The sequence below is a fragment of the Streptomyces hoynatensis genome (assembly GCF_003626535.1).
GTDB classification, from domain to species: Bacteria; Actinomycetota; Actinomycetes; order Streptomycetales; family Streptomycetaceae; genus Streptomyces; species Streptomyces hoynatensis.
The window spans coordinates 57672-115342 of the sequence record NZ_RBAL01000013.1 but is presented as its reverse complement, the minus strand read 5'-3'; the positions used below and the strand labels follow the sequence as shown (position 1 = coordinate 115342).

The 57671-nt window shown below is 75.6% G+C and carries 44 protein-coding genes and 1 pseudogene (2 of these 45 cut by a window edge); 29 read left to right on the top strand and 16 right to left on the bottom strand.

Translation table 11 applies throughout. The annotated features are described in order from the left end of the window. The 5 genes from D7294_RS21225 to D7294_RS21205 all read left to right on the top strand — a co-directional run. Positions 1-1076: the 3' end of a type I polyketide synthase gene (locus D7294_RS21225; RefSeq protein WP_120682162.1), read on the top strand. The gene continues 4963 nt to the left of window position 1, outside the view; the window shows 1076 of its 6039 coding nt (coding positions 4964-6039); its start codon lies off the left edge, out of view; its stop codon occupies positions 1074-1076. Next, entirely contained in the window at positions 1073-4162 is a 3090-nt protein-coding gene (locus tag D7294_RS21220; protein WP_120682160.1) for a type I polyketide synthase, read from the top strand. The genes D7294_RS21225 and D7294_RS21220 overlap by 4 nt, the downstream gene beginning before the upstream one ends. A gap of 101 nt (positions 4163-4263) precedes the next feature. After that, on the top strand, positions 4264-5613 hold the full coding sequence (locus D7294_RS21215; RefSeq protein ID WP_120682158.1) for an NAD(P)/FAD-dependent oxidoreductase: 1350 nt from the start codon (positions 4264-4266) through the stop codon (positions 5611-5613). After that, entirely contained in the window at positions 5610-6584 is a 975-nt protein-coding gene (locus D7294_RS32050; RefSeq protein WP_158674671.1) for an AfsA-related hotdog domain-containing protein, read from the top strand. The genes D7294_RS21215 and D7294_RS32050 overlap by 4 nt, the downstream gene beginning before the upstream one ends. A 5-nt stretch (positions 6585-6589) precedes the next feature. Beyond that, positions 6590-7672 carry an XdhC family protein gene (locus tag D7294_RS21205; protein WP_120682156.1) on the top strand — a complete coding sequence of 361 codons (1083 nt, stop codon included), beginning with the start codon at positions 6590-6592 and terminating at the stop codon, positions 7670-7672. Between the two features lie 43 nt (positions 7673-7715). Here the strand turns inward: D7294_RS21205 and D7294_RS21200 are convergent, their stop codons facing one another. Together D7294_RS21200 and D7294_RS32045 are read right to left on the bottom strand one after the other, a co-directional pair. Next, the gene (locus D7294_RS21200) at positions 7716-8342 is read right to left on the bottom strand and encodes a response regulator (RefSeq protein WP_241562535.1); all 627 of its coding nucleotides are present in this window, start codon (positions 8340-8342) and stop codon (positions 7716-7718) included. 65 nt (positions 8343-8407) lie between these two features. Further along, positions 8408-9988: a histidine kinase gene (locus tag D7294_RS32045; protein WP_158674670.1), complete on the bottom strand. Its 1581-nt coding sequence runs from the start codon at positions 9986-9988 to the stop codon at positions 8408-8410. Between the two features lie 390 nt (positions 9989-10378). On the opposite strand from D7294_RS32045, the gene D7294_RS32040 reads away from it, so the two are divergent. Both D7294_RS32040 and D7294_RS21180 read left to right on the top strand, forming a co-directional pair. Continuing rightward, entirely contained in the window at positions 10379-10543 is a 165-nt protein-coding gene (locus D7294_RS32040) for a hypothetical protein (RefSeq protein WP_158674669.1), read from the top strand. Positions 10544-10605: 62 nt separating this feature from the next. Next, on the top strand, positions 10606-11439 hold the full coding sequence (locus D7294_RS21180; protein ID WP_147450883.1) for a VC0807 family protein: 834 nt from the start codon (positions 10606-10608) through the stop codon (positions 11437-11439). Positions 11440-11495: 56 nt separating this feature from the next. On the opposite strand, the gene D7294_RS21175 is transcribed toward D7294_RS21180, so the two are convergent. Further along, complete coding sequence (locus tag D7294_RS21175; RefSeq protein WP_120682150.1) at positions 11496-12143, bottom strand: hypothetical protein; 648 nt, start codon at positions 12141-12143, stop codon at positions 11496-11498. Positions 12144-12502: 359 nt separating this feature from the next. Here D7294_RS21175 and D7294_RS21170 point away from each other — a divergent pair, with 359 nt between their 5' ends. Both D7294_RS21170 and D7294_RS21165 read left to right on the top strand, forming a co-directional pair. Beyond that, entirely contained in the window at positions 12503-13339 is an 837-nt protein-coding gene (locus tag D7294_RS21170) for a helix-turn-helix domain-containing protein (protein ID WP_120682148.1), read from the top strand. Next, a complete protein-coding gene (locus tag D7294_RS21165) occupies positions 13323-13541 on the top strand; it encodes a DUF397 domain-containing protein (RefSeq protein ID WP_174248404.1) in 219 nt (72 codons plus the stop codon). Before D7294_RS21170 ends, D7294_RS21165 begins: the two co-directional genes overlap by 17 nt. Before the next feature lie 147 nt (positions 13542-13688). Here D7294_RS21165 and D7294_RS21160 read toward each other — a convergent pair whose 3' ends face one another. Then, positions 13689-14198, bottom strand: coding sequence for a DinB family protein (locus tag D7294_RS21160; RefSeq protein ID WP_174248403.1), 510 nt, complete (start codon positions 14196-14198; stop codon positions 13689-13691). A 351-nt stretch (positions 14199-14549) separates the two neighbouring features. Between D7294_RS21160 and D7294_RS21155 the strand changes: the two genes are divergently transcribed. The 4 genes from D7294_RS21155 (at position 14550) to D7294_RS21140 (ending at position 19066) form a co-directional block, all read left to right on the top strand. Next, positions 14550-15470, top strand: coding sequence for a phosphotransferase enzyme family protein (locus tag D7294_RS21155; protein ID WP_120682268.1), 921 nt, complete (start codon positions 14550-14552; stop codon positions 15468-15470). A 199-nt stretch (positions 15471-15669) separates the two neighbouring features. After that, complete coding sequence (locus D7294_RS21150; RefSeq protein ID WP_120682146.1) at positions 15670-15939, top strand: hypothetical protein; 270 nt, start codon at positions 15670-15672, stop codon at positions 15937-15939. Continuing rightward, complete coding sequence (locus D7294_RS21145) at positions 15932-16561, top strand: DUF6879 family protein (RefSeq protein WP_120682144.1); 630 nt, start codon at positions 15932-15934, stop codon at positions 16559-16561. The genes D7294_RS21150 and D7294_RS21145 overlap by 8 nt, the downstream gene beginning before the upstream one ends. A gap of 354 nt (positions 16562-16915) precedes the next feature. Continuing rightward, on the top strand, positions 16916-19066 hold the full coding sequence (locus D7294_RS21140) for an ATP-binding protein (protein WP_241562526.1): 2151 nt from the start codon (positions 16916-16918) through the stop codon (positions 19064-19066). 32 nt (positions 19067-19098) lie between these two features. Here the strand turns inward: D7294_RS21140 and D7294_RS21135 are convergent, their stop codons facing one another. Continuing rightward, positions 19099-19509 (bottom strand): DUF2267 domain-containing protein, encoded by a 411-nt coding sequence (locus tag D7294_RS21135; RefSeq protein WP_120682140.1) that lies wholly within the window; start codon positions 19507-19509, stop codon positions 19099-19101. 360 nt (positions 19510-19869) lie between these two features. On the opposite strand from D7294_RS21135, the gene D7294_RS21130 reads away from it, so the two are divergent. The 3 genes from D7294_RS21130 (at position 19870) to D7294_RS32520 (ending at position 24537) form a co-directional block, all read left to right on the top strand. Then, entirely contained in the window at positions 19870-20517 is a 648-nt protein-coding gene (locus tag D7294_RS21130) for a GNAT family N-acetyltransferase (RefSeq protein WP_120682138.1), read from the top strand. Between the two features lie 491 nt (positions 20518-21008). After that, positions 21009-21605: a bifunctional 4-hydroxy-2-oxoglutarate aldolase/2-dehydro-3-deoxy-phosphogluconate aldolase gene (locus D7294_RS21125; RefSeq protein ID WP_120682136.1), complete on the top strand. Its 597-nt coding sequence runs from the start codon at positions 21009-21011 to the stop codon at positions 21603-21605. Positions 21606-21927: 322 nt separating this feature from the next. After that, positions 21928-24537: a chitobiase/beta-hexosaminidase C-terminal domain-containing protein gene (locus tag D7294_RS32520; protein WP_120682134.1), complete on the top strand. Its 2610-nt coding sequence runs from the start codon at positions 21928-21930 to the stop codon at positions 24535-24537. 175 nt (positions 24538-24712) lie between these two features. On the opposite strand, the gene D7294_RS21115 is transcribed toward D7294_RS32520, so the two are convergent. From D7294_RS21115 to D7294_RS21100, 4 genes are read right to left on the bottom strand one after another with little or no spacing between them, the layout of a single operon-like run. Continuing rightward, complete coding sequence (locus D7294_RS21115; RefSeq protein ID WP_120682132.1) at positions 24713-27622, bottom strand: glycoside hydrolase family 2 protein; 2910 nt, start codon at positions 27620-27622, stop codon at positions 24713-24715. Positions 27623-27626: 4 nt separating this feature from the next. Then, positions 27627-28457, bottom strand: coding sequence for a carbohydrate ABC transporter permease (locus D7294_RS21110; protein WP_120682130.1), 831 nt, complete (start codon positions 28455-28457; stop codon positions 27627-27629). Then, positions 28457-29401 (bottom strand): carbohydrate ABC transporter permease, encoded by a 945-nt coding sequence (locus D7294_RS21105; protein ID WP_120682128.1) that lies wholly within the window; start codon positions 29399-29401, stop codon positions 28457-28459. Before D7294_RS21105 ends, D7294_RS21110 begins: the two co-directional genes overlap by 1 nt. A 37-nt stretch (positions 29402-29438) precedes the next feature. Continuing rightward, on the bottom strand, positions 29439-30698 hold the full coding sequence (locus tag D7294_RS21100) for an ABC transporter substrate-binding protein (protein ID WP_120682126.1): 1260 nt from the start codon (positions 30696-30698) through the stop codon (positions 29439-29441). Positions 30699-30890: 192 nt separating this feature from the next. Here D7294_RS21100 and D7294_RS21095 point away from each other — a divergent pair, with 192 nt between their 5' ends. Together D7294_RS21095 and D7294_RS21090 are read left to right on the top strand one after the other, a co-directional pair. Next, positions 30891-32288 (top strand): DUF3863 domain-containing protein, encoded by a 1398-nt coding sequence (locus D7294_RS21095; protein WP_120682124.1) that lies wholly within the window; start codon positions 30891-30893, stop codon positions 32286-32288. Then, positions 32285-35038, top strand: coding sequence for an alpha-L-rhamnosidase (locus tag D7294_RS21090; protein ID WP_120682122.1), 2754 nt, complete (start codon positions 32285-32287; stop codon positions 35036-35038). Before D7294_RS21095 ends, D7294_RS21090 begins: the two co-directional genes overlap by 4 nt. 39 nt (positions 35039-35077) lie before the next feature. On the opposite strand, the gene D7294_RS21085 is transcribed toward D7294_RS21090, so the two are convergent. Next, entirely contained in the window at positions 35078-35854 is a 777-nt protein-coding gene (locus D7294_RS21085; RefSeq protein ID WP_120682119.1) for an SDR family NAD(P)-dependent oxidoreductase, read from the bottom strand. A 267-nt stretch (positions 35855-36121) separates the two neighbouring features. On the opposite strand from D7294_RS21085, the gene D7294_RS21080 reads away from it, so the two are divergent. The 8 genes from D7294_RS21080 to D7294_RS21045 all read left to right on the top strand — a co-directional run bounded on the left by D7294_RS21080 (position 36122) and on the right by D7294_RS21045 (position 43852). After that, positions 36122-36697, top strand: a complete 576-nt coding sequence (locus D7294_RS21080; protein ID WP_158674668.1) for a glucose-6-phosphate isomerase family protein — start codon at positions 36122-36124, stop codon at positions 36695-36697. Further along, a complete protein-coding gene (gene deoC / locus D7294_RS21075) occupies positions 36690-37385 on the top strand; it encodes a deoxyribose-phosphate aldolase (protein WP_120682115.1) in 696 nt (231 codons plus the stop codon). Before D7294_RS21080 ends, deoC begins: the two co-directional genes overlap by 8 nt. After that, a complete protein-coding gene (locus D7294_RS21070; RefSeq protein ID WP_120682113.1) occupies positions 37382-38368 on the top strand; it encodes a shikimate dehydrogenase family protein in 987 nt (328 codons plus the stop codon). The genes deoC and D7294_RS21070 overlap by 4 nt, the downstream gene beginning before the upstream one ends. Continuing rightward, complete coding sequence (locus tag D7294_RS21065) at positions 38365-39273, top strand: SIS domain-containing protein (protein WP_120682111.1); 909 nt, start codon at positions 38365-38367, stop codon at positions 39271-39273. Before D7294_RS21070 ends, D7294_RS21065 begins: the two co-directional genes overlap by 4 nt. Continuing rightward, positions 39270-40841 (top strand): xylulokinase, encoded by a 1572-nt coding sequence (locus D7294_RS21060; RefSeq protein ID WP_120682109.1) that lies wholly within the window; start codon positions 39270-39272, stop codon positions 40839-40841. The genes D7294_RS21065 and D7294_RS21060 overlap by 4 nt, the downstream gene beginning before the upstream one ends. 154 nt (positions 40842-40995) lie before the next feature. After that, entirely contained in the window at positions 40996-41721 is a 726-nt protein-coding gene (locus D7294_RS21055) for an SDR family oxidoreductase (protein WP_120682107.1), read from the top strand. Between the two features lie 2 nt (positions 41722-41723). After that, entirely contained in the window at positions 41724-42866 is a 1143-nt protein-coding gene (locus D7294_RS21050; protein ID WP_120682105.1) for an NAD(P)-dependent oxidoreductase, read from the top strand. Next, entirely contained in the window at positions 42863-43852 is a 990-nt protein-coding gene (locus tag D7294_RS21045; protein WP_120682103.1) for a phosphotriesterase family protein, read from the top strand. Before D7294_RS21050 ends, D7294_RS21045 begins: the two co-directional genes overlap by 4 nt. Positions 43853-44027: 175 nt before the next feature. Here D7294_RS21045 and D7294_RS21040 read toward each other — a convergent pair whose 3' ends face one another. Both D7294_RS21040 and D7294_RS21035 read right to left on the bottom strand, forming a co-directional pair. Then, complete coding sequence (locus D7294_RS21040) at positions 44028-44774, bottom strand: calcium-binding protein (protein ID WP_120682101.1); 747 nt, start codon at positions 44772-44774, stop codon at positions 44028-44030. A gap of 147 nt (positions 44775-44921) precedes the next feature. After that, positions 44922-45524, bottom strand: coding sequence for a TetR/AcrR family transcriptional regulator (locus D7294_RS21035; protein WP_120682099.1), 603 nt, complete (start codon positions 45522-45524; stop codon positions 44922-44924). A 118-nt stretch (positions 45525-45642) separates the two neighbouring features. Here D7294_RS21035 and D7294_RS21030 point away from each other — a divergent pair, with 118 nt between their 5' ends. Then, positions 45643-47139, top strand: coding sequence for an MFS transporter (locus D7294_RS21030; protein WP_120682097.1), 1497 nt, complete (start codon positions 45643-45645; stop codon positions 47137-47139). Positions 47140-47335: 196 nt separating this feature from the next. On the opposite strand, the pseudogene D7294_RS21025 reads toward D7294_RS21030, so the two are convergent. Beyond that, positions 47336-48247, bottom strand: a pseudogene (locus tag D7294_RS21025) (LysR family transcriptional regulator); the annotation flags it as partial. 40 nt (positions 48248-48287) lie between these two features. Between D7294_RS21025 and D7294_RS21020 the strand changes: the two are divergent. After that, positions 48288-49259 carry an EamA family transporter gene (locus D7294_RS21020; RefSeq protein WP_174248402.1) on the top strand — a complete coding sequence of 324 codons (972 nt, stop codon included), beginning with the start codon at positions 48288-48290 and terminating at the stop codon, positions 49257-49259. A 58-nt stretch (positions 49260-49317) separates the two neighbouring features. Next, positions 49318-50271: an NmrA/HSCARG family protein gene (locus D7294_RS21015; RefSeq protein ID WP_120682093.1), complete on the top strand. Its 954-nt coding sequence runs from the start codon at positions 49318-49320 to the stop codon at positions 50269-50271. Here the strand turns inward: D7294_RS21015 and D7294_RS21010 are convergent. The 3 genes from D7294_RS21010 to D7294_RS20995 form a co-directional block, all read right to left on the bottom strand. Then, positions 50216-51985, bottom strand: a complete 1770-nt coding sequence (locus D7294_RS21010; protein WP_147450882.1) for an RNA polymerase sigma factor — start codon at positions 51983-51985, stop codon at positions 50216-50218. The genes D7294_RS21015 and D7294_RS21010 overlap by 56 nt on opposite strands. 77 nt (positions 51986-52062) lie before the next feature. Beyond that, entirely contained in the window at positions 52063-55149 is a 3087-nt protein-coding gene (locus D7294_RS21005) for an NHLP bacteriocin export ABC transporter permease/ATPase subunit (protein ID WP_241562534.1), read from the bottom strand. A gap of 250 nt (positions 55150-55399) precedes the next feature. Beyond that, positions 55400-57671 carry the 3' portion of an NHLP family bacteriocin export ABC transporter peptidase/permease/ATPase subunit gene (locus D7294_RS20995; RefSeq protein WP_120682089.1) on the bottom strand. It continues 80 nt past the right edge of the window, so 2272 of the gene's 2352 nt are visible here — the last part of the coding sequence; the start codon falls outside the window, past its right edge; the stop codon is at positions 55400-55402.

The following is a 57671-nucleotide window of genomic DNA, read 5'->3' as shown; positions in this document are numbered from 1 at the left end:
ACCCGGCGGCGCTGCGCGCCGCGCTGCGGGCCGAGGCGGGCGAGCCGCCGCTCGGCGGGGTGTTCCACCTCGCGGGCGTGCTGGAGGACGCCCTGTTCGCCGACCTCGACGAGGCCGCCCTGGGCCGCGCCCTGGACGGCAAGGCCGCCGGCGCCTGGAACCTGCACGAGCTGACCCGCGACCAGCCCGTCGAGGCGTTCGTGCTGTTCTCCTCGCTGGCCGGGCTGCTCGGCTCGCCAGGGCAGGGCGCGTACGCCGCGGCCAACTGCTTCCTCGACGCCCTCGCCCACCACCGCGCCGCCCTCGGCCTCCCGGCCCAGAGCATCGCGTGGGGCACCTGGGCGGGCACCGGCCTCGCCGTGGAGGTGGGCGCGGTGGAACGGCTCGCCGCCCGCGGCATGCCGGCCCTCGCCCCCGACACCGCGGTGGCGCTGCTCGACGAGGCCGTCCGCAGCGGCAGGCCGCACCTGGCGGCCGGCGCCTTCGACCCGGTGGAGCTGGGCCGCACCCTCGCCTGGCCCGCCGCCAGGGAATTGCTCGCCCGCGTCATCGGCTCCGCCGCCGCCGAGGGCGGCGCGGCGCGGCGCGGCGCCGTGCGCGAGGCGGTGCTGGCCGCCACGGGTCCCGAGCAGCGCCGCGACCTGCTGGGCCGCTACCTCGTGGAGCAGGTCGCGCAGGTCCTGGGCGCCGCGCCGGGCGGCGTGCCGGCCGACGTGCCGTTCCAGAGCCTCGGCTTCGACTCGCTGATGGCGATCGAGCTGCGCGGGCGCCTCGAAGTCGCCCTCGACACCAGGCTCTCGGCGACCCTCGTCTACGCCCACCCCACCGCCGACGCCCTCACCGACGCGCTGCTCGCCAGGATCGCCCCCCAGGCCGAGGGCCCCGCCCCGGCCGCTCAGCAGGCGGCGGCCCCGGCGGCCGAGGCGCCGGGGGAACTCCCCGACGACCTGTCCGACCTCGACGACGACGAGGTGGCGAGCCTGCTCGCCGCCGAACTCGACGCCCTCGGCGAGACCGGGGCGTTCGACCAGCCCGACCCATCCGGCCGGCCAGGCGAGATGGAGGACAAGCGATGACGCCACCCACCGCCACCAAGGATCAGCGGCAGCTCCTGGAGCAGGCACTGCGCCAACTGCGCGGCGTCCGGGCCCAGCTGGCCGCGAGCGAACGCGCCAAGCACGAGCCGATCGCCGTGATCGGCGCCGCCGTCCGGGCCCCGGGCGGCGTGAGCGACCCCGACTCGCTGTGGCAGCTGCTCGCCACGGGGACCGACGCCGTCGGCCCCGAGGCGGGCGGCCCCGAGGGACACCGCCCGGGCGAGCCGCGCCCGGGCCGCTACGCCGGCCTGCTGTCCGAGGTGGACGGCTTCGACGCGGGCTTCTTCGGCATCTCGGCCGACGAGGCCGACCACCTCGACCCCCAGCAGCGGCTCGTGCTCGAAGCCGCCTGGGAGGCCGCGGAGGACGCGGGCCTGCCCGTCGAGCGCCTCAGGGAGCGCGACACCGGCGTCTTCCTCGGTGTCTACAACCACGACTACCTCGGCCTGCAACTCTCGGGGCAGGCCGACATCACCACCTACACCGCGCCGGGCGGCGCCAACAGCATGGCCGCCAACCGGCTCTCCTACCTGCTCGACCTGCACGGCCCGAGCGTGGCCGTGGACACCGCCTGCTCCTCCTCCCTGGTGGCCCTGCACCTGGCCTGCCGCGCGCTGCGCCAGGGCGACTGCGACTACGCCCTGGTCGGCGGCGTCAACGTGATCCTCTCCGAGGCCACCACCCAGGCCACGGGCAAGGTGCTGCCGATCGCCCCGGGCGGCAGGTGCCGCACCTTCGACGCCGAGGCCGACGGCATCGTCCGCGCCGAGGGCTGCGGCGTGCTGCTGCTGGAGCGCGCCTCCGACGCGGACCGGCACGGCCGGCACGTCCGCGCCCTCATCCGCGGCACCGCCGTCAACCACAACGGCCGCACCAACGGCCTCACCGCGCCCAGCCCCCCGGCCCAGACCAGGCTGCTGCGCCGGGCCCTCGCCGACGCCGCCGCCGACCCGGCCGACGTGCTGTACGTGGAGGCGCACGGCACCGGCACCAGGCTCGGCGACCCGATCGAGGCCGAGGCGCTGCGCGAGGTCTACGGCGCGGGCGAGGAGCCCTGCGCCGTCGGCTCGGTGAAGACCAACTTCGGGCACCAGGAGGCGGCGGCCGGCATCATCGGCCTGCTCAAGGCGATGCTGGTGCTCCAGATGGGGCAGGTCCCGCCCAACGTCCACTTCACCAGGCTCAACCCGGAGATCGACCTCCAGGGCACCCGGCTGACCGTGCCCACCAAGCTGACCGACCTGCCCGCCGCGAGCCGGCGGCTGGCCGCGGTCAGCGCCATGGGCTTCGGCGGCGCCAACGCGCACGTCGTGCTGGAGGCCGCGCCCCCCACCCCCCGCGCCGAGGCCGGGCCGGGGCGGGCGGACGCGCGGGAGGGCGGCACGCCGCTGCTGCTGCCGCTGTCCGCCCGCTCCACCGGGGCGCTGGCCGCGCTCGCCGCCGGGTACGCGGACCGGCTCGCGCACCTGGGCCCCGCCGAGGCCGCCGAGTTCTGCGCCGCCGCCGCCAGGGGCCGTACCCACCACGCCTACCGGCTGTGCCCCGGCGCGGCGGACGCGGCCGGGCTCGTCGCCCAACTGCGCGCCGCCCGCACCGAGTTCACCCGCCCCAGCCCGGCCGCCCGGCGGGTCGCTTTCGTCTTCTCCGGCCAGGGCACCCAGTGGGAGGGCATGGGGCGCGAACTGCTCGCCACGCAACCCGTGGTGCGCGCCGAGGTCGAGAAGTGCGACGAGGTCATCCGCGAGCGCGTCGGCTGGTCGGTCCTGGACCAGCTCACCGCGCCGCCCGGGGAGAGCCGGCTGCACGAGACCGAGGTCGCCCAGCTGTCGATGGCCGCGCTCCAGTGGGGACTCGCCGAGCTGTGGCGCTCCTGGGGCGTGGAACCCTACGCGGTGGCCGGGCACAGCATGGGCGAGATCGTCGCCGCCCGCGCCGCCGGCATCCTCGGCCGCGAGGAGGCCGTCGACCTGCTGATCGCCCGCGCCCGCCTCACCGAGGAGGGCGCCCGCGGCGGCGCCATGGCCTCCCTCACCCTGCCCCTGGCCGAGGTGGAGCCGCTGCTCGCCGAGGCAGGCGGCCGCATCGGCATCGGCGCCGTCAACGGCCCACGCTCCACGGTGGTCTCCGGCGACCCCGAGGCCGTGGCCCGGGTGGAGGCCGCCGCAGCCGCGCTCGGCGCCAAGACCAAGCGGCTGTCCGTCGGCTACGCCTTCCACTCGCCGCTGCTCGACGGCGCCGACGCCGCGCTGGCCGCCGAGGTGGCCTCGCTGACGCCGCGGCGCGGCACCACCCAGCTGTACTCGACGGTCACCGGGGACCGGGTGGAACCCGCCGACCTGACCCCCGCCCACTGGGGCCGCAACCTGCGCGGCACCGTGCGGTTCCGCGACGCGGTGGCCGCGCTTGCCAGGGACGGGGTCGGCGTGTTCGTCGAGGTCGGGCCGCACCCGGCCCTGCTGCGCGACCTGGGCGCCACCCTGGAGGAGCGGGCCGAAGAGGGCGGCACGGCCGGCGCCGGCCACCTGGCGACCGGCAGCCTGCGCCGCGACCGGCCCGCCACCGAGGCCCTGCACGAGTCCCTCGCCGACCTGTACTGCGCCGGGCTCCGCCTGGACTGGGACGCGATCTGGCCGGCCCCGCGCCGCCAGGTCGCCCTGCCCACCTACCCCTGGCAGCGCCGCAGGCACTGGCTGCGGATGCGGCCCGCCGCCGAACTCGCCACCGCCCAGGGATCGTTCACCGCGGCGCCGGCGGAGAGCGGCACGGCAGCCGAGGCGGCGGGGGCCGCGCTCTCCGGCGCCGAGATCGAGGCGGCGGTCACCGACTTCATCCGCGATCAGCTCGCCGTGGCCCTGGAACGCGAGGAGCCCGTCCCGGTGGACGGCCGCCTCGACGCCCTCGGCCTCACCTCGCTGCTGATCGTCGAGCTCAAGAACCGGATCGAGCGGGAGTTCGGCACTCAGGTGCCGCTGCGGCCCTTCCTCGAAGGCGGCAGCCCGGCCAGCCTCGCCCGGCTCGTCGCCCAGGCGCTGCACGACGGCGCCCCCGCGGCGGGCGGACAGTGACGGGGAAACGACGAACAGTGACGCGCGGCGACGGGCAGCGACGGGCAGTGACGGCGGTCAGGGTCTCCTGACTCGCACGCAAGGAACCGAAGGGAGCAGTCGTGGGGGAGCAATTCGACGTGGTGGTGGTGGGCGCGCGGGTCGCGGGCTCGCCGCTCGCCGCCCTGCTGGCGCGCCGGGGGGTGAAGGTCGCCGTCCTCGAGCAGGCCACCCACCTGCGCCCGGTGCTGTCCTCGCACCTCATCCAGTCCGACGCCCTGGCCTTCCTCGACCGGCTCGGCGTCATCGACAAGGTGCGCGCCACGGGGGCGCCGTTCCTGACCCACACGGACAACACGCTGGAGGACCTCCGCTTCATCGAGGAGTTCCCCCTCACCCCGGGCTCGGTCGGCGGCGCGGCCAACATCCGCCGCCGCACCCTCGACCCGATCGTCATGTCGGCGGCCGTCGACGCCGGGGCCCAGGTGCGGCTCGGCACCAAGGTCACCGACCTGCTGTGGGACCACAAGGGCCGCGTCTCCGGGGTGCGGGCCACCCGCAACGGCATCACCTACGACATCTCCGCCCGCCTCGTGGTCGGCGCCGACGGCAGGGGCTCGACCGTCGCCAAGCGCGTCGGGTCCCGCAAGTACAACATCACCACCAACGAACGCGGCTACTACTGGACCTACTTCGAGGGCGCCGACCTCTCCGGCACCCCCACCTTCGTGCTGCACCGCGTCGGCGACCGGCACATCTTCGGCGCCCCCTCCGACAACGGCCTGTACATCGTGGGCGTCTCGCCCGAGGCCCACGAGAAGGAGGCGTTCCGGGCGGACACCGAGGGCATGCTGATGAAGCACGCCGAGAGCTGCGAGCCCATCGCCAAGCGCATCGCGGGCGCCAGGATCGCCACCAAGATCTACGGCATCATCCACTTCAACGGCTACTTCGCCGAGCCCGCGGGACCCGGCTGGGTGCTGGTCGGCGACGCCGGCCACTTCAAGGACCCCTCGGTCGGCCGCGGCATAGGCGACGCCTTCCACCAGGCCGACGAGCTCGCCCCGCGGCTGGTCAAGGCGCTGCGCGGCACGGACGCCGACGTGGACCGGGCCACCGCCAAGTTCGGCCGCTGGCGCGACCGCACCTTCGCCCAGTTCTACTGGCTGGCCGCCGACGTCGGCCGGGTCGGGCCGCTGCCCGGCGTCGTCGTCGACGTCGTCAAGCGGCTCCACGAGAAGGGCCGGATCGACACCTTCCTCAAGCTCTACAACCACGAGGCCGACCTCACCGACCTGGTCACCCCCGGCAATCTGCTGGGCGTGACGGGTCGCCACCTGCTGCCCCCCGCGAGGGGTCGGGGGGCCTTCTTCGCCGAGCTCGGATCGACGCTGCGCACCCAGGCCGTCCGCGTCTGGCGCAACCGCAGGCCGGTCTACGGCTCGCTGACCACGGAGGGCCGGCTGTCGTGAGTGCCGAGAACCGGGCGCCCGCGGGCGCCGCTCCCGAGCTGAGCTTCGAGCAGACCGTGCCGAAGTCCATCGCGCACCGCTGGGCGGTCAGCGAGGTCTTCGTCACCGACTCCGCCCAGGTCGCCGACAACGAATTCCTCCTCGCCTGGCAGCTGCCCCGCGCCCACCTGCTGTGGGCGGACCGCCGCACCCGCCACCACGACCCCTTCGCCAGCGCCGAGGCCGCCAGGCAGGGCACGTTCGTCGTGCTGCACCGGCACCTCGGCGTGCAGGTGGGGGTGCCGTTCAGCCTCCAGCGCTTCGAGTTCCAGGTCTCCGACATCGAGCCCTACCTCGACGACCGGCACCGCCCGCTCCAGGGCCTCCTGCGGTACCGCATCACCGAACGCGACGAGCGCGCCGGCCAGTTGAACAACATGACGCTGGCCGGCGAGCTGGAGATCGCCGGGCGCACCGTCATGAGCATCGGCGGCGACATCGTCTTCATGTCCCGCGACGACTACGAGGCGCTGCGCGCCTTCCAGCGCGCCAACAAGCCGATCACCCCCGGCGCGCCCCCGCCCCCGACGGCCGAGCCGATCGACCCGGAGCTGGTGGGCCGCTTCAACCCGCGCAACGTCGCCGTCGGCCGGCCCGCCGCCGGCGAGGAGGACTACCCGGTGGTCGTGGACCGCACCCACCCCTCCTTCTTCGACCACGACTACGACCACGTGCCGGGACCCTTCACCGTGGAGGGCTTCCGGCAGATGGCCATCATGACCGCGCACCGCTCCGGCGTGCTGAAGTCCTCCGACGCGGTGCTCACCGGGCTGCTGACCTCCTTCACGGACTTCGGCGAGTTCGAGGCGCCCCTCTTCTTCCGCGCCGACGAGCCGGAGCAGGCGCCGGGCGGCCGGGTCGCGGTGCGGGTGGGCCTGCACCAGTTCGGCAAGGAGATCGCGATGGGCCGGATCGAACTGGCCGGGAGCTGAGGCCCATGCTGGACATCGCCGCCGACCTGCGGCCCTGGCTCGCCGACGGCCGTGATTTCGCCGTGGCCACGGTCGTCGCGACGCACGGCTCGGCGCCCCGCCCCCCGGGCGCGGCGCTGGCCGTCGACGCGGGCGGCTCCGCCCTCGGCAGCATCTCGGGCGGGTGCGTCGAGGGCGCGGTCTACGACCTGTGCCTGGAGGCCATCGAGTCCGGCCGCAGCCTGCGGCACGGCTTCGGCTACAGCGACGCCGACGCCTTCGAGGTCGGCCTGACCTGCGGCGGCGTGATCGACGTCCTCATCACGCCGGTCACCGAGGACAACCGAGAGGTGCTCGCCGAGGCCCTGCACGCCGCGGGCGGGACCCGGCCGCTCGCCCTGGCCAGGGTGGCAGGCGGCCCACCGGAACTCCTCGGGCGGCCTCTGCTGGTGCGGGCCGACGGCACGACGGTCGGCCGCCTCGGCGGCCCGGCCCGGCTGGAACGCGAGGTGGCCGACTCGGCCGGGGCACTGCTCGCGGCCGGGCTCACCGGCACCGTGCAGACCGCGGGCGTCACCCTGTTCGTGGAGTCGAGCCTGCCCCCGCCGCGGATGATCGTCTTCGGCGCGGTGGACTTCGCGGCGGCCCTGGTGCGGGCCGGCAAGTTCCTCGGCTACCACGTGACGGTCTGCGACGCCCGGCCGGTGTTCGCCACCGCGGAACGCTTCCCCGAGGCGGACGAGGTGGTCGTGGACTGGCCGCACCGCTACCTGGAGAGCACCGAGACCGACGCCCGCACGGTGCTCGGAGTCCTCACCCACGACCCGAAGTTCGACGTGCCGCTCCTCGAACTCGCCCTGCGCCTGCCGGTCGCGTACGTCGGCGCCATGGGCTCGCGCCGCACCCACGAGGACCGCGTGGAGCGGCTGCGGGAGGCGGGCCTCACGGCGGAGGAACTCTCCCGGCTGCGCTCCCCGATCGGCCTGGACCTCGGGGCACGCTCCCCGGCCGAGACGGCGATCTCCATCGCGGCCGAGATCGTCGCCCTGCGCCGCGGCGGCACCGGCCTCCCCCTCAGCGAGGCCCCCGTCCCCATCCACCGCTCCTGAAACCCCCGGGCGCACGGCCCCTCGGCCCGCCCACGGCCCCGCCTCAGGCGCGTTCCCCGTCCTGGGCGGGGCCGAGGCCGTGCCGCCAGGCCCAGGCGACGGCCTGGGCGCGGTCCCGGACGCCGAGCTTGGCGAACAGGTGGTTGATGTGGCTCTTGACCGTGGCCTCGCTCACCACGAGGCGGCGGGCGATCTCCGCGTTCGACAGGCCCGCGCCGACCAGCCGCAGCACCTCGGTCTCCCGCGGCGTCAGCCCCTCCGGCCTGGGCGGCGCCCCCTCGGGCCCGGCCGGGGCGGCCGGTGGCCCGCCGGCGATCGCGTCCACCAGGTGGTGCTGCACCGCCGGGTCGATCACGGCCTGGCCGCCGGTCACCCGGCGCAGCGCCCGCTCGATCTCCTCGGCCCCCACGTCCTTCGTCAGGAAGCCCCTGGCGCCGGCGCGCAGCGCCTCCAGCACGGAACGGTCGTCGGCGTACGTGGTCAGCGCGATGACCCGCGTCGCGTCCCCGCGCTCCCGCATCCGCCGCGTCGCCTCCGTCCCGTCGCAGCGCGGCATCCGCAGGTCCATCAGCACCACGTCGGGCGCGAGCCGCGCCACCAGGTCGAGGGCCTCCTCGCCGTCCGCCGCCGCCCCCACCACCTCGACGCCGGGCAGCAGCCCGAGCAGCATGACCAGGCCCTCGCGCACCACCCGCTGGTCGTCGGCCACCAGCACCCGCACCGGCTCCCCGCCGCTCACGTCCCGCTCGCCCCCTCCGGAATCCACAGCCGCACCAGGAAACCCCGCGGCGTGGCCTGCGCGGTCAGCGTGCCGTCCAGCAGGGCGGCCCGCTCCCGCATGCCGGTGAGACCGTAGCCGTGGTCACCGGCCGACCCCGCCCGCGGCGTCGGCACCCCGCCGGGCCCCGGCCCGAACTCCCCGCCGCCCCCGGCCACTTCCGCCGCCCCGCGGCCCGCGCGTCTCTCGTCCGCCCCGGCCGCCTCCCGGCGGCGGGCCGCGCCCACATGCCCGGCGGCCGGCGTGGTGTCCCCGGCGGGCGGTGCGTCCGCGACGGGCGGCGCGGTGTCCTCGGCGGGCGGCGCCGCGTCCCCGACGGGCGGTGCCGTGTCCCCGGCGGCTCGGGCCAGGTACCCGGCGGTCCGGGGCGCGCCCTCGGTGGCCGCGTCCCCGGCGGTCAGTGCCGCGTCCCCGGCGGTCAGTGCCGTGTCCCCGGCGGTCCGGAGCGCGCCCTCGGTGGCCGCGTACCCGGCGGTCAGGGCCATGTCCTCCACGGTGAGCGTCACGCCGTCCGGCTCATACGCCAGGCGCAGTTCGACCCGGTCGGGCGCGGCGTGCGTGCGGACGTTGGTCAGCGCCTCCTGCGCCACCCGGTAGAGCGTCAGGCCGCTCTCCGGGCCGAGCGGCACCGGGCGGCCGGAGCGCGCCAGTTCGCAGGGCAGGCCGGTGTCGCGGGTGAACTCCTCCGCCAGCGCCTGAAGCCGCTCCGGCCCCGGCAGGTCGGCGTCGCGCAGCATGCCGATGGCCTGGCGCGCCTCGCCGAGCCCCGCCTCGGCGAGGTGGTGGGCGCGCCGGATGGCGTCCGTGAGCCGCGGGTCGGCGGACTCGCGCGCCGCGAGGAGCCGCGCCGCCTCCAGATGGATCAGCAGCCCGGAGAGCGAGTGCGCCAGCACGTCGTGCATCTCCCGCGCCAGCCGCTGCCGTTCGCCCAGGGTGGCCGCCCGCAGCTGCGCGGCCCTGGTCCTTTCCACCTCGGCCGTCAGCCGCTCCGCCTGCTCGGTGCGCTCCCGGAGCCACCGCCCGTACCTGCCCACCCGGTAGAACGCGACCATGCCCAGCTCGCTGACCACCACGGCAACCGCCGAGCGATCCGGCGCGGCGAGACCGGCGACGCCGAGGACCGCGAGCGTCGCCGCCGTCACCGCCGCGCCGAGCCGCGTCGACTCCCGGGAGGCGGCCACGCTGGTGAGGAGGTAGCCGCCGAGGAAGCCCCGGCCGTCGGGCTCCACCCACACCAGCGCCACCGAGGCCGCAAGCACCACCGCGAACAGCGCCACCTGCGCGGCCATCGGCTGCCGCCCCCGGCCCCGCAGCCAGACCAGGGCGGCGCCCCCGCCGAAGACGCCGGCCAGGCCGGCGAGGGCGACCAGGCTCGTGCCGTGGACGCCCGGCCGCGGCTGGGCCTGCACGGAGACGGCGAGCACCAGCAGCACCAGCCCGTACCGCACGGCGCGCCGCCCGCGCGGCGCCTCCCACCAAGGCGGCGCGAAGGGCGCGGTCCGCTCGGGGGCCGACTCGGCCTTCGACTGCGCGCGCATGGCCATGACCGTACCCCGGGCACCGGGGCCGCGGGAGGTGCCGGAGAACGACCTCGCAGGTCAGCGGCCCTCCACCCGTGGGTGGACGCCCCTGCACCCGTGGGTGGACGCGGCGGTGCCGACGCGATTCCATCCCGGCGCCGACGCGGTGGGCCCCGCCTCGGAAGCAGCATCGTGTCCGGCCCTCCTCGGGTACCGAGGCCGGACACCTGAGTGTCGTCGGACGTCCCCCACGTCCGAAGTGCCTCACGGGGAGGGGCCCCTTCCCAGACCTGAGGGGCCCCACCCACCGGGAGGTGCCGAGGGGCCCCTCAGGCCTGAGGGGTACCTGAGGGGCCCCTCACCCTTTGGGAGCCCCCACACCGAGAAGGAACGGAGTGAACGATGCGGATGAGCATAAGAATCGCCGTGGCGGGCGCCCTGCTGCTCGCCTCCGGCCTGCTGCACGTGCGGGGCAACGGGCCCTGGCTCTCCGTGCTCGGGGGCGTCCTGCTGGTCGCCGGCGTGCTCGGTGCCCTGCTGCTCCGGGGCCGTTCCGGCGAGGCGGCGCGATGAACGGCCGGGGCCCGCGAACGCCGCCCGTCCCCGACGCCCCGGGGCTCCCCGGCGCGCCCGCCATGTCCGAGACGCCGGGGCGTGCGGAGACGCCGGGGCTCGCCGAGGTGCCGGGGCGGGCCGATGCGCCGGGGCTCCCCGGCGCGCCCGCGGTACCCGGCGGCGGGCGCGGCCCACTCGCCGTGGCCCTGCGCGCAGCCGCGCCCGGCGTGCTCGTCGCCTGGGTCGCCCCGCTCCTCGCCTACGCCCTGCTGCGCCCGCACACCGGCTCCGAGGTCACGGCGCTCGCCCTGGGCGCGGCGATCCCGGTCGCGTTCACCCTCGGCGAGTTCCTGTGGCACCGGCGGGTGGACCCGGTGGGCGCGGTCGGCTGCGCGGGCTTCGTCCTCGCGCTGGCCGCCGCGGCGCTCTCCGGCGGCAACTCCTTCGTGCTGAAGCTCCACGACACCTGGCTGACCGGCCCCTTGGGCCTGGCCATGCTGATCTCGGCCGCGATGCGGAAACCGCTGCTCGCCGTGGTGCTCAGGTTCGCCATGGCGCGGCGCGGCCCCGCCCCCGGCCTGGCCGCCCCGGGCCTGGCCGCCCCGGGCCTGGCCGCCCCGGGCCTGGCCGCCCCCGGCCTGGCCGGCCGTGCCGGGCGCGGCCCCCTGATGGTGCTCACCGCGCTGATCGGGGCCCTGCTGCTGGTGCACGCGTTGGTCATCGTGGCCCTCGCCCTCGCCCTGCCGACCGGCACCTTCCTCTCGGTCTCCCGCCCGGTCGGCCTCGCCGTCCTCGGCGTCGGCTCCCTCCCGCTGCTGTGGTACCGCGCCCGCCTGCGCCGCAGCCTCGCCGCCCTCCGGCAGACGCCGCAGCCGGCTCCGCCCCCGCCCACCCCCGAAACGAACGGCCACTGAGACACGGCCCCTCCCGAGACACGGCCCCTTACGCGGGCTACGGCCCCTAACGCCCGCTACGGCCCCGATACGCGGACGACGCGGGTGAGTTCGGCGACCAGCTGATTGGCCAGAAACAGGGGTGCCTGCCGATGGCCATAGGGCAGGTAGTCGTCCTCGCCCGCGGCCAGGCCGCCGCCGGACCTGGGCAGGAAGAATCCACCGAACACCCCCCACACGCGCGGCTTGCGCACGCGGACGAACACCGGCTCGTCCAGGTGCGGGCACAGCCGGGCGGCCGTGTCGGCACAGGGCACGCACACCGGCGGCTTCGTGCACAACAGCCCCTCGGGCCAGCCGGACACCGCCTCCGCCGCCGTTGGCCGCCGCAGCACGAACAGCCGGCCCTTGGCGTCGCGGTCGGCGGGCCCGCCGCACACCTGGCAGAGCCGTTCGAGGAACGCCCGCCGCTGCCGCACCGGGTGCATCACCCGGAAGTCCGGCCGTCCGTCCCCGGGCGCCTCGGTCACCCGCGCCCACAGCACCCCGTGCCGGTCCCGATCGCCCCGCGCCTCGTCCCGGTAGGCCAGCCCCCCACCGTCCGGCCGCGCCCGCAACGCCCCACCCACGACGACCTCCTCACCGCTCCACTTCGCCACGAACGGCACCGGCAGCCGCCTCGGCCCCCAGGTCAACGGCCGGGCGGGAGCGGTCTGCTGGGACATCGGCGGGGTCCTTCCTGGTGGAGTCGTCGGAAACCATGAGGCTCTTGGCCGCACCGCACGTCCATGCGGACCCTGGGCCGCCGAGATGCCTGCGGATCTCCTCGCTCAACTTGGCCACCTTCTCGCGTAGTTGAGCGAGCTCCTGCGCGGTGGGGTGTGTGCCATTGCCTGGCGCGGGGTGCTTCGGTGCGTTCACGGGCGTCACCTGCTGCTTTCGTCCTGACAGGCAGACGCGTAACGTAATCGGCGAGTGCCTGTACGTGTTCGGTGACAAGCATGGCGCCGTGGTGAGGCGAGACGCACGCCGTCACTGTCACCAAACCAACGTGCTTCACAACGAGTTGACAGGGGGCGGAGACGTGGAACTGGCCAACGAGAGCCACACCACGCCAGAAGTGCGGCTGGGGCGCCACATCCGCGCCTTGCGGACTCAACGCGGGCTGTCTCTCAGAGGGCTGTCCGAGAAGGTCACCGGCTATTCCTACAGCTACCTCGGGAGGGTGGAACTCGGAAAGCAGCGGGCTTCCGACGCGCTCGTGGAGGCGCTTGACGACTATTTCGGCACCGGGGGCGTGCTGGCCGACATTCACGGTCTGTCGCACGATTTTCACGTCGCCACGTACAGTCGAGACTTCATCAGGCGAGAGAAGGACGCCATCCGGATTCAGGTGTTCACGAGCAGCCTGATCCCGGGCCTCCTGCAGACATCGGGGTATGCGCACGCGGCTTTTCTGGCCGGCATGCCGCGAATTCCCGCGCAGGGGGTGGGTGCCCTCGTCGCGACCAGGATCGATCGGCAAGGCATCTTCGAGCGCGAAGACCCGCCATATTACTGGGCAATCATGGATGAAGCGGCTCTCAGGCGTCCCACCACTGACAAACAAGTCATGAGTGACCAGTTGGCTCACACGTTGCGGATTGCCGAGCGGCCGTACGTGACCGTGCAGGTTGTGCCCTTCGCGGCGGGATTGCACACGATGCTGGGGGGAAGTCTCACGCTGCTTACGATGAAAGACGGTGGCACGGTCGGGCTGGTGGAGAGTTTCGATGGAGCGGATACCGTCGAGGAGCCTCGTCGTCTCGCGGACCTCGCTCAGCGTTTCGACCTTGTGCAGTCGCATGCCCTGTCCGAAAAGGAATCTCTCGGCTTGATTCGGGAGTGTCTGAAGGAGTACGGAAGTGACATCGATTTCTGACGCCTCGGCCCTGACTGATGCCTGGCGCAAGTCCAGTTACAGCGAGAACGCGTCCGGGGGCTGCGTGGAGGTGGCGGACGGGTTCGGGAGCGTGATGCCCGTGCGTGACTCCAAGGTGCCGGAGGGTCCCGCGGTCGTTTTCCCGGCGGATTCATGGAAGCGGTTCGTCGCCGCCGTGGTTGACGGCGAAACATTGCCCTGAGCTTCACCGCGAGCGGGCCCCACGCCATCCCCAAGGCCGCCCGCCCGTGGGCGCCGGCTGATCCCCGATCCGGCAGGGCGGGGGCGGGGCGCCGACGGTGGTCGCCCGCCTCGGGCCCGCAGCGCGGCTATCTCCGGCCCGCAGGGGCTATCCGGCGTAGGGGCTGCCGCCGAGCCAGGTTTTGCCGTCGATCAGTTCGCGCGCCGCGTCCAGGTGGCCGCTGTGGCAGGAGATCTCGATGAGCACGTGCAGCAGGATGTGCCGCACGTCCGGCAACCGCCAGTCCGGCCATATCTCCACCGGCCAGGCGGCGGGCTCCTGTTCCGGCGTGGCGGTGGCCAGCACCGCGTCCGCACGCGCGATGGCCGCCCGGTAGTCGGCGAAGACTTCTGCCGCGGTCATCCCCTCGGGCACGGACCAGTGCGTCTCGGCCCCCGCCCTGAGCCGTTCGGCCACATCCGGCTCGCCCGCGATCACCCCGGCGAACCAGAACAGCTCGTCGTCCAGGGTGAGGTGGCGCAGCAGCCCCAGGCAGCTCCAGCCGCTGGGCAGCACCGGCCGCCGCAGCTCCTCCTCCGAGAGCCCGTCGAGGATGCCGAGGACGTGCGCCCGCTGCTGGTCCAAGGCGCCCTTGAGGGCGGCGAGTTCGGCCTTCACCGGGCGGCGCACCGTTCGCCGCGGCACCGGGACGCGTGGGTGGGGCGCCCCCGGGACGCCTCCTCCGTGGGCCGGGACCTCGCCGCGGGCTCGCCTGCCGTACTCGCCATGTGGGTACCTCCTGACAACCGCGGTGCCTGCGTGAGCACTCCTTCCGCACGGTACACAGGGGGACCGACAGTGCCGCCGAGCCGGCCCGTCCGGGCCCCCGCCCCGTGCCCGCGGTCCCCGCCCCGTGCCCGCGGTCCCCGCCCCGGGCCCCCGCCCGGACCGGCTTCGTCCTGCCCGGGAGGGAACGTCGGCGCGTCCGGGGCGCCCGTTGTGTCGGTGGTGCGTGGCATAGTGCCGGTCGTGTGGCGGGAGGAGGTGCCGGGCTGGCTGCCCGGCTGGTGTGTGCGGCACCTGGGGCACGCGCCGGTGGGCGTGCTGTTCGGGGCGCGGTCGATGTCGGCGGTGTTCGGGCTGCGGCTGGCCGACGGGCGCGAGGTCGTGGTGAAGGCGCGGGAGGACGACGGCCGGGCCGCGTCCTGCGTTGCCGCCCAACTGCGGCTCGCCGAGCGGGGTTTCCCGTGTGCCCGGCCGCTCACGCCCGCGGTGGGCGCCGGGGGGCTGGCCGTGCACGCCGAGGAGTTCCGGCCCGGCGGCGAGCCGCTGCCGGGGGACTCGCCCGACGTCGCGGAGCGGTACGCGGCGGTGTTCGCCCGGCTGATGGCGGAACTCGCCGGGGTGACCGTGCCGCCGCCGCTGCCGAACCCGCGCTGGTCCCGCTGGGACCACGCCGGCCCCGGGCCGTGGCCGGCGCTCGCCTTCCTCGACGAGCGGGACCAGAGCGCCGTGCCCGCGTACGTCGTCGACACCGCGCGCCGGGCCCGCGGGCGGCTGTGGTCCGCCGACCTGCCGCCCGTGCTGGGCCACGCCGACTTCGAGGCGCAGAACCTCCGTTGGCGCGGCGGGGAGGTGTGGACGGTGCACGACTGGGACAGCCTGGCCTGGCAGCCCGAGGCCGCACTTGCGGGGGCGGCGTCCGGAACCTTCGCCAGCGCCACCCCGCCCACCCTCGCCCCCGTCGAGAGCTCCGCCGCGTTCCTGGAGGCGTACCAGGAGCTGCGGGGACGCCGGTTCACGCCGGAGGAACGGGAGATCGCGTGGGCGGCCAGCCTGTGGCCCGCGGCGCACAACGCGCGCTGGGAGGCGCTGCACGGCACGCCCCCGGTGTGCGGTGAGGCCCTGCGCGCCCAGGCTGCGGAACGCCTCCGCCGCGCCGGCGCCTGAGCCGCGCCGGCCCCGGACCCGGCGGCCCCGCGGCCGGACGTGCCACGTCCGGGGCCGGGGCCGGGGCGACGCAGCCGGGTCGACGGGACCGGGGCGACGGGGCCCGGAGGCCGGGGGACTGACCGAATCGCTCCTGTGCGGTCCGTGACCTCGGTGGATACGATGCGTGAGGTCTGCCTCGCCGTCGTCTGGAGGAACCATGCCCCGCCCCTGGGAGGCCGATCCCTCCGTACCCTTCGTCCGGCGCCTGGGGAAGTCCGCCAGGGAACTGGGCACCACCGCGGACGAGGACGGCTGCCCCGACATCTGGGAGCTCGGCAACGGTGACATCGCCGTCGTCGGCCGGGACCTCACCGACGCCTACGCCGCGCGGCTGCCCGCCGATGTCACCCTCGCACCCGACGAACGCCTGGTCGTCATCCCGGGGGCCATGCTCCGCTCGGCGAAGCCGGACATCGCCGATGCGTGAGGTCACCCCGCCGTCTCTCGCCGCCGCGCGGGGGGAGCGGCTCGAACTGGCGGAGTACCGCGCCGACTTCCGGCGGCACCGGGGGGAGCTGCGGGGCCAGGACTCCTGGAAGCTCGAACGGAGGCAGCACTTCGTCGAGCAGAGCGACAGCTGGCGCGCGTTCCGCCGCGGGCACTGGCAGGAGGCGCTGGCCCGGCTCGACGAGGACCGCCCGGCCCTGCTCGCCGCCACCCGCCGCGATCGCGAACGGAACACCGCCTTCCACCGCGTCCGCGTGGTCGAGCAGCCGCTCACGCCGTACCTCCAGTGGGAGTTGCACGCGCTTCGGGTGCAGGCGGAGTGCGGCAAGCCGATCCGGGTCGTCGGCCCCGCCGAGGCGGCCCCGCTGGAGGCCGCGCGTCCGCTGCCGGAACTGGCCGTCCTCGGCGACCGCGTGCTGTACGAGATCGTCTACACCCCCGAAGGAGCGCTCGACGGCGGCGTGCGCTTCACCGACCCGGAGCTCATCGAGGACTGGCGCGCCCTCATCCAGCGCCTCTACGCGGCAGGCGAGGACCTGCTCCCCTTCTTCGCCCGCGACGTGGCCCACCTGCCCCCACCGCACACGGAGACGGGGGACTAGACGATCGACGGCAAGCAGGCGCCCGACGGCGGTGACCAAGGGGAAGAGCGGCCGCACGTACGTCCGCCGCACGGGCACAACGAGGCGTCAGGCACCTCGCGCGACGTCGTCCAGGCGGGCTCCGTCCGTGGCGGCATCCACTTCCACGGCCCGTCGGCCCCGGGCGAGACCCCGCGGCCCACACCACGGCAACTCCCCCGAGACATCCGCGGGTTCGTCAACCGTCGCGCCGAACTCTCCCGCCTCAACGCCATCCTGACCGCCGGTGCCGGAGCCGATGCCCGCGGCAACGGCGGCGCCGGGGGCTCAGGCGAGGACGAGTGCCGCCCCGCCGACGGCGTCATGGTCGTGGACGTGTGCGTCATTTCGGGAACCGCGGGAGCGGGAAAGACCTCGCTTGCGCTGCACTGGGCCCACCAGGTCGAGGCGAACTTCCCCGGCGGCCAGCTGTACGTCAATCTGCGCGGCTACGACCCCGGCGAGCCCGTCAGGGCGCAGGAGGCTCTGCACCATTTCCTCACGGCACTCGGCGTCCCGGCGAACGCGGTGCCGCAGGACACCGAGTCGGCCGCCGCCCTGTTCCGCTCCCTGGTGGCCGGCCGCAAGATGCTCGTCGTGCTCGACAACGCCGCCTCAGCCGGGCAGGTGCGGCCCCTGTTGCCGGGCCATCCAGGCTGCCTGGTGATCGTCACCAGCCGCGGCCGGCTCTCCGGCCTCGCCATCCGCGACGGGGCCCACCACCTCACGCTGGGGACCCTGCCCGAGGCGGAGGCCGTCGCCCTGCTGCGCGCCGTGACCGCGGGCTTCAGACCCGAGGACGACGGCGGGAAGCTGGCCGAGCTGGCGCGGCTGTGCGCGCACCTGCCGCTGGCGCTGCGCATCGCCGCGGAACGCGCCGCCGCCCGGCCTCACCTGCGCCTGGACACGCTCATCGCCGACCTGCGGGACGAGTCCGCGCTGTGGGAGGCCCTGAGCACGGGGGACGAGCAGGATGCCGAGGCGGTGCGGACCGTGTTCGCCTGGTCCTACCGTGCGCTGTCTCCTGACACGGCGCGGCTGTTCCGCCTGCTGGGACTGCACCCCGGACCCGGCTTCGGCATCGCCGCCGCAGCCGCTCTGGCCGCGCTGAGTCCCCGCCGCGCGCGGCAGTTGCTCGACTCGCTGGTGAGCGCGCACCTGCTGGAACAGACCGCCCCCGACCGCTTCGAGTTTCACGATCTGCTGCGCGCGTACGCGACGGACCAGGCGCGGCTTGAGGAGAGCGTCGGGGAACGCGAGGCCGCGCTGCGTCGCCTGTGCGACTGGTACGCCCGCACCGCAGACGCCGCCCAGAGGTGGATCACTCCGGCTCGGGCGCGCGTGCCGCTTGACCCGCCGCCGGAGGGTGCCGTAGCCGGTGACTTCGCCGACTACGACCAGGCGGTCGACTGGTCCGAGCGGGAACACGGCAACGTGCTGGCCGCCGTCCGGGCCGCGGAGAAGGCCGGGCTCGACGGGTACGCCTGGCGGCTCGCCGCGATCTTCTTCAACGCCCAGGCGCCCTCCGCCCCGGTCGCGGAGTGGCTGGCGGCGGGGGAGGCGGGCCTGCGGGCGGCGCGGCGCGTCGGCGACCCGGCGGCCCAGGCGGGCCTCCTGGACAACCTCGGATTCGCCCGCCGCCGGCTCAACGACCTGACGGGAGCGCTGCGTTCACACGAGGAGGCGCTGCACATCCGGCGGCGCCTCGGGGACCGCAGGGGCGAGGCGGCCGCGCGCAACGCGCTGGGCCTGGTGCTCCTCCGGCTGCGGCGATTCGACGAAGCGGAGGAGGACTTCGTGAGTGCCGCCTCCACCTTCCGCGAGATCGGTGCCGAGCACTGGGAGGCCGTCAGCCACGTCAACCTCGCGGAGGCACGCTTGGAGGCGGGCCGTCTCGACGGCGTCGCGGAGCACCTCGATCGGGCCGGGCGACTCCACCGACGGATGAGGAACCCCCGGAGCCTGGGGAACGTCCTGCGGGTCCGCAGCGCCCTTCACCTGCGACGCGGAGAGTTGCCCCAGGCGCTGCGGGCCGCGGAGGAGGCGGTGGAACTGGCCCTCGATCTGCGCAACCGGGTGCTCGAAGGACACGTGCTTCTCTCGCTCGGCCATGCCCTGGCGGCTTCGGGGCGGTACGCGGATGCCCTCGCTTCCTACCGCAGGGCGGGCGTGATCCACCGGGCCCTGGGCGATCGCAGTCGCGAGGCGCTGGCCTGGCGCGGCACCGGCGAGACCTGCCGCGCGCTCGGCCGGGAGGAGGAAGCCGCGGACTTCTGCCGGATGGCGGCCACCGTGCACGGCCAACTCGGCGAGCCCTGGAACCAGGCACTCGCCCTGGCCGCCCTGGCAGCGATCCTGCGCGAGCGGGACCCCGCCGCGGCAGCCCGGTTCCGTGCCGAGGGGCTGCGGCTCGTGGCCCGGTTCGGTGACGCCGCGGCGAGGGCGATGCGTGAACGGCTCGCGGCCGAGGGGGAGCGGGAGCGCTGAACCCGCGCACGGCCCGGGGGTGGGGGACGGGGTCAGGCGGAGCCGGTGCTGCCGGCGAAGAGGGTGTCGGCGAGTTCCTCGTCGAGGGACTGGCGCACCTTGCCGGTGAGGCTGCCCTGGGTGGCCTCGCCGACGACCTCCATGACGCAGCGTGCCTCGAAGGTGGCCTTCGGCAGGTCCGCGCCGGCCCGCTGGGCGACCCGGTCGAAGAACTCGTCCGGCTGCATCCTGGTTCCGGTGGCCAGCTGGTCGGGGGCCGAGGCGACCCGGCGCAGGTGCTCGCCGATCTCGGTGGGCAGCTGGGCCGCGAGGTTGTCCGCCAGGGCGGCGGGGATGCGCTCGGCCAGGGTCTCCAGGGTCGCCCGCGAGGCGGCCTCGGCCGAGCCCCTGCTGTCCAGCCTGGCCCGGGACTGGACCTGGCCGATGAAGGTGTCGTGGTTCATGGCGTGCCTCCGTTTCCTTGCGGCCCGACGGCTCGGGGGCTCCCGGACCGCGCCCGGCGCGGCCGGAGGCGGCCGGGGCGCGCCCGGCCGTGGGCAGGGCCGCGAGTACCCGGAGGCGGCCGGGCGTAACGGTGGGGGCGGGGCGTGGCGGCGCGGGCCGGGGGTGGGCGCGGGCGCGCGGGGTGGGCGCGGCGGCGTGGAGCGGGCATGGGCGCGCGGGGCGGGCATGGGGTGTGGGGTGGTAATTGCGGCGACAGGGCGGGGCGGGTCTGTCACGATGCCCGCGCGCCGGTGGGCGGCGCGCGGGCATCGTGTGCGCGAGAGCACGCGGGGTGACAGCAGGAGAGGGCGGGCAGGGACATGGCGTTCAGGCTTGAGGGACCGGTGCTTGAGGGCAGCCGCGTGCGTCTGGAGCCGCTCGGTCACGCTCACGTGGCCGACCTCGCGGAGGCCGCGGAGGAGAACCGGGACCGTTACGGCCTCACCTGGGTGCCGAGGGCGGCGGAGATGACGGAATATGTCGACATCCAGCTCGCCCGCGTCGCGGAGGGGCGGCTGGCCCCCTACGCGCAGGTCGAGGTCGCAACGGGGCGGGCGGTCGGGGTCACGGCCTACTGGGAGCCGCGGTACTGGATCAGCGAGGACCAACTCTCCGCCATCGAGGTCGGGTACACCTGGCTGGCGAGGTCGGCGCAGGGTACCGGGCTGAACGCGGAGGCGAAGTACCTCTTGTTCCGGCACGCCTTCGAGACCTGGGAGGTGTCCCGCGTCGACCTCAAGACCGATGCGCGCAACGCCCGTTCCCGGGCCGCGATCGAGGGCGTCGGCGCCCGCTTCGAGGGGGTGCTGCGCAACTGGACGCGTTCCTGGGTCCCCGGCGAGGAGGGCAGGCTGCGCGACTCGGCGATGTTCTCCCTCACGGCCGAGGAGTGGCCCGCCTGCCGGGCGCGTCTCGAACGGCGCCTGGCGGACCTCGGCCCGGTGCCGGCCCCGCGCGCGGCCGGCTGAGGCGGCGCCCCCCCCGGCCCGGCACGCGCCCCGCGGCACGCCCCCGCGGCTCGGCACGCCCCCGGCGCACCTCCCGCCGCCCGGCGAGGACCACCCCCCACCCGCGGAGGGCCACTCCCCACCCGCGGAGGGGCACCCCTCGCCTGCCCCGGGGCGGTCCGCCGCACCTGCGGTCTGCCATCCGCCGCAACCGCGGGCCGCGGGCCGTCTGCTGCCTGCGGTGCGCCGCGGGGCGAGTGACGGGGGCGAGTGACGGGCGCGGACGGCGAGGGCGGAGGCGGCGAGGGCGGAGGCGGCGAGGGGGCGGCCGGCCCTTCCGTGGAGTCGGCCCCTCCCGCGTGGTCAACGCTCCCCGCCCGGTGGGCCGTTCGGGGGCGGTGGCCGGAGCGGGCGGGCCGCCGGGGGCCGCCGGGCGGCGTTGACAGGGCCGCACGGCCGCTCTACGGTGACCCGCGTTCCCTCGTGCCGGAAATTTCATCAGATAGGTAGACATGGAGCTCACGCATCCCCTCCTCGCCGCCCTGGCCGCGCAGCGCCTGCTTCCGGTTCTGCGGTCGCCCGAGGCCGGTGCCGCCCTCGCCAGGACGCGCCAACTGCTCGGCGCGGGCTGCCGCGTCGTCGAACTCACCACCTCCACCCCCGGCTGGCGGGACGCCCTCGCCGGGGCCCGCGCCGAACTCGGCGCCGAAGCGGGGGCGTTCCTCGGCCTCGGGACGGTCACCACGGCCGGGCAGGCCAGGGACGCGGTCGCCGCGGGGGCCGCCTTCCTCGTCTCGCCCTTCCCGGCGCCCGAGGTGCGCGAGGTCGCGCGCGGGGCCGGAGTCCTGTTCGTCGAGGGCGGGTTCACCCCCGCGGAGGTCGCCGACGCCGCCTCGCGCGGGCCGGCCAAGGTCTTTCCCGCGCACGTCGGCGGGCCGCAGTACCTCAGGTCGCTGCGGGCGGTCCTGCCCTCCGCCGTGCTGATCCCGACCGGCGGCATTCCCGTGGAAGGGGCCGACGCCTACCTGGCCGCCGGGGCGCTCGCCGTCGGCGTCGGCTCCGGGCTGCCCGCGGACCCGGAGGCGCTGGCCGCGGTGTTCGCCGCCTGAGGCGCCGGGCCCGCCTGAGGCGCCGGGCCCGCCCGGGACGCCCGGCCCGCCGGGGCGCGGCCGGGTGGGCGGGGCGGGCGAGTGCATGCGCGAGGTCCCTCCGGTCGGTAATTTCACTACCTTCATGTAGCGCTCGACGGTCTCTTGTGCCCGTGAAACCGGCAACTCTAGGGTCGTGCGCAGGCTGTTTCGGTAGTGATACTACGAAAATCGCGGGGCGTGCGACACCCCCGCGGTGAGGGGAGCCGCGCGTATGCACGGGAGAACGGGCAGTCATGGGAGAACGGGCAGTCACCCCAGAGCGGGCGGGCGCTGTCGGGGGGTGCTGGCCGGCCTCGCCGCCCTCGCCGTCCCGCTGGCCGGGGCGGCGGTCGTGCCCGCCGCCCCGGCCCAGGCGGCGGAGCAGCCCGAGGAGCGCTCGGTGACGGTGGACACCGGCGACGTGGTGCAGGAGGACTACCTGGGGGTGGGCGTCGACGTCATCCCGCAGAGCCTCATGGCCGGCACCGCCGCCTACGGGTACACCGAGGCCGACTGGCAGGTGGACGTCGAACGCATCCAGCGGCTGCGGCCCAAGGTGGCCAGGCTGTGGTTCCAGATCGACTGGATGGAGCCCGAGAAGGGCCGGTACGACTTCGACAGCCCGCAGATGCGGGCCGTCTACCGCTACCTGGACGCCTTCCGGGCGGCCGGCACCGAGATCGAGCTCAACTTCGGCTGGAAGGTGGGCGAGAGCGTCCAGGACTGGTTCTCCATCCCCGGCGTCTCCGACCCCACCATCAGCGCCCCCGCCGACCTGGAGGCGTACGGCGCCTCGGCCTCCGCGCTGCTGGACGAGCTGATCAACCGGCGCGGCTACGACAACGTCGACTACCTGACGTTCTACAACGAGCCCAACGGCAGCTGGGACTTCGAGGCGCCCGGCGACGAGATGGCCTACTACGCCGACATGGCGAGCGCCGTGGACCGGCGGCTCACCGCGGACGGGCTGCGCGACGAGGTGCGGATCTGGGGTCCCGAGGAGACCGGCGCCCCCGAGTGGACCGCGTACCTGGAGGAGCACGCGCCGGACGTCTTCGACGCGTACTCCTTCCACCTGTACGGCGAGTCGTACGAGGCGATGGCGGACGCGATCGCCGAGCGGCAGGCCACCACCGGCGGCAAGCCGCTGAACATGACGGAGTTCGGCTGGACCTCGGGCGAGCTCAGCACCTGGGAGACCGGCTACGCCAACTACATCGCCCGCAGCGCCGAGGAGGGCGTGCGCTCCCATCTCGTCTGGCAGCTGAACGGCGTGTGGACCCGCGACCCGGACGGGGACACCAACGGCTCCTACAACCTGTGGGACTCCAACGTCCTGGGCGAGGAGCCGCGGTCGGCCTACTACGCGGTCGGCCCGCTGATGCGCTACATCCCCGCCCACAGCGAGGTCCTGGCGACCCACACCGAGGCGGACGACCTCAGGTCCGCCGCCTTCCGCGACGCGAACGGCGACTACACGGTCCTCGTCGAGGCCAGGGCCGGAGCGGAGCGGCGGCTGACGGTCGACTTCGGCGGCACGGACATCGGCCGCCCCTTCCACCGCATCGCCACCGCCCTCGCCGACGTCACGCCGGAGCCGAACGCGCTGCTGCCCGCGAGCAGCGGCACGCTCCCGGCCGGCGACTCGTTCACCGACACGGTGCCGGCCGACGCGTACACCGTCACCGTCTACACCACCGCGCCGCCCGCCACCCAGGTCGCGCTCGACGAGCCCTCGCCGTATGTGACGGGCGGGGAGTCCACCGCCCTCTCGGCCGAACTCGTCGACGGCACGGGCGACCTCAGCTGGTCGGTCGTCGCCGGCGGCGGAAGCGTCAGCCCCGAGGGCGTCTACACCGCGCCCGAGGTCACCACGGAACGGCGCGTCGCCGTCCGGGCCGCCAGCGCCACGGACCCGGACGCGTACGCCATCGCGCGGCTCACGGTGCTGCCCGCCCACGACCCGGAGCGGGTGGACGCGCCCGTCTTCGACCTCGAACCCGGGCAGTACGACTCGGCCGAGGCCGTCTTCATGACCTCGGGCACCGCGGGGGCGCAGATCCACTACACCACCGACGGCAGCGAGCCCACCGCCCGCTCCCCGCGCTACGGCGACGGGCCCGTCTTCCTGCCCGAGTCGGGCAACGTCCTGCTGCGGGCGGCGGCCTTCCGCGGGGGGCTGGCCCCCTCCGGGGTCACCTCGCGCCTCTACAAGGTCCTCGACGTGCAGAACGCGCCCGACGGCTACCGCTTCTGCATGTACGCCGACCGCGGGCGCTGCGAGTTCGACGGCGAGGCGAGCGTCGCGTTCGGCTCCGACGGCCTCTTCCGCTACGGCACCTTCACCGACGGCGTGGAGTGCACGGCCGAGGAGTTCGGCGGCGACCCCAACCCCGGCGGCGACAACCGCTGCTTCTCCTCCGCGGACATCCCCGAGGAGCCGCCGCTGGTGACGCTCTACAACGCCGGCTTCGAGAAGCCGGCCACCACCAGCGCCGCCAACGGCCCGATGACCAACGGCTGGTACTTCTCCGCCCGCGCCGGGGTGCAGCACAACGACAGCCCGTTCGTGCCGGACGAGCCCGCGCCCGAGGGCGAGCGGACGGCCTACCTGAAGACGGACTCCGGGCTCAGCTCCTTCATCAGCCAGGAGGCCGCCTTCCCCGCGGGCAGCTACCGGCTGACCTTCCAGGCGGCGATCCGCACCGGCTTCGGCGGGCCGCAGACCTTCGACGTCTACGTGGACGACGCGCGGGTCGGCTCCTTCGCCCCGCCCTCGGGGGCCTACCAGCCGTACGAGACCGAGGCGTTCACCGTGGACGCCGGGCCGCACACGATCCGCTTCCAGGCCACGACGACCGAGGGCGACAACACCGCCTTCATCGACCAGGTGGCGGTGGCCGCGGCCTGAGGCCGCGGGCCCGGGAGGGGAACGGGCGTCCGCCCGCGGCGAGTTCCGCGCCGCGGGCGGACGAGCCGGGAAGCCGCACGCGGGCGCGCGGGCGCGCGGGTGCGCGGAAGCGCACCCCCGGCCGCGGGCGGCCCGCGCCGGTGGGCTCGGCCGCAGACCGCCCGCGCCGGTGGGCTCAGCCGCGGGCGACCCGCGCCGGCGGGGCGTTGAAGGCGCGCACGGACAGGTGCGGCAGGCCGGCCGCCGGGCCCCCCTCGAAGGGGACGCGGCGCCGCTCGCCCGGGCCGAGGCCCAGCGCGTTGTCGGCCGGGCGGGCCGTGCCCGGGCCGCCGTCGAAGCCCTCGACGACCACGTGCACGGCCGGCACCGGCCCCTCGTTGGCGATCTCAAGGGCCGCGCCGTCCGCGCTGACCGCGGCCGTGAGGCGGGTGCGGGGCAGCTCAAGGAGCGGCGCGGGCTTCGGCTCGGCGTAGGCGGCGATCACCTCGGCCACCGGGAGGGCGGCCAGCTCGTCCAGCGGCAGGGCCTCAAGCTCCCTGATCCGGCCGGGCTTGACCCGGTCGTTGTACCAGTACCACTGGTCGGAGGCGAGCGTGCCGTCCGCCTCGTGCACGGCCACGCGCAGCACCAGCAGCCGCCCGGCGTACGCCCCGCAGTCGGCGTCCAGGTCGAAGGCGTGCACCCGCGCGTCCGCGGCGACGGTCACCGTGGCGTGGCGGCGGTGCAACTCGGTCAGGTCGTGGCCGTAGAGGGTGGCCGTCACCCGGGCGTCCCGCCAGGCGCGCGGGGTGTCGTTGGCCAGGTGCACCCCGGCGGTGAAGCGCTCCCCAGGGGCGACGGTCAGGGACCTGCGGAACGCGAAGCCGCAGCGGGCCCGGCAGAACTGCCGCACCCGCCAGTACGACAGCTTCGGCACGCCGTAGAAGTCCACCACGGACCAGGAGGCGCCGGGGAAGAGGTCGGTCAGCTTGTAGAAGAGGAAGCCGCTGGTGTGCGCGCCGCTCCGGGCGCGCAGCATCTCCGAGGCGTACCGCAGGGCGTCGCCCTGGGCGAGCTGCCCGTAGGCCGCCAGCGTCTCCCAGCCGGCGACCGGGCCGTAATCCGCGTACCGCAGCTGCTTGACCAGGTCGAAGAGGCCGAACTGGGCCTGGTGGGCGAGGATCCCGCCGTCCTCGGGCGGCGGCCAGGCCGCGAGCTTCTCCGCCGGCAGGTAGCGCTCCTGCATCCGGGGGGCAGGCTGGCTGGGGATGCCGTACTCGCCGTAGAACGCCGCGTCCACGTTCGGGTAGCCCACGTCCACGGGCAGACCCTCGTGGTACACGGTGTAGTTGTGGGCGCTGCCGCCCTCGGGGCTGGTGCGGTGGAAGGGGCGCGAGGGGTCGAGCCGGCGGCAGCGGCGGCCCATCAGCAGGTGGGGTTCGTCGGCCCCGGCGTGGTGGGCGTTCTCGTTGCCGCCGCCCCACATCACCAGCGAGGGGTGGTTGCGCAGGCGCCGGACGATGCGGGAGACCTGCCGGTCGAGGACGCCCAGGTCGGTGGCCGGCGCCTCCGGCAGGCCGAAGGTGAGCGGGAACTCCTGGTAGACCAGGATGCCGAGCCGGTCGCAGGCCCGGTAGAAGGCGTCGCTCTCGACGATGCCGCCGCCCCAGGCGCGCAGCAGCTGGATGTTGGCGTCCCTGGCGAGGGTCAGCAGGTGGGCGTTCTTCGCCTCGAAGTCCTCGGCGAGCAGGGGGTCGGTCCAGCACCAGTTGGCGCCCTTGACGAAGAGCGGGCGGCCGTTGACGACGAAGCGCCAGCGGTAGTTCTCCTCGCCTGGCCAGTCGGGCAGGCCGGCCATCTCGATGGTCCGCACGCCGAACTCGCAGCTCGCCGAGCCCGCTTCCGGGCCCTCGCCGCCGTCCGCCCCGGCCGCCCGCACGGCCAGGTCGAGGCGGTGGAGCGGCTGGGCGCCGTAGCCGAGGGGCCACCAGACGCGGGGCTGCTCCAGGGTGACCTCGAAGGCGTAGCGGTGGGTGCCGCGGTGGGCGGTGACGCTCCCGGTGAAGCACACCACCCGGCCGCCCGCGGGGTCCTCGGGGTCGCCGGCGCCGCCGGGGCCGGCGGGGCCATCGGAGGCGGGGTCGCCGGCGCCGGCGGGGCGCGGGGCGTCCGGGTCCGCGGGGGCGATCCGGCCGGTGAAGGACAGGGTGAGCGGGGCCGCCTCCCGGTGGGTCAGGTCGCAGGTCACCGAGAGGCGGGCGCGGTCCCCTTCGAGGGACACCGTCCGCACGAAGAGGTCGGTCACCTCGACGGCGGGGACGCGTTCCAGCCACACCTCCCGCCAGATGCCCATGCTGATGAGGTGGCCGTAGTGCCAGCCCCAGCCGGGGCTGCCCTTGGGAACGCCGTGCCAGTCGCGGGGCGGCGGGAAGAGCCGCACCACCACCTCGTTGGTCTCGCCCGGGCCGTGCCGCAGCAGCTCGGTGACCTCCACGTCGGGGCCGCCGAACATGCCGGTGTGGTGGCGCAGCGGGGTCCCGTTGACGTAGACGGTGGCGGCGTAGTCCAGGCCGTCGAAGCGCAGCAGGACCCGGCTCCCGGCCCAGCCGGCCGGCGCGGTGAAGCGGCGGGCCAGCCACCACTCGCGCTCCTCGACGCGGGTGCGGCGGAAGTGCCAGGGCCACTCGCGCGGCACGCCGTGCCGGGTCAGCTCCTCCCAGGTGGCGTCGTCCCGGTGCGGGTCGGGCAGGACGCCCGCCTCGACCAGCGCCGACTGGACCGTGCCCGGTACCCGCGCCGGCAGCCAGCCGGACCTGTCGGTGTCCTCGCGCCACCAGGAGGGCGGCCCGCCCTTCGGCTTCTGCCCCGGCGGGGCGGTCCAGTGGCCGATGGAGAAGGCGGCGGCCGGCCGGTGCGAGGCCATCCGCCACTCGCCCGCCAGGCTCAGCCGATCCCCGGGGGCGCCCGGTTCCGGGAGCGCCCCGGCGGGCGCGGGCGCGGTGGGCACGTGCTCCACCGGCAGGCAGGCGTGGTGCTCGGCGAAGTCGTCCCCCACGATGCGGGCGCGCCGGTACCGCTCCTCCTCGACGTCGTCCAGGTGCCGCACGGCGCTACTTCACCGCCCCCGCGTACAGGCCGCGCACGAAGTAGCGCTGCGCGAGGACGAAGAGGAGCAGCACGGGCAGGCTCATGATGACCACGCCGGCCATGATGTTCCCCCAGTCGGCGAGGTACTGCTGCTTGAAGTAGAGGACGCCGGTGGTCAGGGTCCGCTTGGTCGGGTCGGTGAGGAAGAGGTAGGGCACCAGGTAGTCGTTCCAGACGGTGATGCCGTGCAGCACCCAGTAGGTGACGATGGCGGGCCTGGCCAGCGGCAGGAAGATCGTGCGGAACAGCTGGAAGTAGCCCACGCCGTCGATGGTCGCGGCCTCGACGATCTCGCGCGGCACCTGCCGCATGAACGCGGCCATCAGGAAGACGCCGAAGGGTATCGCCCCGGCGACGTAGACCAGGACGACGCCGAGGTAGGAGTTCATCAGGCCCGCGTCCCGCACCACGCGGAACTGCGGGATGAGCGCGAGCTGCATCGGCAGGAAGATGCCGGCGGCGAGCAGCAGGTAGACGCCGGAGCCGATGCGGTCGGTGCGGCGGACCACGGCGTAGGCCGCGAGGGCGGAGACGAGGGTGCCGATGCCCATGCTGACGACGGTCAGCAGCACCGAGTTGACGAACAGGGCACCGAAGTCGCCCTCGCGCCAGGTGGTGCCGAAGTTGCCCAGCGTCCAGTGGTGCGGCAGCCCGGTCGGGTTCTGCAGGGCCTCGGTGTTGGACTTGAAGGCGGTGAGCAGCATGATCAGCAGCGGGTACAGCATGGCCGCGCTGAGCACGAGGAGGACGGCGTGCCGCAGCACGGTGGGCAGCAGCCGGGAACGCTGGCGCATCAGGCCCGACCCCCTGCCCGCTGCTCGTCGTTCAGCCGGTTCTGCAGCCAGGCGATGCCGATGAGCACGAGGATCACCACCAGGGCCATGGAGGAGGCGTAGCCGAAGTTGTTGCGGACGAAGCCCTCGTCGAACAGGCGCGTCATGTAGAGCTCCGTGGAGTCCCCAGGGCCGCCCTGGGTCATCAGGTAGACGGTGTCGAAGGCGCGCAGCGCGCCGTTGATCGCGAGGACGAGCACCAGGCCCGTCGTGTTGCGCAGCAGCGGCAGCGTGATGCTCCACATGGTGCGCAGCGGCCCGGCCCCGTCCACGCGGGCGGCCTCGGTGATCTCGGCCGGGATGGTGGACATGCCCGCGAGGAAGATGACCACGCTGAAGCCGAGCCCCGACCACATGTCCACGAGGATCACGCTGTAGAGGGCCAGGTCGTAGTCGCCGAGCCAGTCCTGGGCGAGGGAGCCGAGGCCGACGTCGGAGAGCAGGGTGTTGATCGAGCCGTTGGTCGGGTCGAACATGAACGACCAGGTGAAGACGACGGCCACCGGGCTGATGACGATCGGGGCGAAGAAGATGGCCCGGTAGATGTTGCCGCCGCGCATCTTCTTGTTGAGCAGGACGGCGATGAGGAAGGCCACCACCGTCTGGACGGCGACCTTGAAGAAGCTGTAGACCGCGGTGTGCCCGAGGGCGTCGAGCAGCGCCGGGTCGTCGGTGAACATGTGGGTGAAGTTGTCGAGGCCGACGAAGTCCCGGTCGCCGGTGAAGCCGTTGGCGTCGGTGAAGCCGGAGACGATGACCTGGGCCATCGGGTACAGCGTCAGCGCCGTGTAGAAGAGGAGGGCGGGGGCGAGCGCGAGCCAGAAGGTGCGGGCGCTGGTGAAGATGCCGCGGGGGCGGACGCCGGAGGCCGAGCCGGCCCGCCAGGCCGCTGTCGTTGCTGCCATCGGGGTGTCTCTTTTCGTAACGGCGAGGCGTCGGCGGTCAGTCGCGGATCTCGTCCATCGTGTCGTCCATGGCGCTCAGCACCGCGTCCACGTCGGTGCGGTCTCCCGTCAGGTCCTGGAGCTGGGTGAGCAGGGTGTCCTGGATGGCGGGGCTGCTCGGGAGCAGCAGCGAGACGAGGGTGTGGCCCTCCCACGCCTCCTGCATGTCGGGGTAGAGCGGGTCGATGGCGGAGACGTCGACGCCCTCGGTGACGGGGAACGCCTTGACCTTCGCCAGGAAGTCCGGGTACTGGGACTCGGACAGCAGGAAGCCGATGAACTCGCCGGCCAGCTCCTGCTTTCCGTTGTTCGGGTTGACGCCGAGCGAGACGAGGTAGCTGCCCCACATGGCGCCGGTGTCCGGGGTGCCGGTGGTGGGGAAGTTCATGTAGCCGACGTCCATGCCGGCCGAGCGGGCCTCGGGGAGTATCCAGGGCGCGGGGAACATGGCGGCCTGGCCCTGGAGGAAGGCGGACTGGGCCACGGTCTGGTTGGTGCCCAGCGGGTTGTCCATGAAGTAGGGGACGAGGTCCTGGTAGATCTCCAGGCTCTCGTGCCAGCCCTCGTTGCCGGCGAAGCTCGCCTGGCCCGCCATCAGCTCGTCGTTGAAGTCGGGGTCCTCGTCGAAGACGTGCTGGGCGACGGCGTAGTAGAGGATGAACTGCGGCCACCAGTTGTCCTGGGCCGACATGGCGAAGGGGGTGATCCCCGCCTCCTTCAGCCGGTCGGCGGCGGCGAGGAGTTCGTCGAAGGTCTGCGGCTCCTCGGTGATCCCCGCCTGCGCGAAGAGCTGCGTGTTGTAGATGATGCCGTTGCCCGACTGGGAGATGGGCACGTAACGCGCCTCGCCCTCCGGGGCGTTGCGGCCGGCCTCGCGCTGGGCGTCGGCGGTGAGCGTGGAGAACCAGGGCTCGCCCGACAGGTCGGTGGTGTACCCGGCCTCGATGAAGTCGGTCAGGTTCTTCTGGTCGAAGCCGTAGACGTCGGGGCCCGCCCCGCCGGCGAGGCGGCTCTTGAGGACGGTGTCGTAGTCGTTGGTGTTGAACGTCTCGAAGTTGACGTGCACGCCGGGGTGTTCGGCCTCGAAGGCGGCGATCACGTCGCGGTAGCCCTGGGCGGACTCGCCTCCGTCGTCCCACAGCATGAAGCTGAGCGTGTTCGCCGAGTCGGCGGCGCTGCCGCCGACGGAACAGCCGGTCGGCAGGATCAGGGCACCGGCCAGCGTGAGCAGGCCGGCCAACCGGAGCCTTCTTCTCATGGTCTTCTCCCTCGCCCGTCCGGTAGCCTCACTACGTAGCGCTACTACGTGGATAGAGCTCTAAGAGGGCTACTTGAAACGATTTAGCCCCGCACGTTAGCATCGCGGCAACGCAATAGCTAGCTTTACTACATCCATTCGCGAAGCGACCGCGATGTTGCGTGAAGCGACTGACGGAGACGGGAAGCGCCCATGACGCCCTCCGCGCAGGATGGACCGCGACCGGCCGGAACGCGTCGGCTGACGATCAACTCGGTCATCCGCAAGTACCAGATCGAGGCCACCCGGGACCGGTGGCTGTGGGAGGACGAGACCGAACTGCACTCGGCGGACCTGGTGCTCGCCCTGTCGGAACAGGTTCGCGCCGCCCTCCCCGGCGCCCGCGTCACCTGGGGCTTCTCCTGGTGCGCCCTGACCGAGGAATCCCCCAGGTACGCCGCGATCCGCCGCACGGTCGCCGAGTTGTGCGCCGCGTACGGCGACGAGGTGACCTTCGTGCCCGGCGGCTACTTCGCCAACCGCTACGCCGGCCGCGAGCAGGTGGCCGCGGACATCGCCGACGCCCTCGGCCTGCTCGGCGAGCACTTCGATCGCCCGGTGCGCTCGCTGCTCGCCGGCTTCCTCTCCGCCGCCAACATCGAGCGGGCCGGCGCGCTCGGCCTGCGCACCGTCCAGGGCCACGCCTGGAGCCAGTACAGCGTGGACATGCAGGACTGCGACGGCTCGATCTCCTACCCCTACTACCCCTCGCGCCGGCACTTCCTGGCCCCCGGCCGCGGCGCGGACCGGCTGGACGTCGTCAACCTCGACGGCTGGACCGTGGACCTCCTCGCCGCCCGCCACGTGCCCGGCCGCCCCGGCGCGCCCGGCGCGGCCGGCGGCGAGGGGGCCGTCTCCTCCCGCATGGGCACCGGCCCCATCGAGACCCTGCACCGGATGCCCCTGGACCTGGCCCTGCGCGCGCTGCGGGCCACCAGCGCGGCGCACCTCGGCGAGCGCAACGTGGCGCGCAACGGGCTGGGCTGGCTGACCACCAACTACGAGATCGCGGAGGTCGCCCGCGGGCTGGCCGTCGACCCCGGCGTGCTGCGCGCGTTCGGCTCCTGGCTGCGCTGGCTCGGCGAGACCTGGCCCGACCTCGGCTGCCCCACCATGGCGGAGTTCGGCGAGGAGCACCGCGCCCGCCACCAGGACAACGAGGGGCTGCGCTACCTGTTGCAGCAGGAGGGCAGCGGCATCGGCGCCTCCGCCGCGGGGGAGCGGGTCACCTGGTTCATGACCGGCGGCTACCGGCTCGGCGTCGCCGACACCGTGCGGCCCGGCTCCGCGCGGGCCGCACGGCGGGCGGCGGCCGGGCCCGTGGTCTTCGACCACACCGGCTACCGGCTCCCGCCCGCCGAGCCGCAGGGCCTGGACGAACGCAACTGGAGCCTGCTCGGCGAACTCAACCAGAAGCGCACCCGCCCGCAGGACACCCCGGTGCCGCTCGGGCCCTTCCTCGACGCCAGGCCCGCCCTCGCCGGGGACCTGACCACCCGCTACGCGGACAGCCCCGAACTGGCCGAACTGCTGAAGGCGGCCCGCGCATGACCCTCGCCCTGGCCGGCCTGCGGGTCGAGCACCGCACCACCCCGCTCGGCGTCGACGTACGCCCCCGCTTCTCCTGGGAGTTGCGCGCCACCGCCCGCGGCTGCGCCCAGCGCGCGTACCGCCTGGTGCTGCGCACCGCGCAGGGCGCGCCCGTGTGGGACACCGGCGAGGTCGCCGACGGCCGCTCCGCCGAGATCGAGTACGCCGGGCCGCCGCTCGCCTCGCTCACCCGCTACCGCTGGCACGTCGAGGTGCTCACCACCCACGGCAGGGCCGAGCCCGCCTTCTCCTGGTTCGTCACCGGCCTGCTCGACGCGGAGGCGTGGGCGGGCGCGCAGTGGATCGGACGCGCCGAGCGGCGGCCCCCCGCGCCCCTGCTGCGCCACGAGTTCACCCTGGACGAGCGCCCAGGGGAGGCGTATGTGGCGCTGGCCGCCGGCGGCTACGCGGACCTGCGGCTCAACGGCCTGCCGGTGTCGGGCGAGGTCCTGGCGCCCGGCTTCACGGACTACACCCGCCGCGTGCAGTACAGCGTGCACGAGGTCACCGGCCTGCTGCGCCGGGGCCGCAACGCCCTGGCCCTCGAACTGGGCCGCGGCTTCTTCGGGGTCACCGGCGCCAGCACCTGGGACTGGCACACCGCCCCCTGGCACGGCGAGCCGCGCGCCCTGGTGCTGCTGACGGCGCGGCCCGCCGCCCCGGGCGGGGGCGGCGCCACGACGGTGGTCTCCTCAGGCGCCTGGCGCCTCGCCGACGGGCCGACCCGCCACGACGACGTGTACGGGGGCGAGTCCCACGACGCCGGGCACCGCCGCGACGGCCACGCGCTGCCCGGCTACGACGACGCGGGCTGGCGGCCGGCCGACGTGCTGGCCGCGCCCGCCGGCCGCCTGGAGAACCGGCGCCAGGAGCCGGTGCGGGTCACGGAGAGCCTGGAGCCCGACCAGGTCACGGAACCCGCCCCCGGCGTGCGGGTCTTCCGCTTCCCGCGGGTGGTCGCGGGCTGGGTGCGGGTCTCCGCGACCGGCCGGGCCGGCGAGGTGGTCACCCTCAGGTACGGGGAGCGGCTCACCCCGGAGGGAAGGCCCCACTGCGCGGACGAGAAGGGCCACTACGCGGGCCGCTTCCAGACCGACACCTTCACCCTGGCCGGGACGGGCGAGCCGGAGGACTGGGAGCCGCGCTTCAGCTACAAGGGCTTCCAGTACGTGGAGGTCACCGGGCCCGCGGCCGCCACCGTGCGGCCGACCGCCCGCGTCGTGCACACCGACCTGCCGCGCACCGGGGGCTTCGTGGCCTCGGACCCGCGCCTGACCCGGCTGCACGAGATCACCGTGGCCACCGTCCTGAACAACCTGCACCACATCCCGACCGACACCCCCATGTACGAGAAGAACGGCTGGACGGGCGACGGGATGCTCGGCGCCGAGCTCTTCCTCGCGAACTTCGGCCCGGGCATGCACGAGTTCCTCGCCAAGTGGGTGACGGACATCGCCGACACCAGGCGGGAGGGCGGCGCGCCCGAGGTGATCGCCCCGCACGGCGGCTGGCACCTGGACTGGTCGCCCGCCCCGACCTGGCACTCGGCGTACGTGCTGATCCCGTGGTGGCTGTACCGCACCACGGGGGATGTGCGGCAGCTGCGGCGGCACTTCGCGGGCATGGCCGAGTACGTCCGCTTCGAGCTGGCCAGGTCCCCGGGCGGCCTCGCCGACTCCACGCTCGGCGACTGGGTGGCGCCCGAGACCGACCCGGGCGGGGGCAACCCGCCCGAGGACCGCCGCGTCGCCGCCACCGCCTACCTGTACGCGATGCTGCGGACCTGCCGGCTGGCCGCGGGCGTGCTGGGGGAGGCGACGGCCGCCGCGGAGTTCGCCGGGAAGGCGGCGGCGGTCCGGGCGGCGTTCCGGGCCGCGTTCCTCGACCCGGCCACCGGAGCGGTGCGGGGCGCGGGCGAGGCCGGCTTCCGGCAGACGCACCACGTGCTCGCCCTCGCGTTCGGGCTGCTCGACGCGGGGGAGGAGCGGCGGCGCGCGGCGGCGCTGCTCGCCGGGGACGTCCGCGCCCGCGGCGGGCGCCTGAACACCGGGGCGCTCGGCACCAAGTACCTGCTGCCCGTCCTCACCTGCCACGGATACGCGGATCTTGCGCTGAAGGTGGCGACCCAGCCCGAGTTCCCCGGCTGGGGGCGGTGGCTGGCCGAGGGGGCGACGACGCTGTGGGAGCACTGGAGCCCGCGGTCCCGCTCCCGCGGCCACTACTTCCTCGGCACGGTGGACGACTGGCTGTTCCGCCAGGTCGCCGGGCTGTCCGTGGGGGTGCCCGACGCGGACACGCTGCTGGTGCGCCCGGCGCTGACCGCGCTGCTCGGCCACGCCAGGGCCTTCGCGCAGATCCCGCGGGGCCGGGCGGCCGTCGCCTGGCACCGCGAGGCGGGCGGCACCCTCCACCTGGAGGTGACGGTGCCGCCCGGCGCGCGGGCCGAGGTGTGCCTGCCCGGCGCGGACCCGGAGCGGGCCACCGAGTCGGGGCGGCCACTGGCCGAGGCCGAGGCCGTGACCGTGCGGGCGGGCGCGCCCCGGTGGGCCGGGGACGCCGGGGGCGCCGGGGAGGCCGGGGAGGCCGGGGGCGCCGGCGGCCTGTGGGTGACCGTGCCCGGCGGCACGTACGCCTTCGCGGTGCCGGCCGCGCCCGCTCCCGCGCCCGGCCGGCGCCGCGCGCGGGACCGGCCGGGCGGGGCCGCCGGGTGAGGCCCCCGGCCGCGCCCCCGGCCCAAGTCCCCGGCCGGGTCACCAGGTTGTGTAACCGCCGTCCACGAGCACCACGGAGCCCGTCATGTACGAAGCCGCCTCGGAGGCGAGGAAGGCCACGACCGACGCCACCTCCTCCGGCCTGCCCAGCCGGCCGGTGGGGGTGCGCCGGCGCCAGTCGGCCTGCCACTCCTCGGGGACCCCCTCCGCGGTCAGGTCCGTCGCCACGTACCCGGGGGCCACCGCGTTGATCCGGATGCCGGCCGGGGCGAGCTCCACGGCCAGGGAGCGGACCATCAGGTGCACCGCCCCCTTGGAGGCGTTGTACGCCGCCTGGGCCTGCGGGGCGTTGGCGATCTCCCCCGACATCGAGCCGATGGCGACGATCGAGCCGCCCTCGGTCATCCGCCGCGCGGCCTCCCTGGCGCACCAGAAGGAGCCGGCGGCGTTCACCTCGAACACCCGCCGCCACTCCTCGGGCGTGAGGTCGAGGGCCGGGGTGTGCGAGGCGATGCCGGCGGAGGTGACCAGGACGTCGAGCGACCCGCGGCGTTCCACCACCCCGTCGAAGGCGGTGGCGACCGCCTCGGGGTCGCGGACGTCGAGGGATACGTACTCCACGGCGCCCGCGGCCCCGGCGGCGGCCCCGGTGGGGAAGGAAGCGGCGGCGGCCAGGCCCGGCTCGTCGAGCACGTCGGCGAGGACCACCCCGGCGCCCATCTCGTGCAGCGCCCGCGCCGTGGCGAGCCCGATGCCGCGCGCGCCGCCGGTGACCACGGCCACCCGGCCCGACAGCTCAAGACGTTCCCGGTACATCGACCACTCCTTCGTCAGACGGCCGGACGCAGGGACGAACACCGCCGCGAACCCGGCCAGGAAAGGTTGTTTCGCTACACAGTCGCCCCAAGAACCCGCACGATCAAGACGGTTTGCTCAGTTTTTTTGCCCCTTTATCTGGTCAGTTGCCGGATAAGACCCCCGGCTGCCGAGCAGTCGCAGCTAGTTCTGCTACTCACCGCTACTCAACGCTTCTGTATGGAGGAGCCTGTGCCCGCGAGCCCCGCATCCCTTCCCGTCCCCCCGGTGCTGCTCGAAACCCGCCCGGAGGACGGCACCATGCCCGGCGCCGACGCCAGGTACACCAAGACCCTCGGCGACCTGGCCGGGCTCTACCGCGACACCGCCGCCTTCGAGGCCGCCCTCGCCGCCGACTCGGGCGCGCCCGTCTACTGGGTGGAGAGCAGCACCCCGGAGCAGGGCGAGGGCGCGCTCACCGTGGGCCTGAGCGTCATGGAACCCGGCACGATCGGCGAGGAGTTCTACCTCACCCGCGGGCACCTGCACCGCAACGCCGGCCGGGCCGAGGTCTACTACGGCCTCAGCGGCCACGGCGTCATCCTCATGGACTCCCTGCAGGGGGAGTCCCACGCGCTGGAGATCGGCCCGGGACAGGCCGTGCACATCCCCGGCCACTGGGTGCACCGCTCGGTCAACGTCGGCACCACCCGCCTCGCCACCCTCTTCGCCTACGCCGCGGACGCCGGGCAGGACTACGAGCTGATCGCCCGCGCCGGCGGCATGCGGCAGCTCGTGGTCCGCGACGGCGACGGCTGGCGCACCAGGCCCAACCCCGACCACACCGGATACCGCCATGACTGAATCCCCGCGACCCCCCGCCGGGTCTCTCGCCCGGCGCATCGACATCTCCTGCGTGCAGGCGGAGCACGGCCGCCCCGACATCGACCGGCTCGCCGCCGCGGCCCGCGCCCACGGCTTCGTCAGCGCCCACGTGCTGCCCTCCTGGGTCCCGGAGTTGCGCGAGCTGCTGGCCGGCTCCGGCACCCTCGCCGGGGCGCCCGTCGGCTTCCCCTCCGGCGGCGCCACCACCGCGGCCAAGCTCGCCGAGGCGCGCGAACTGCTCGGCCTCGGCGTCGGCGAACTCGACGTCGTCATCGCCATCGGCCGGCTCAAGTCGGGCGAGACCGGCTACGTGCGCCGCGAACTCGACGCCGTCCGGCGGCTCGTGGACGGGGCCGTGCCGCTGCGCGCCATCATCGAGGTGGGCCGCCTCACCGAGGAGGAGATCCGCGCCGCCGCCCACTGCGTCGCCGAGGCGGGCGTCCCCTGGCTGAAAACCGGCACCGGCTGGTCGGGGCGCCCCACCACCCCGGACCACATCCGCCTCATCCGCGCGGAGATCGGCGAGGGAACGCTGCTGAAGGCCGCGGGCGGCATCCGGGACCTGGCGACCATCCGCACCATGGAGGAACTCGGCGTGCGGCGCTTCGGCATGAACCTCACGGCCGCCGTCGCCGCGGTCACCGCGGCCGGGGAGGCGGCGGCGTGACCCTGCCCGTCCTCACCGCGCGGACCCTGGTGCCCGCCGCTGCCCCCACCCTCTACTTCATCGGCGTCAGCACCGGACGCTCCTCCATCCAGCGGGTCTTCCCCCGCTGGGCCGAGCACCTCGGACTCGACGGCGCCAGGCTGCGCGGCATCGACCTGCCGCTGGACGCCACGCGCGAGGAGTACCGGCGCGTCGTGGAGTTCATCGCGGGCGACGAGCTCAGCCTCGGCGCGCTGATCACCACGCACAAGCTGAACCTGTACCGGGCCTGCCAGGACCTGTTCGAGGACATCGACCCGCACGCCCGGCTGATGGCCGAGGCCAGCTGCCTCTCCAAGCCGGAGGGCCGCCTCACCGCCCACGCCAAGGACGCGGTCTCCTCCGGCCTTGCCCTGCGCGCCCTCCTCCCCGAGGGCCACTGGGCGGGCGGCGAGGCCGAGGCGCTGTGCCTGGGCGCCGGGGGCGCCACCGTCGCCATCAGCTGGTACCTCACCCACCCGGACCGGGGGGCCGACCGGCCCCGGCGCCTCACCGTCACCGACCGGTCCGCCGAACGGCTCGCGCACCTGGGCGCGTTGCACGAGCGGACCGGGACCGGCACCGAGCTGCGCCGGGTCCTGGCCGACGGGGCGGAGCGCAACGACGCGGCCCTGGCCGCCCTGCCGCCCGGCTCCCTCGTCGTCAACGCCACCGGGCTGGGCAAGGACGCCCCGGGCTCCCCCCTGACCGCCGCCGCCACCTTCCCCGAGCGCGGACTCGCCTGGGACCTCAACTACCGCGGCGACCTGGTCTTCCTCGATCAGGCCCGCGCCCAGGCCGCTCGCCGCTCGTTGCGTGTCGCCGACGGTTGGGTCTATTTCTTGCACGGCTGGACGCAGGTGATCGCCGAGGTCTTCCGCGTCCATGTCCCGGAGTCCGGACCGCGTTTCGAGGAGCTGTCCGTGCTCGCCGGCCAGGCCACGAATCAGGAGGCGGCGCGATGACCGAGACCGAGAGCACCCCCCGCACCACCGAGACGCTGCTGGAGCGCATCACGCGCGCCATGCCCACCCTGCGCCGCTCCGAGCGCAAGGTCGGCGAGGCCGTGCTGCTCGACCCGGCCCGCGCGATGCAGCTCACCATGGCCGAGTACGCCCAGGTGGCGGGCGTCAGCGAGCCCACCGTGATGCGGTTCTGCTCCTCCGTCGGCTGCCGCAGCTTCCAGGACTTCCGCATCCAGCTGGCCCAGACCGTCGCGCTCGGCCTGCCCGTCACCCACTCGGCGATCGCCGCCGACGACGACAGCGCGGACCTCGCCGGCAAGATCTTCGACCACACCATCACCAGCCTGGACCGCGCCCGCCGCAACCTCGACCCGGAGGCCGTCGAGCGGGCCATCCAGGCCCTGTTCGAGGCCGAGAGCATCCTGTTCGCCGGGCTGGGCGCCAGCGGCATCATCGCCCAGGACGCGCAGCAGAAGTTCCCCCTGTTCGGGGTGCCCTGCGACGCGCCGGCCGACTTCCACCAGCAGTTCATCGCCGCCTCGATGAGCCGCCCGGGCGCGGTCACCTTCGCCGTCTCCAACACCGGGCACACCGCGGAGACCCTCACCGTCGCCCGCGCCGCCCGCAAGAACGGCGCGAAGGTGATCGCCCTCGTCGGCAACGAGGGCCCCCTCTCCGAACTCGCCGACATCACCCTGAAGGCCGTCACCTTCGAGGACACCGACGTCTACACGCCCAGCACCAGCCGCCTCGCCGGCCTGGTCGTCATCGACATCCTCGCCACCGGCGTCGCCCTGCGCCGCAGCTCGGAACACCGCGAGCGGGTGCGCCGGATGAAGAGCCAGCTGGCCGTCATGCGCCACGAGGCCGGCGGCGACATCCGCTCCCCGGGAGGCCAGCCATGACCGGCACCCCCACCGGCACCCCCGCCGGCACGGGCAGAGCCACGGGCACGGGCGCGGCCACCGTGCTGGCGCTCGACCTGGGCACCGGCGGCTGCAAGGCCTCGCTGTGGACCGCCCAGGGCGCCTGCCTGGCCGAGGCCGTCGCCGAGTACCCCACCCACCACCCCGCCGCGGGGCGCAACGAGCAACGCCCCGCGGACTGGTGGCGGGCCGTCGTCACCGCGGCCCGCGAGGTCACCGCCCGCCGCCCCGCGGGGACGGGCGTGGACGGCGTCTCCCTCTCGGGCCACAGCCTCGGCACGCTGCTGCTCGACCGGCACGGCGAGCCCGTGGAGCCGGTCACGCCGATCTGGTCGGACGCCCGCGCCGGGGCCGAGGCCGCCGCGTTCTTCGCCCGCTTCCCGGAACGCGACTGGTACGAGCGCACCGGCAACGGCTTCCCCCCGGCGCTCTACCCGCTGTTCAAGGCCGCCTGGTACCGGGCCCACCGCCCGGAGAGCTGGGCCCGCGCCCGCGTGGTCACCGGCTGCAAGGACTGGATCAACCTCCGCCTCACCGGGGAACTCGCCACCGACCACACCTACGCCTCGGGCAGCGGCGCCTACGACCTGACCGCCCGCGGCTTCGACCCCGAACTCCTGGCCGCGGGCGGGCTCGACCCCGCCCTGCTGCCGCCGCTCCGCGAGGCCACCGACGTCGTCGGCACGCTCACCAGGGAGGCGGCGGACGCGCTCGGCCTGACCGCGGGAACCCCGGTGCTCGCCGGGGCCGTGGACAACGCCTGCATGGCCCTGGGCTCCCGCGGCACCGCCCCGGGCCGGATCTTCGCCGCGCTCGGCTCCTCCAGCTGGATCACCGTCACCACCGCCGCGCCCGTCCTCGACTTCGCCAGCCGCCCCTACGTGTTCGCGCACGCGGTGCCGGGACTGTTCGTCAGCGCCCTGTCCACCTTCTCCTCGGGCAGCAGCATCGAGTGGCTGCGGGACCTGATCGCGCCGGGCATGTCCGTCGGCGCCTTCGTCGACGAGGCCGGCACCGCCCCCGCCCTGGCCCGCGGCGTGCTGATGCTGCCGATGCTCAGCGGCGGCACCCCGCTGGAGGGCGGGCCCGCGGCCCGCGGCGTGCTGTGCGGGCTCGACCTGGCCCACGGCCGCGCCGACGTGGCCCGCGCGGGCCTGGAGGGCGTCGCCTACGCGCTGCGCCGCAGCCTCGACGAGATGCGCCGGCTCACCCCCTGCGAGGAGGAGCTTCTGATCACCGGCGGCGGCAGCCGCCACCCGCTGTGGAACCGGATCTACGCCGACGTCCTCGGCGTTCCCCTGCTCCGCACCGGCGTGGAGCGGCAGGCCGCCGCGCTGGGCACGGCCGCCATCGGCTTCGTCGGCATCGGGGCCTGGCGCGACTTCGCCCCGGCCGACGCGGCGCACGCGGTGACCGGCCGCCACCTGCCCGAGCCCGCCGCCGCGGCGGCCTACGCGACGGGCCGCCGCCGCTTCGAGGCGGCGCTCGCCGCCCACGCCGCCCTGGCCGCGGAGCGGGACTCCGACCCGGGAACCACCGGGCCCTGACCGGCAGCCGCCCGCACGCGCCCGGCGCACCCCGCCGCCCGCACCCCCACACCGGCTCGCGCGCCGCGCGAGCCCGCCCCCGCACGCCCCCGGGGCGCCCGGCGCCCGGCGCGCCCGGGGAACGCCCCCGCACACCAGAACAGGACCGAAGGACATGACAGACCGCGCCCTCGTCGTCATCACCGGGGCCAGCTCGGGCATCGGCGCCGCCGCCGCCCGGGCCTTCTCCGCCGCAGGACACCCGCTGCTCCTGCTGGCCCGCCGCGCGGACCGGCTGGCCGCGCTCGGCCTGCCCCGCGCCAGGACCGCCGCCGTCGACGTCACGGACACGGCGGCCGTCGCGGCCCACCTTGCCGCCGCAGAGGAAGAGTTCGGCCCCACCGACCTGCTGATCAACAACGCCGGGCTGATGTCCCTGGCCCCCGTCGAGGAACTGCCGGCCGCGCACGTGCAGCGGATGTTCGACGTCAACTGCGTCGCCCCGATCCAGCTGGCCCGGCTGGTGCTCCCGGCGATGCGGGCCCGCCGCGGCGGCACCGTGATGAACATCGGCTCCATCGCGGGCGCCACCCTCTACGGCGACCACACCGTCTACTGCGGCACCAAGTTCGCCCTGCACGCGATGACCGAGGGGCTGCGCCGCGAGATGGCGCCCTACGACGTCCGCGTCCTGCTGATCTCCCCCGGCATGGTCGACACCGAACTCCTCGGGAGCACCGGCCCGGGCGCGGTCCTCGACGGCTACCTGGACTACAAGCGGAGCATCGGCGGCGGCCTCGCCCCCGAGGACATCGCCGCCGCCATGCTGCACGCCTACCGGCTGCCCCAGCACCTCAGCCTGCGGCAGGCCGTCCTCGCCCCCACCGCGCAGGACGCCTGAGCATGACCGCCGCCGACCCCACCGCACCCGTCCCGGAAACGCCCAGGGCCGCCCGGGGCCCGCACGCGCCCGACGTTCCCGAAGACCCCCGTGCCCCCGACGTTCCCGAAGGCCCCGACGTTCCCGAACTCCCCGACGTTCCCGAACTCCCCGACGGCCCCGGCGGTTTCGCCGAGGCAGGCCCGGGGCCCCTGGTGCTGGTCACCTCGCGCTCCTTCTCCTCCGGCGCCCTCGACCTGAACCGCCGCCTGCGCGAGGCCGGTTGCCGCGTGGTGCGCGGCGCGCCCTCCCACGACCCGGCCGAACTGGCCGGGCCGCTGCGGGAGGCCGTCGCCTGGATCGCCGGGACGGGACCCGTCACCGCGGCCCACCTCGCCGCGGCCCCGAGGCTGCGGATCGTCGCGCGCTACGGCGTGGGCGTGGACGCCGTGGACCGGGCCGCCGCCGCCCGCCTCGGCATCCTCGTCACGAACACCCCGGGCGCCAACACCCGCGCCGTGGCCGACCACACCCTCGCCCTGCTGCTGGCCGCCGTCCGCGGCGTGGCCCTGGGCAACCGGCGGATCAGGGAGGGGGACTGGCGCCCCTGGCGCTCCCGCGAGCTGGCCGGCGCCACCGTCGGCGTCGTCGGCCTGGGCCGCGTCGGCCGCGAGGTCACCGCCAGGCTGACCGGCTTCGGCTGCCGCGTCCTCGGCCACGACCCGCTGCTCGGCGAGCCCGCCCTGCGCGAACTCGGCGTCACCCCCGTGCCCTTCGCCGAACTGCCCCGCCGCTGCGACATCGTCACCCTGCACGCCCCCGGCGGCCGCACCCTGGTCACGGCCTCCTGGCTGGCCACGGCCGCCTCCCCGCTGATCCTCGTCAACACCGCACGGGGCGACCTGGTGGACGAGGCGGCCCTCGCCGAGGCGCTGCGCGCCGGGCGGCTCGCCGCCTACGCCGCCGACACCCTCCACGCCGAGCACGGCGGCGCGGGCGGGCCGCTGCTCGCCGAGGACCTGCGCGACCGCGTGATCCTCACCCCGCACGTCGCCGCCCAGACCGTGGAGGCCGTGGACCGGATGGGCGCCGCCGCGGTGGACAGCGTGCTGGCCGTCCTCGCCGGACGCACCCCGGCCCACCTCGTCGCGGACCGGCCCGGATGACCGGCCGCGTCCGCACCGTCCTCGGCGACCGGCCCCGCGACCCGTCCGCCGTCTGGGATTACCACGAACACCTCTTCCAGCGCAGCCCGTTGCTGCCGGGCGAGGACCTGGACGACGAGGCGGCGAGCGAGGCGGAGGCCGCGCTGCTCCGCGCCTCGGGCGTCACGGCGATGGTGGACGCCACCCCCGTCGGGCTCGGGCGCCGCCCCGCGGCCCTCGCCCGCATCAGCGCGCGCACCGGCCTCACCGTCGTCGCCACCACGGGGGCCCACCGCCACGCCCACTACGGCGAGGGCCACTGGCTCACCGCCCTGGACGCCGCCGCCCTCGCCGCGAGGTTCACGGCCGAGCTGACCCGCGGACTGCCCGTGCGCGACGCGCCCACCCCGGAACCCCTGGCCCGGACCCCGGGCGGCGAGCCGGTCCTGGCCGGGGTGCTGAAGGCCGGCCTCGGCTACTGGTCGATCGGCCCCTTCGAACGGCGGGTGCTGGAGGCGGTGGGGGAGGCCCACCGCCGCACCGGGGCCGCCGTCATGGTGCACCTGGAACACGGCAGCGCCGCCTTCGAGGTCCTCGCGCTGCTCGCCGGGCACGGCGTGCCCGCCCGGCGCGTCGCCCTGGCCCACGTGGACCGCAACCCCGACCCGGGGCTGCACGCCGAACTCGCCGCCACCGGCGCCTACCTGGGCTACGACGGCCTCGCCCGCCACCGGTCCTGGCCGGATTCCACCGTCCTCGGCTGCCTCCTCGCCGTGGCCGCCGCGGGCCGCGCCGACCGCCTGCTGCTCGGCGGCGACGTCGCGCGCCGCAGCAGGTACACGGCCTACGGCGGCATGCCCGGCCTCGCCTACCTCGGGGAGCGCTTCCTGCCCCGGCTGCGCGCGGCCGGGGGCGAGGACCTGACCCGGGCCGTCACCTCCCGCAACCCGGCCGCCTGGCTGAGTGGGCACCCGCCGCGGGAGCCGGGCGGGGAGGCGGGAGGCTGAGCCGCCGCGCGGCACCGGCCGGCCGCGGGCGGGGCGGGGCCACCCGGGCGGGACGGTGGCCAGGGCCTCGATCCCGGCCCACGCGCCCGCGGGCGGCGCGGCTCGGGCCGCCCGCGGGCGCGTGGGTGCCGGGGGCCGTGCCGTCCGGGCGGTCCCGGGCGGCGCGCCCGCCGCCTCAGCCGGTCACCTCGTCGTGCCCGGGGCCGCCGAGCACGAGGTCGCGGCCGGCATCGCCCGAGAGCATGTCGTCGCCGAAGCCGCCGTAGAGGACGTCGTTGCCGTCGCCGCCGCTGATCTCGTCGTTCCCGGCGCCGCCGTCGGCGACGTCGTTGCCCTCGTTGCCCTCGATCATGTCGTCGCCGCGCCCGCCGCTGAGGATCTCGTCGGCGATGCTGCCCATCAGGTGGTCCATGCCGGCGCCGCCGAACAGGTAGCGGCTGCCCATCAGCATGTCGTCGCCCGCGTCCCCGGTCACCACGCGGGCGGTGTGGGCGTGCAACTCGTCGTCGCCCGCCCCGCCGTGCACCTCGGTGACCCCCGGGTCGTTGGTGAACATGCCGTCGTCGCCGTCGCCGAGCTGGATGCGTATGTCGTCGGGTCTGCTGCTGTCCGTGGGCAGTTCGCACACCACGAAGGTGTCGTCGTTCGGGTCGAGGTAGGTGCAGTGGTCCCCCGGCAGGATCGGCACCTCGTCGTTGAAGCCGATGCGCCGGCCCTCGGTGCCCGGGCCCAGGGAGGTGGCGTAGAGGTCGTTCTCCTGGCCGGCCGCGGCCACGTAGGAGATCGACTGGGTGCGCCAGTTCGCGCCGACGGTGGCGTAGGCCGCGCCGTCCTCGGCGGCGGCGGGGGTGGCGGCCGCCCCGGCGGCGAGCAGGGCCAGGGCCGCCGCGGAGGAAGCGGGGATGAGTCGTGTCCGGTTCATGGGGTGCGTCCTCACCTCACGAGGGGGAGTGGGTGTCGTGTACGGAACAACACGTGGTGCTGTCCACTCTCCTTCCCCACCCGGCCACTTCGCCCACCCGCTTTCCGGCTTTCCCCGCTCCCGCCCCGGCCCCGGGGGCCGCGGGGGTCACGCCAGCCCGGCGCGGGCGGCGGCCAGGGCCGCGTCCGCCGCGCGGTCGGCCGCCCGGAGGTCGAGCGGCTCCCCGGTGTTGAGCAGGGCGTAGTACAGCGGCGCGGAGACGTCGGCGATCACCCTCCTCGGGTCCGTGCCCGCGGGCAGCTCCCCGCGCTCGACGCCGTCGGTGACGCAGCCGGCCCACTCGTCGATGCGGGTGGCGTAGAAGCGGTGCAGGGCCCGGGCCGCCTGCTCGTTGCAGAGGGAGGCGGCGATCAGCGCCTTGAACAGCCGCCCCTGCCGGGGGTCGGTGAGGGTCTTCACGACCAGGCGGGCGTTCTCCCGCAGGTCCCCCGCCACGCTGCCGGTGCGGGCGCGCGGCAGGGACTGCTCGGCCATGTCGTCGAGGAGGTCGGCCACCAGCGCGCCGACGGTCCCCCAGCGGCGGTAGACGGTGGTCTTGCCGACCCCCGCGATGCGGGCGATCTCGGCGAGGTCGAGCGCGTCGAAGCCCCGCTCGGCCAGGACGTCCCCGGCGGCGCGCAGGGCGGCTTCGCGGACCCGGGCCGTGCGCCCGCCGGGGCGGACGGTGCCGGGCTGCGGTGCGGTGGGCATGGCTGACTCCTTCTCGCCCCTGCGCAGAGGCGCTTATCGGGACCGGGGTTCCCTTATGCTCGGTGACGGTGCTACGGTCCTCATCGTAACGGAACTCCAGAACCTTTAATGAGGGATCATGTCCTCGCCGTCCTCGCCATCCTCACCGACCTCACCGTCCACCACCCTCTCCCCGGCCTCCCCGGCCTCCCCCGGGCTCGCCCCCGAGGCCGGCGCGGAACCCGCCCGCCCGGCCGGGCGCCCCGGGCTGATTCTCGCGGTCCTGCTGGTCGCCCAGTTCATGCTGGCGGTCGACTTCTCCCTCCTGAACGTCGCCCTGCCCGAGATCGGCGAGGGCCTCGGCTTCTCCCTGGCGAACCTGCAGTGGATCGCCACCTCCTTCGCCCTGTGCGCGGCCGGCTTCACCCTCTTCCTCGGCCGCATCGGCGACCTCATCGGCCGCAAGCGGATCTTCCTCGGCGGCATCGGCCTGCTGGGCCTGGCCTCCCTCGCCGGGGGACTGGCCCCGAACCCGGAGGTCCTCCTCCTCGCCCGGGTCGCCCAGGGCCTGGCCACCGCCGCCGCCACCCCCGCCGGCCTCGCCCTGCTCACCACCGCCTTCCCCGAGGGCCCGCTGCGCCGGCGGGCGCTCGGCCTCAACGGCGCGCTGATGTCCGCCGGGTTCACCGCGGGCGCCGTGCTCGGCGGCGTCCTCACCGACCTGCTCTCCTGGCGCTGGGCCTTCTTCCTCAACGTCCCCGTCGCCCTGGCCGTCCTCCTCCTCGCCCCCCTCGTGATCAGGGAGTCGCGACCGGCCGCACGCCCGCGTCTCGACCTGCCGGGCTCCCTGACCGTCACCCTCGGCCTCCTCGCCCTCGTCTTCGGCCTGACCCAGGCCGGCGAGCACGGCTGGACGCACCCCCTCGCCCTGGCGGCCCTGCTGGGCGGCGCGGTGCTGCTGGCCGTCTTCCACCGCATCGAACGCGCCGCCGCCCAGCCCCTGGTCCCCGTCCACATCCTGCGGAAACCCACCGTGGCCTGGGGCAACCTGCTCGGCCTGCTCGCCTTCGTGACCGAGACCTCCCTCGTCTACCTGCTGACGCTCTACCTGCAGCGGACCCTCGGCTTCTCCGCGCTGGCCGCCGGGGCCTCCTTCGGCGTCCTGGGCCTCGGCACCGTGGCCGGCGGCACCCTCGCGCCCCGGGTGATCGCCCGCACCTCGACCCTCGGCGCCCTGGCCGGCGGCGGGCTCCTCCAGGCCGTCTTCACCGCGGTCCTGCTCCTGCTGGGCGACACGACCGCCTCGCTGGCCCTGCTGCTGCCCGCCACCTTCCTCGGCGGCCTCGGCAACATGCTGGTCATCGTGGGCTTCATGGTCACCGCCACCGCCGGCCTCCCCGACCACGAACAGGGCCTGGCCACCGGCCTCGCCTCGATGTCCCAGCAGGTCGGCATCACCATGGGCACGCCGATCATGGCCGCGGTCGTCACCGCGGGCTCCGGGGGCGCCGCCTCGGCCGCGGCGGTGCTGCACGGCGTCACCCTGGCCATCGCCGTCAACGCCGCACTCGTCCTGCTCGGCGTCCTGCTCGCCGCCCTCTTCCTCCGCCCCCGCCGCCCCGCCCTCGCCCCCTGAGCGCCGCCCTCCCACGGCCCGCCGCCCGGCCCGCTCAGGCCGTCCCGGCGCCGCGCTCCCCGGCCGCCTCCCGCGCCCGGGGAGCGCGGCCGTTGCGCGCCGCCGGGGGAACGCCCTCCCGGGAAGCCGAGGAGGAAGGGGCCGCAGGGGAAGGGGCCGGAGCGGGAAGGGCATCGGCCGCGTAGGCCGGGCCGGGCTCGGGCGGGACGCCGAGGACGGCCAGGAACGCGGCCGCCGCGGGCGTCGGGCCGGCCTGGCTCCAGATGACGTACTCGACGCGGGCGGGCGCGTCGGTGACCTCGACGGTGACGAGGCCGGCCAGCCGGGGCACGTAGGCCGAGGGCAGCAGGGCGATGCCCAGGCCCTCCCCGACCAGCCGGGCCAGGAAGTCCGCGTTGGTCACCTCGAAGGCGACCTCGCGGCTGAGGCCGGCCGCCGCGAAGGCCCGGTCGGACTGGGCGCGTCCGGCCGTCCTGGCCGGCAGGTCCACGAACACCTCGGAGGCGAGCCTGCGCAGGTCGGCCTCCGGCTCCCCGGCGAGCGGATGGTCCGGCGCGACCACGGCCACGAGCCGGTCCCGGGCGAGGGCGCGGGCGGCGACCCCCGCGGGCCGCGCGTCCAGGGGCAGCCCGAGGAAGGCCACCTCGACGGCGCCCTGCTTGACCTGCTCCACCAGCTCGTCGCTCGCGTCCACCCGCAGGCCGATGCGCACGGACGGGTACCGCTCGCGGAACTCCCGCAGCGCCCGCGGGATGTCCACCGCCGCGACGGAGGGGATCAGGCCCACGGCGAGCCGCCCGCGGACCTCGCCGACGGCGGCGGCGGCCTCGGCGGCGGCGCGTTCCGCGGCCTCCACGCACTGGCGGGCCGCGGGCAGGAACGCGGCCCCGGCCGCCGTCAGCCGCACCCTGCGGCTGGTGCGTTCGAAGAGCCTCGCGCCCAACTCCCTTTCCAGGCGCGCGATCTGATGGCTGAGGGCGGACTGGACGACGAGGCAGCGCCCGGCCGCCCGCGTGAAGCTGCGCGTCTCGGCCACGGCGAGGACGTACCGCATCTGCTGGAGTTCCACCGATCCATCGTGAACCACGATCGATGACGTGACAAACATGTGTTGGACTCATTGATCGCCGCGAGCCGAGACTGCGGGCATGACCAGTCCCGCAGCCGGCACCGGGAGCGGTGCCCCCCGTGGAAATCTCCCCCGCGCCGCCCTGACGGCGTTCACGCCGATGGTGTGGGGCACGACCTATGTCGTCACCACCGAGTTCCTGCCGCCGGGACACCCCCTCTTCGCCGGGCTCCTGCGGGCCCTGCCCGCCGGGCTGATCGCGCTGGCGCTCACCCGCACCCTGCCGCGCGGCGCCTGGTGGGGGAAGGCCGCGGCGCTGGGCGTGCTGAACATCGGCCTGTGCTTCCCCCTGCTGTTCCTCGCCGCCGAGCGGCTGCCCGGCGGGGTGGCCGCGACCCTGGCCGCCGCCCAGCCGCTGATCGTCGCCCTGCTGGCCGTGGCGGTCCTGCACGAACGCCCCTCCGGCTGGCGCCTCGCCTGGGGGCTGGTGGGCGTGCTCGGGGTGGGCCTCGTGGTGATAGGGCCCGAGGCGGCGTTCGACCTGGCCGGGGTCGCGGCGGGGCTCGGCAGCGCCGCCTCCATGGCGCTCGGCGTGACCCTCACCAAGCGCTGGGGGCGTCCTCCCGGGGCGAGCCCCACCGCCTTCGCCGGCTGGCAACTCGGCGCCGGGGGGCTGTTCCTGGTGCCGGTCACCTTCCTCGCCGAGGGGGCGCCGCCCGCCGTCGACCTCGACGCCGTCCTCGGCTACCTCTGGCTCGGCCTGGTCGGCGGCCTGATCGCCTACGTCCTGTGGTTCCGCGGGATCACCACCCTGCCCGTCGCCTCGGTCGCCGTCCTCGTCCTGCTGTCCCCGCTGGTCGCCGCCGTCCTCGGCGCCGTGGTCCTCGGCCAGACCCTCGGCCCGGTCCAGCTCGTGGGCTTCGCCCTCTCGCTCGCCGCCATCGTCGCCGGGCAACTGCCCGCCCCCGCCCGGCGCCGCCGCACGCCCGCCGCCGCCCCGCCGCCCCCCACGCCCCGCCCCGTCCCGCCGGCCGCCGGGCCACGGGCCTGACCCGCCTCCCGGGCCGCCGCCGGCCCGCGCCACAAACCCCAACGGAAGGACCCTCACCGTGCCGAACCGGCAGAAGGAAAAGACCATCCTGGTCACCGGCGCGACCGGCGGCCAGGGCGGCGCCGTCGCCCGCAGCCTGCTGCGCGCGGGCTGGCAGGTGCGCGCCCTGGTCCGCGACCCGGCCGCGCCGCGGGCCAGGGCGCTGGCGGCGCTCGGCGCGCGGCCGGTCGCCGGGGACCTCGACGAGCCGGGGACGCTGCGCGCGGCGGCGCGGGGCGCGTACGGCGTCTTCAGCGTGCAGCCCGCCGACCTGACCGACCCGCGCCCCGAGGCCGAGGTGCGGCGGGGCAGGAACGTCATCGACGCGGCCCGGGCCGTGGGCGCCGCCCACCTGGTGTACGCCTCGGTCGGCGCCGCGGGGCGCGGCTCGGGCGTCGGGCACTTCGAGTCCAAGGCGGAGATCGAGGCGTACCTGGCGGCCGGGGGCCCGCCGGCGACCGTGCTGCGGCCGGTCTTCTTCATGGAGAACTGGCTCTCGCTGCTGCCCGGGCCGGAGAACGGCGCGCGGGTGGCCCGGATCGCGCTGGACGCCGGCACCCCGCTCCAGATGATCGCCCTGGCCGACATCGGCCGGATCGCCGCGGAGGCGTTCGGCAACCCGGGGGAGTTCCTCGGCCGGAGGATCGAGATCGCGGGCGACGAGCTGACCCCACGGCAGATCGCCGCCGCCCTCGGCCGGGCCGACGGCGTGCCGACCCGCTTCGAGCGGCAGCCCGTCGAGGAACTGCGCGCTCACTCAGGGGAGTTGGCGCGGATGTTCGCCTGGCTGAACGAGACCGGGTACCGGGCCGACCTCCCCGCGCTCCGCGCCAGGCACCCGGGGCTGCTGAGCTTCGAGGACTGGCTGCGGGCAAGGCGCCCCCACGGTCCCCACGGCCCGCGGGCCTCTGCGCCCGCTACGGCCGGGCCGGGGACGCCCAGGACCGCGGCCCGGGAACGTCCCGGCCGGTGAGCGCGGACAGCGCGCCGGACAGCGTGCCGGGCTCCGTGGCGGATTCCGTGCCGGGCTCCGCGCCGGGCGGCGTGGCGGATGGTGCGCCCGGCGGCGGTCCGGCCGCCGGGGACAGCGCCGCGGAGAGGGTGGCGACGGCGGGGGCCGGCCCCCCGGCGGCGGCGCCGGGGAGCGTGTCCTGGAGCGCATCGGGGAGGGCGCCGGCCGCGGAGCCGGCGAGCGGGGCGGCGGGCGCGTCGGCACGGGGTACCGAACCCGGCCCCGCGGGGGACGGGTCCCCGGGCAGCGGGGCGGGTGCGGCGGGCGACTCCAGGGCCCCCGCGCGGCCGGCCGGGCCGGGCAGCGGGCCGCCGTCCAGGGGGAGGGAGCCGAGCGGACCGGCCTGGGCCAGGGGCAGCAAGGGGCCTGTCACGCCGGCGAGTTCGCCGGTCAGGGCCGTCACGGCGCAGTCCAGGGCGGGCAGCACGGCGGCCCGCAGCTGCGGGCAGGGCGCCTGGGCGCCCGGCCCCCCGCCGGCGCCGGGACCGGTGCGGGCGGGCCCGCCGCCCGCCTCCCCGGCGGCCGGTTCCGCGGCGGCGCGGCCGGTGGGCCAGGCCGCGGGCCGCTCCGCCCCCGCCGCGGCCGGGGCGGCCCCCGCGGCGGCCTCGTCCCCGGCGGCGTGGGCGACCCCGGGGGCCGCGGGCCCGCCCGCCAGCGCGACGGCCGCGGCCACGGCGAACTTCCCCAGCACGCCGCCCGTTCCGCTCGCCCCCGCCGCCGCCCCCGAGGAGCCGAGCCCGGTGCCCGCGGCCACGTCGAGGGCGGGGGAGCCGCCGGTGGGCAGGGAGGCGGCGAACCAGCCCGCCACCGCCACCGGCAGCACCTCCCGCAGCCGCGCGTTGAGGTCGGCCAGCTCCAGGTAGGCGGAACGGCACCGGGCGCAGGCGTCCAGGTGGCGCCGCAGCCCGCGCGGCATCGAGGGCCTGCGCAGGCCGGCCCCCAGCTTGTTCGCGTAGCGGCGGCAGGACGCGCGCCCGGTCAGCGCGGCGCTCACGTGCGCCTGCAGGTACGCCTGCCGCAGGCCCTCGCGGGCGCGGTGGGCCAGCACGGCCGCGGCGTTGGGCGTCAGCCCCAGCTCGCGCCCCACCCGCTCCGGCGGCTGGCGTTCGACGGCGGTGAGCCACAGGACCTTCCGCCAGCGCGGCGGCAGGCTGCGGTAGGCGGTGGCGAGGATGCCGCGCTCCGCCCGGCGCAGGGCCTGCTCCTCGGCCGAGGGGCCGCCGGCCGCGTTCCCGTCCGCCGGCGCGGCGGCCCCCTCCCCGCCGCCCTCCGCCGCCGGCCAGTCCCCGGCCGAAGACCAGTCCGCGGCCGGCCGGTCCGCCCCGGGCCGTCCCTCCGCCGGCCAGTCCGCGGCCATCCGCCGCACGGTGGCGAGCAGATGCTCCCGGACCCGGGCGACGGTCCCGCCGCCGCGGAGCGCCTGCAAGGTGTGCAGAAACGTCTCCTCGGTCAGGTCCTCGGCCGCGTCCGCGCTCAGCCCGCTGTCCCGCGCCTCCCGCCGCACCGCGCGCGCGTGGCGCCCGTACAGCTCGGCGAAGGCCGCCTCGTCGCCCCTTCCGGCCCGCGCCGCGAGCACGGCGTCCGGGGCCTGCCGCAGCCCGGCCGCCGGCCGGCCGCCGCCCGGCGCCCCGGCGCCGCCTGGGGCGCGTTCGGTGGACATCCCGTCGTCTGCCACGTCTCCCTGCCCTTCTCGCCACGGCCGGGACGCTCCCGGCCGTGCTCCTGGCGCTCCCCCGCGGCGCCCCCTGCGGTTCACCGGAGCTGGCGGCGGACCAGCTCGTGGAAGAGCCCGCCGGTGTCGGCGAGCAGCGCGGCCGGCGGTCCCTGCTGCGCCACCCGCCCGTCGTGCAGCACCACCACCCGGTCCGCGTCCAGCACCGTGGACAGCCGGTGGGCGATGACGATCCGGGTGGCGCGCAGCCCGCGGGTCGCCTCGATGACCACCCGCTGCGCCTCGTTGTCCAGCGCGCTGGTGGCCTCGTCGAGGAAGAGGACCCGCGGCCTGCGGATGAGCGCCTGCGCGATCATCAGCCGCTGCCGCTGCCCGCCGGAGAGGGTGCCGCCGCCGTCGGACAGCACGGTGTGCAGGCCCATCGGCATGGCCTTGACGTCCTCGGCGAGGCCCGCCTTCGCCACCGCCTCCCACACCTCCTCCAGCGCGTACGTCCCCGCGCCGCGGATGCAGTCCAGGAGCGAGCCGGTCAGCGGCTGCGCGTGCTGCAGCACCACCCCGCACTGCCGCCGCACGGCCGCCTGGTCCAGCGCCGCCAGGTCCTGCCCGTCGTAGAGCACGCTGCCCGACAGCGGCCGGTCGAAGCCGATCAGCAGCCGCAGCAGCGTGGACTTGCCGCAGCCGCTTGGCCCGACGATCGCCAGGAACTCGCCCTCGCGCGCCTCGATGCTCACGTCGTCCAGCACCAGGGGACCGTCCTCGGCGTACCGGTAGGACAGGTTCCGCGCCTCCACCCGGCCCCGCAGCTCGCCGGGCGCGACGCTGGAGGAGCGCACCTCGGGCGGCTCCCGCAGGATCGGCCGCACCTGCTCGAACATCGGCTGCACCGCGGCCGCCGACAGCAGCGCGCCGGTGAGCTGGGTGACCGAGGAGAGCAGCATCGTGACCGCGGTGCTGAAGGTGAGGAACCCGCCGACCGACATGCTGCCCTCGGCCGGCCCGGCGAGCAGCAGGAACATGAGGAGCGAACTGAGCGGCAGGTAGATCGCGTTGAGCACCGTCACGGTGTTCTTGACCCGGCCGATGCGCTGATGCAGCGCGCGGGTGCGGGCGAACTCCCCCGCCCAGGCGGCGTAGGCGAAGCTCTCGGCGGCGGCCACCCGCAGCTTGGGCAGCCCGCGCAGGGTCTGGAACGCCTGGTTGCTCAGCCGGTTGGTCAGCCGCACCAGCCGCCGCTGGTACCGGAGTTGCCACAGCCCGAGTCCGGCGAAGAGCCCGGCGACGGCCAGCAGCATGGCGAGGGCCACCAGCGCCAGCGGCACGCTGTAGACGAGGAGCAGCACGAGGTTCACCGCGCCGACCGCACCCGCCTGCACGCACACCGAGCCGGTGCCCGACAGGACGCGGCGGATGGCGCTGATGCCCATGGCGGCGGCGGCGAGTTCGCCGGTGGAGCGGCCCGCGAAGAACGGCGGCGGCAGCCGGAGCAGCCGGTCCCACACGGCCGGTTGCAGGGTGGCCTCGATGCGGCCCTCGATGCGGAGGATGGCGAGGTTCTGGAGCAGCGCGTAGGCGGCCGAGACGAGGCCGATCGCCAGCAGCGCCACGCCGACCCGCACGAGGGGGCCGGTCTCGCCGCGGGGCACGTACTCGCCCAGCACCTTGCCGGTGGCCAGGGGCACCAGCGCGCCGAGGCCGACGGAGACGAGGCCGCCAAGCACGAGCCTGCGCAGCTCGCCGCGGGTGCCGCGCAGGCTGAAGTACAGCAGCCGCGGCAGGCTCAACGGCCGGTCGGGCAGCGGGCGGTAGAACATGACGGCGTGCGGGGCCAGGGCCGCGGCGTTCCGCGCGCCGACGCGCTCCCTGCGGCCGGTGGCGGGGTCGAGGGCCACGTAGCCGCCGCGCCGCCACAGGAGCGCCACCGGCACCGCCTCCGCCGCCCCCGCTGCTTCGGTCGTCCCCGCCGTCCCGTCGGTCCCGTCGGTCCCGTCCGTCCGGCCCGTCCCGTCCGTCCCGGACGTCCTGTCGGTCCCGTCGGTCCCGGACGTTCCGTCGGTTCCGTCGGCCGTGGCGCGCAGCCGCCAGCCCACCAGGGGGCCGCTGTTCTCCCGCCACCACCGGCCGGCGAGCCGCACCCGGCGGGTGCGGACCCGGGCGGCGAGCGCGAGGCGCTCCACGGGATCGGTGCCGTCCGCGGCGCCGGCGGCGGGGGCGGCCGGCCCGAGGGCGATGCGGGCCTCCTCGGCGACGAGGCGGCAGGCGGCGTAGGTGGCGTCGGCCCCCGCCTGCGGCGGGCGGCCGCCGTCGATGGAGGCGAGCAGCGCCTCGTCGGCCCGGGTGCGGGCCGCCTCGCCCGCCCTGAGCCCGGCCGCGGCCCGGTCCTCGTGGGCGCGCTCCACCTGCTCGATCCAGCGGTCCAGGGCGCGCAGCAGCCGGTGCTGCCGGTCGATCATGCCCCGCCACATCCCGCCGTCCAGGAGCAGGCTGCCGCCCTCGCCCGCCGCCGCGGGGGCGCCGTACCGCACGCCGCCCGGGGGCACCTGGAGCCACAGGATGTCCTCGTCGGCCGCGCCAGGGGCCGCGGCCCGCCCGTTCAGCGGGGCCTCGTACAGCACCCGCAGGCCGTGGCCGACGCCCCGCGCGAACGCCTCCTCAAGCGGCCCCGCCGCCGCCCCGTCCCGGAACTGCCCCTGCCCGCCCCACCCTTGGCCCCACTCCTGCGCCCACCCCTGGGCCGGGTCCTGCCGGCGGCCCGGTTCCCCGGGCTGCCCCGCGGCCCAGGCCCCGCCGGGCGCGGTGCCGTACGCCCCGCCCGCGCCGGTGCCGTACCCGTCGCCGTACGCCGGGGGCGCGCCCGCCGCGTACCCCCCGCCGTGCGCGACCGCGTTCCCCGGCATCCCGTACGCCCCGGGCACCCCGTACGTCTCCGGCGCCCCGTACACCCCGTACGTCTCGTACGCCCCGGGCGTCTCGTACGTCTCGGGTGTCTCGTACGTCTCGGGTATCTCGTACAGCGGGATGCGGCGCAGCAGGCAGCCGGGCAGCGGGCGGGCGGCCAGCGTGTGCCGGGGGCCGGCGACCGAGCCGAGCAGCAGCGTGCCGGCGTCCAGCCTGCCGAGGAAGTGCCAGGGCCCCTCCCGCGCCGCGTCCACCGCGAACAGGTCCATGGCGCCCGCGACGACCAGCCACAGCACGGAGGGGTCCGCCAGGGAGAGCCGGCGCAGGCCCGCGCAGTCCACGGCCGCGCCGAGGCCGCCGAGGGCGGCGACCACCGGGGCGGCGGAGGCGGCGGCGGAGACTGCGGGGAAGGCCGCCCCCGGGGCCGCGAGGCCGTCCGCCGCCTGGGGGACGTCCGCCGGGCCGTGCGGGGAATCCGGCCGCGGTTCCGCGGCCGGGCCGGGGAGCGGGGCGGTCACCTCAGCGCTCCCCGACCAGCCGGGCGTACGGGCCGCCCGCCGCGGCCAGCACCTCGTGGCGCCCCCGCTCGACGACGGTGCCGCGGTCGAGCACCAGGATCTCGTCGCTGTCGCGGACCGTGCTCAGCCGGTGGGCGATGATCACGCAGGCGCAGCCGCGGCGCCGCAGATTGTCCATGACGGCCTGTTCCGTCACCGCGTCCAGGGCGCTGGTCACCTCGTCGAGGATCAGCACGCTCGGGCGGCGCACCAGCGCGCGGGCCAGTTCGAGGCGCTGGCGCTGGCCGCCGGAGAAGTTGCGGCCGTCCTGCTCCACGCGGCTGTGGACGCCGCCGGGGCGGCGGGAGACCACGTCGTACACGGCCGCGTCCCGCAGGGCGGCCACGACCGCCTCGTCCGGGATCGACGGGTCCCACAGCGCGACGTTGTCCCGGACGGTGCCCTCGAAGAGGAACACGTCCTGGTCGACGAAGGAGACCGAGGCGGCCAGCGCGCCGCGCGGGATGTCCTCGATCCGCGTGCCGTCCACCCGGATCGAGCCCTCCCACGGCGGGTAGAGGCCGGCCAGCAGCCGCGACACGGTGGACTTGCCGCTGCCGGAGCCGCCGACGAGGGCGACCTGCTGCCCGGGCCCGACCGTCAGCGAGAAGCCCTTCAGCAGCGGCGGGTCGAGCGGGCTGTACCCGAAGGTGACGCCGTCCAGCTCCACGTGCCCGGCCAGGCGCCTGGTGCCACCCGGGCCGGGCGCGCCAGGTTCCGCCGCCGCGCCCGGCCTGGAGTACAGCGGGTCGGCGGGGAAGTTCTCCACGTCCTTGAGGCGGGCCATGTCGGCGGCGAAGTCCTGGAGCCGCCCGGCCACGCCGTTCAGCCGGGTCAGGGGCGCGGTGAAACTCGTCACCAGCGCCTGGAAGGCGACCAGCAGCCCCACCGTCAGGTGCCCCTCGACCGCCCGCAGGCCGCCGATGAGCAGGATCAGCGCGCTGTTGCACACGGCCAGGGTGGGGGCCACGATCGCCAGCCAGGCGCTGGGCACGCCGAGCCGCTGCTGCACGTCCAGGGTGACGGCGTGCTGCCCGGCCCAGCGGCGGAAGAAGCCGTCCTCGCCGCCGGTGGCCTTCATCGTCTCGATGAGCTGGAGCCCGCCGTAGGAAGTGTTGGTGAGCCGCGCGGTCTCGGCGCGCAGCTTCTGGGTGCCGGTGGCCCGCAGCCCGATGACCAGGCGCACGGCCGCCACGTTGAGCAGGGCGACGGCCACCCCGACGACGGTCAGCTGCGCGTCGTACGTCCACAGCAGCGCCGCGTACAGCACGACGACCACCGCGTCCACGCCCGCGGCGGCCAGGTCCCTGGCGAGGATCTCGGCCACGGTGTCGTTGGATTCGAGGCGCTGGACCAGGTCGGCCGGGTTGCGCTGGGCGTAGAAGGTGACCGGGAGCCGCAGCAGGTGCCGCAGGAAGCGGGCGCTGCCCAGGGTGGACGAAATGACGCGCCCCCGCAGCAGGTTGGCCTGCTGCAGCGCGGTCAGCGTCGCGGTCAGCAGCAGCGCGCCCGCCATGGCGGCGAACAGCACGCCGAGCGTGGAGGTCTGGTGCCCGATGAGGAACGTGTCCACGTAGGTGCGGCCCAGGGCGGGCACCGTGGCGCCGACGGCCACCAGCAGCAGGCTGGAGACCAGGGCGGCGAACAGGGTGCCCGAGGTGCCCCGCAGGCGCGCGGGCACGGCGCGCGCGACCCCCGGCTTGCGGCCCGAGCGGCGGAAGCCGGCGCCGGGTTCGAAGACGAGCACCACGCCGGTGAAGCTCGTGTCGAAGTCCGCCATGGGCACGAAACGGCGGCCCTTGGCCGGGTCGTTGATCCAGGCGCCGCGGCGGCCGGGACCGCGGCGCATGCCCTCGTAGACGACGTAGTGGTTGAACTCCCAGAACAGCACGGCAGGGCCGCGCACCCCGGCCAGCGCGGTCAGGTCCATCTGCATGCCCTTGGCGCGCAGCCCGAAGCCGCGGGCGGCCTTGAGGAGGTTGCCGGCGCGCGAGCCGTCGCGGGAGACGCCGCAGGCGATGCGCAACTCCTCCAGCGGGACGAAACGGCCGTGGTACCCGAGCACCATGGCCAGGGCGGCGGCGCCGCACTCGACCTCCTCCATCTGCAGGACGGTCGGGGTGCGCACGCGCCGCGGGGTCCGGCCCGCGCGGGCGGGGTCCGGCCCGCGGCGGGCGCGCCGGGCGCCGCGGCGGCCGGGGCGCTGCCGGTGCCCGGGCGCGCCGCCTGGGCGG

Bases quoted from the DNA above. Each gene is read 5' to 3' on its own strand.
- D7294_RS21020 (WP_174248402.1), top strand. From the start codon at position 48,288: ATGACCAGTCCCGCAGCCGGCACCGGGAGCGGTGCCCCCCGTGGAAAT.
- D7294_RS21175 (WP_120682150.1), bottom strand. From the start codon at position 12,143: ATGTCCCAGCAGACCGCTCCCGCCCGGCCGTTGACCTGGGGGCCGAGG.
- D7294_RS21090 (WP_120682122.1), top strand. From the start codon at position 32,285: ATGACCCTCGCCCTGGCCGGCCTGCGGGTCGAGCACCGCACCACCCCG.
- D7294_RS21095 (WP_120682124.1), top strand. From the start codon at position 30,891: ATGACGCCCTCCGCGCAGGATGGACCGCGACCGGCCGGAACGCGTCGG.
- D7294_RS21110 (WP_120682130.1), bottom strand. From the start codon at position 28,457: ATGCGCCAGCGTTCCCGGCTGCTGCCCACCGTGCTGCGGCACGCCGTC.
- D7294_RS21180 (WP_147450883.1), top strand. From the start codon at position 10,606: ATGTCCGAGACGCCGGGGCGTGCGGAGACGCCGGGGCTCGCCGAGGTG.
- D7294_RS21030 (WP_120682097.1), top strand. From the start codon at position 45,643: ATGTCCTCGCCGTCCTCGCCATCCTCACCGACCTCACCGTCCACCACC.
- D7294_RS21065 (WP_120682111.1), top strand. From the start codon at position 38,365: ATGACCGAGACCGAGAGCACCCCCCGCACCACCGAGACGCTGCTGGAG.
- D7294_RS21050 (WP_120682105.1), top strand. From the start codon at position 41,724: ATGACCGCCGCCGACCCCACCGCACCCGTCCCGGAAACGCCCAGGGCC.
- D7294_RS21035 (WP_120682099.1), bottom strand. From the start codon at position 45,524: ATGCCCACCGCACCGCAGCCCGGCACCGTCCGCCCCGGCGGGCGCACG.
- D7294_RS21125 (WP_120682136.1), top strand. From the start codon at position 21,009: ATGGAGCTCACGCATCCCCTCCTCGCCGCCCTGGCCGCGCAGCGCCTG.
- D7294_RS21055 (WP_120682107.1), top strand. From the start codon at position 40,996: ATGACAGACCGCGCCCTCGTCGTCATCACCGGGGCCAGCTCGGGCATC.
- D7294_RS21045 (WP_120682103.1), top strand. From the start codon at position 42,863: ATGACCGGCCGCGTCCGCACCGTCCTCGGCGACCGGCCCCGCGACCCG.
- D7294_RS21105 (WP_120682128.1), bottom strand. From the start codon at position 29,401: ATGGCAGCAACGACAGCGGCCTGGCGGGCCGGCTCGGCCTCCGGCGTC.
- D7294_RS32045 (WP_158674670.1), bottom strand. From the start codon at position 9,988: ATGCGCGCGCAGTCGAAGGCCGAGTCGGCCCCCGAGCGGACCGCGCCC.
- D7294_RS21135 (WP_120682140.1), bottom strand. From the start codon at position 19,509: ATGAACCACGACACCTTCATCGGCCAGGTCCAGTCCCGGGCCAGGCTG.
- D7294_RS32040 (WP_158674669.1), top strand. From the start codon at position 10,379: ATGAGCATAAGAATCGCCGTGGCGGGCGCCCTGCTGCTCGCCTCCGGC.
- D7294_RS21130 (WP_120682138.1), top strand. From the start codon at position 19,870: ATGGCGTTCAGGCTTGAGGGACCGGTGCTTGAGGGCAGCCGCGTGCGT.
- D7294_RS21220 (WP_120682160.1), top strand. From the start codon at position 1,073: ATGACGCCACCCACCGCCACCAAGGATCAGCGGCAGCTCCTGGAGCAG.
- deoC (WP_120682115.1), top strand. From the start codon at position 36,690: ATGACTGAATCCCCGCGACCCCCCGCCGGGTCTCTCGCCCGGCGCATC.
- D7294_RS21005 (WP_241562534.1), bottom strand. From the start codon at position 55,149: ATGGACCTGTTCGCGGTGGACGCGGCGCGGGAGGGGCCCTGGCACTTC.
- D7294_RS21060 (WP_120682109.1), top strand. From the start codon at position 39,270: ATGACCGGCACCCCCACCGGCACCCCCGCCGGCACGGGCAGAGCCACG.
- D7294_RS21205 (WP_120682156.1), top strand. From the start codon at position 6,590: ATGCTGGACATCGCCGCCGACCTGCGGCCCTGGCTCGCCGACGGCCGT.
- D7294_RS21150 (WP_120682146.1), top strand. From the start codon at position 15,670: ATGCCCCGCCCCTGGGAGGCCGATCCCTCCGTACCCTTCGTCCGGCGC.
- D7294_RS21100 (WP_120682126.1), bottom strand. From the start codon at position 30,698: ATGAGAAGAAGGCTCCGGTTGGCCGGCCTGCTCACGCTGGCCGGTGCC.
- D7294_RS21200 (WP_241562535.1), bottom strand. From the start codon at position 8,342: ATGCTGCTCGGGCTGCTGCCCGGCGTCGAGGTGGTGGGGGCGGCGGCG.
- D7294_RS21145 (WP_120682144.1), top strand. From the start codon at position 15,932: ATGCGTGAGGTCACCCCGCCGTCTCTCGCCGCCGCGCGGGGGGAGCGG.
- D7294_RS21040 (WP_120682101.1), bottom strand. From the start codon at position 44,774: ATGAACCGGACACGACTCATCCCCGCTTCCTCCGCGGCGGCCCTGGCC.
- D7294_RS21085 (WP_120682119.1), bottom strand. From the start codon at position 35,854: ATGTACCGGGAACGTCTTGAGCTGTCGGGCCGGGTGGCCGTGGTCACC.